General features: G+C 55.5%; 53 protein-coding genes, 1 other RNA gene and 1 pseudogene (2 of these 55 running past the window's edge). 30 read left to right on the top strand and 25 right to left on the bottom strand.

Annotation, left to right across the window (positions count from 1 at the left end; genetic code table 11):
• The 4 genes from BM300_RS12190 to BM300_RS30225 form a co-directional block, all read left to right on the top strand.
• Positions 1–688, top strand: the 3' portion of a protein-coding gene (locus tag BM300_RS12190) for a hypothetical protein (RefSeq protein WP_092346949.1). 53 nt of this gene lie to the left of the window's left edge; the window shows 688 of its 741 coding nt (coding positions 54–741); its start codon lies beyond the left edge, outside the window; it ends in the stop codon at positions 686–688.
• Between the two features lie 82 nt (positions 689–770).
• Positions 771–1,238 carry an Imm6 family immunity protein gene (locus tag BM300_RS12185; protein ID WP_092346946.1) on the top strand — a complete coding sequence of 156 codons (468 nt, stop codon included), beginning with the start codon at positions 771–773 and terminating at the stop codon, positions 1,236–1,238.
• A gap of 169 nt (positions 1,239–1,407) precedes the next feature.
• On the top strand, positions 1,408–2,442 hold the full coding sequence (locus BM300_RS12180) for a hypothetical protein (RefSeq protein ID WP_092462996.1): 1,035 nt from the start codon (positions 1,408–1,410) through the stop codon (positions 2,440–2,442).
• Between the two features lie 198 nt (positions 2,443–2,640).
• On the top strand, positions 2,641–2,931 hold the full coding sequence (locus BM300_RS30225) for a hypothetical protein (RefSeq protein WP_139197697.1): 291 nt from the start codon (positions 2,641–2,643) through the stop codon (positions 2,929–2,931).
• Between the two features lie 31 nt (positions 2,932–2,962).
• Here the strand turns inward: BM300_RS30225 and BM300_RS12175 are convergent, their stop codons facing one another.
• The gene (locus BM300_RS12175; protein WP_092346940.1) at positions 2,963–3,235 is read right to left on the bottom strand and encodes a hypothetical protein; all 273 of its coding nucleotides are present in this window, start codon (positions 3,233–3,235) and stop codon (positions 2,963–2,965) included.
• Positions 3,236–3,723: 488 nt separating this feature from the next.
• On the opposite strand from BM300_RS12175, the gene BM300_RS12170 reads away from it, so the two are divergent.
• Positions 3,724–5,205 (top strand): hypothetical protein, encoded by a 1,482-nt coding sequence (locus tag BM300_RS12170; protein WP_092462994.1) that lies wholly within the window; start codon positions 3,724–3,726, stop codon positions 5,203–5,205.
• A 121-nt stretch (positions 5,206–5,326) separates the two neighbouring features.
• Here the strand turns inward: BM300_RS12170 and BM300_RS12165 are convergent, their stop codons facing one another.
• Positions 5,327–5,632 carry a HigA family addiction module antitoxin gene (locus BM300_RS12165; protein WP_025211727.1) on the bottom strand — a complete coding sequence of 102 codons (306 nt, stop codon included), beginning with the start codon at positions 5,630–5,632 and terminating at the stop codon, positions 5,327–5,329.
• Positions 5,633–5,640: 8 nt separating this feature from the next.
• On the bottom strand, positions 5,641–5,919 hold the full coding sequence (locus tag BM300_RS12160; RefSeq protein WP_092462993.1) for a type II toxin-antitoxin system RelE/ParE family toxin: 279 nt from the start codon (positions 5,917–5,919) through the stop codon (positions 5,641–5,643).
• Between the two features lie 459 nt (positions 5,920–6,378).
• Between BM300_RS12160 and BM300_RS30220 the strand changes: the two genes are divergently transcribed.
• On the top strand, positions 6,379–6,975 hold the full coding sequence (locus BM300_RS30220; RefSeq protein WP_139232359.1) for a hypothetical protein: 597 nt from the start codon (positions 6,379–6,381) through the stop codon (positions 6,973–6,975).
• Positions 6,976–7,472: 497 nt separating this feature from the next.
• On the opposite strand, the gene BM300_RS12150 is transcribed toward BM300_RS30220, so the two are convergent.
• From BM300_RS12150 to BM300_RS31390, 4 genes are all read right to left on the bottom strand, one after another.
• Complete coding sequence (locus tag BM300_RS12150; RefSeq protein ID WP_092413412.1) at positions 7,473–9,845, bottom strand: TonB-dependent siderophore receptor; 2,373 nt, start codon at positions 9,843–9,845, stop codon at positions 7,473–7,475.
• A 123-nt stretch (positions 9,846–9,968) separates the two neighbouring features.
• Positions 9,969–10,952: a DUF4880 domain-containing protein gene (locus BM300_RS12145; RefSeq protein ID WP_092346929.1), complete on the bottom strand. Its 984-nt coding sequence runs from the start codon at positions 10,950–10,952 to the stop codon at positions 9,969–9,971.
• Complete coding sequence (locus BM300_RS12140; protein ID WP_092347019.1) at positions 10,939–11,454, bottom strand: sigma-70 family RNA polymerase sigma factor; 516 nt, start codon at positions 11,452–11,454, stop codon at positions 10,939–10,941. The genes BM300_RS12145 and BM300_RS12140 overlap by 14 nt, the downstream gene beginning before the upstream one ends.
• 44 nt (positions 11,455–11,498) lie before the next feature.
• On the bottom strand, positions 11,499–11,624 hold the full coding sequence (locus BM300_RS31390) for a hypothetical protein (RefSeq protein ID WP_256571999.1): 126 nt from the start codon (positions 11,622–11,624) through the stop codon (positions 11,499–11,501).
• Between the two features lie 28 nt (positions 11,625–11,652).
• Between BM300_RS31390 and BM300_RS12135 the strand changes: the two genes are divergently transcribed.
• Both BM300_RS12135 and BM300_RS12130 read left to right on the top strand, forming a co-directional pair.
• Positions 11,653–12,486 carry an oxidoreductase gene (locus tag BM300_RS12135; protein WP_092224453.1) on the top strand — a complete coding sequence of 278 codons (834 nt, stop codon included), beginning with the start codon at positions 11,653–11,655 and terminating at the stop codon, positions 12,484–12,486.
• Between the two features lie 24 nt (positions 12,487–12,510).
• Entirely contained in the window at positions 12,511–13,449 is a 939-nt protein-coding gene (locus BM300_RS12130; protein WP_092462991.1) for an AraC family transcriptional regulator, read from the top strand.
• Positions 13,450–13,479: 30 nt separating this feature from the next.
• Here BM300_RS12130 and BM300_RS12125 read toward each other — a convergent pair whose 3' ends face one another.
• Complete coding sequence (locus BM300_RS12125; protein ID WP_092462989.1) at positions 13,480–14,568, bottom strand: GlxA family transcriptional regulator; 1,089 nt, start codon at positions 14,566–14,568, stop codon at positions 13,480–13,482.
• Between the two features lie 98 nt (positions 14,569–14,666).
• Between BM300_RS12125 and BM300_RS12120 the strand changes: the two genes are divergently transcribed.
• The 7 genes from BM300_RS12120 to BM300_RS12090 all read left to right on the top strand — a co-directional run bounded on the left by BM300_RS12120 (position 14,667) and on the right by BM300_RS12090 (position 20,795).
• Positions 14,667–15,536: a substrate-binding periplasmic protein gene (locus tag BM300_RS12120; RefSeq protein ID WP_063323026.1), complete on the top strand. Its 870-nt coding sequence runs from the start codon at positions 14,667–14,669 to the stop codon at positions 15,534–15,536.
• A 75-nt stretch (positions 15,537–15,611) separates the two neighbouring features.
• Positions 15,612–16,400, top strand: a complete 789-nt coding sequence (locus BM300_RS12115) for an amino acid ABC transporter ATP-binding protein (protein ID WP_092146180.1) — start codon at positions 15,612–15,614, stop codon at positions 16,398–16,400.
• Complete coding sequence (locus tag BM300_RS12110) at positions 16,400–17,056, top strand: amino acid ABC transporter permease (RefSeq protein WP_092462987.1); 657 nt, start codon at positions 16,400–16,402, stop codon at positions 17,054–17,056. The genes BM300_RS12115 and BM300_RS12110 overlap by 1 nt, the downstream gene beginning before the upstream one ends.
• On the top strand, positions 17,053–17,736 hold the full coding sequence (locus tag BM300_RS12105) for an amino acid ABC transporter permease (RefSeq protein ID WP_063323023.1): 684 nt from the start codon (positions 17,053–17,055) through the stop codon (positions 17,734–17,736). The genes BM300_RS12110 and BM300_RS12105 overlap by 4 nt, the downstream gene beginning before the upstream one ends.
• A 4-nt stretch (positions 17,737–17,740) precedes the next feature.
• The gene (locus BM300_RS12100; RefSeq protein ID WP_092462985.1) at positions 17,741–19,168 is read left to right on the top strand and encodes an amidase; all 1,428 of its coding nucleotides are present in this window, start codon (positions 17,741–17,743) and stop codon (positions 19,166–19,168) included.
• Positions 19,168–20,400 carry a D-amino acid dehydrogenase gene (locus tag BM300_RS12095; RefSeq protein ID WP_092462983.1) on the top strand — a complete coding sequence of 411 codons (1,233 nt, stop codon included), beginning with the start codon at positions 19,168–19,170 and terminating at the stop codon, positions 20,398–20,400. The genes BM300_RS12100 and BM300_RS12095 overlap by 1 nt, the downstream gene beginning before the upstream one ends.
• A 26-nt stretch (positions 20,401–20,426) precedes the next feature.
• Positions 20,427–20,795 (top strand): RidA family protein, encoded by a 369-nt coding sequence (locus BM300_RS12090; protein ID WP_092462982.1) that lies wholly within the window; start codon positions 20,427–20,429, stop codon positions 20,793–20,795.
• 59 nt (positions 20,796–20,854) lie between these two features.
• Here BM300_RS12090 and BM300_RS30215 read toward each other — a convergent pair.
• Positions 20,855–21,001 (bottom strand): annotated as a pseudogene (locus tag BM300_RS30215) (WYL domain-containing protein); the annotation flags it as partial.
• 141 nt (positions 21,002–21,142) lie between these two features.
• Between BM300_RS30215 and BM300_RS12085 the strand changes: the two are divergent.
• The 3 genes from BM300_RS12085 to BM300_RS12075 are packed head-to-tail and all read left to right on the top strand — an operon-like array spanning position 21,143 to position 25,383.
• Complete coding sequence (locus BM300_RS12085) at positions 21,143–21,937, top strand: hypothetical protein (protein WP_063323019.1); 795 nt, start codon at positions 21,143–21,145, stop codon at positions 21,935–21,937.
• 1 nt (position 21,938) lies between these two features.
• Positions 21,939–23,678 carry a hypothetical protein gene (locus BM300_RS12080; protein ID WP_092224376.1) on the top strand — a complete coding sequence of 580 codons (1,740 nt, stop codon included), beginning with the start codon at positions 21,939–21,941 and terminating at the stop codon, positions 23,676–23,678.
• Entirely contained in the window at positions 23,650–25,383 is a 1,734-nt protein-coding gene (locus BM300_RS12075) for a LeoA/HP0731 family dynamin-like GTPase (protein WP_092462980.1), read from the top strand. Before BM300_RS12080 ends, BM300_RS12075 begins: the two co-directional genes overlap by 29 nt.
• Before the next feature lie 652 nt (positions 25,384–26,035).
• Here BM300_RS12075 and BM300_RS12070 read toward each other — a convergent pair.
• Entirely contained in the window at positions 26,036–26,569 is a 534-nt protein-coding gene (locus tag BM300_RS12070) for a restriction endonuclease (protein ID WP_092462978.1), read from the bottom strand.
• Positions 26,569–27,444 carry a nucleoside 2-deoxyribosyltransferase gene (locus tag BM300_RS30210; RefSeq protein WP_139232358.1) on the bottom strand — a complete coding sequence of 292 codons (876 nt, stop codon included), beginning with the start codon at positions 27,442–27,444 and terminating at the stop codon, positions 26,569–26,571. The genes BM300_RS12070 and BM300_RS30210 overlap by 1 nt, the downstream gene beginning before the upstream one ends.
• A 594-nt stretch (positions 27,445–28,038) precedes the next feature.
• Between BM300_RS30210 and BM300_RS30205 the strand changes: the two genes are divergently transcribed.
• Positions 28,039–28,878, top strand: coding sequence for a hypothetical protein (locus tag BM300_RS30205; protein ID WP_139232357.1), 840 nt, complete (start codon positions 28,039–28,041; stop codon positions 28,876–28,878).
• A 690-nt stretch (positions 28,879–29,568) separates the two neighbouring features.
• Here the strand turns inward: BM300_RS30205 and BM300_RS12065 are convergent.
• The 6 genes from BM300_RS12065 to BM300_RS12035 form a co-directional block, all read right to left on the bottom strand.
• Entirely contained in the window at positions 29,569–30,747 is a 1,179-nt protein-coding gene (locus BM300_RS12065; RefSeq protein WP_092462976.1) for a hypothetical protein, read from the bottom strand.
• A gap of 571 nt (positions 30,748–31,318) precedes the next feature.
• Complete coding sequence (locus tag BM300_RS12060) at positions 31,319–32,581, bottom strand: YiiX/YebB-like N1pC/P60 family cysteine hydrolase (protein WP_256575831.1); 1,263 nt, start codon at positions 32,579–32,581, stop codon at positions 31,319–31,321.
• 90 nt (positions 32,582–32,671) lie between these two features.
• Positions 32,672–34,102 (bottom strand): UvrD-helicase domain-containing protein, encoded by a 1,431-nt coding sequence (locus tag BM300_RS12055; protein WP_092462973.1) that lies wholly within the window; start codon positions 34,100–34,102, stop codon positions 32,672–32,674.
• A complete protein-coding gene (locus BM300_RS12050) occupies positions 34,095–35,807 on the bottom strand; it encodes an ATP-dependent nuclease (RefSeq protein WP_092462972.1) in 1,713 nt (570 codons plus the stop codon). Before BM300_RS12050 ends, BM300_RS12055 begins: the two co-directional genes overlap by 8 nt.
• Positions 35,808–37,289: 1,482 nt before the next feature.
• Positions 37,290–38,060, bottom strand: a complete 771-nt coding sequence (locus BM300_RS12040) for an 8-oxoguanine DNA glycosylase (RefSeq protein ID WP_092462969.1) — start codon at positions 38,058–38,060, stop codon at positions 37,290–37,292.
• Positions 38,042–38,740 carry a DNA adenine methylase gene (locus BM300_RS12035; RefSeq protein ID WP_092462967.1) on the bottom strand — a complete coding sequence of 233 codons (699 nt, stop codon included), beginning with the start codon at positions 38,738–38,740 and terminating at the stop codon, positions 38,042–38,044. Before BM300_RS12035 ends, BM300_RS12040 begins: the two co-directional genes overlap by 19 nt.
• Positions 38,741–38,901: 161 nt before the next feature.
• Here BM300_RS12035 and BM300_RS12030 point away from each other — a divergent pair, with 161 nt between their 5' ends.
• From BM300_RS12030 to BM300_RS12005, 6 genes are all read left to right on the top strand, one after another.
• Entirely contained in the window at positions 38,902–39,231 is a 330-nt protein-coding gene (locus tag BM300_RS12030; RefSeq protein ID WP_034133720.1) for a hypothetical protein, read from the top strand.
• A 17-nt stretch (positions 39,232–39,248) separates the two neighbouring features.
• Positions 39,249–40,457, top strand: coding sequence for a PfkB family carbohydrate kinase (locus BM300_RS12025; RefSeq protein ID WP_092462966.1), 1,209 nt, complete (start codon positions 39,249–39,251; stop codon positions 40,455–40,457).
• Positions 40,454–41,059 carry a 7-cyano-7-deazaguanine synthase gene (locus BM300_RS12020; protein ID WP_092462964.1) on the top strand — a complete coding sequence of 202 codons (606 nt, stop codon included), beginning with the start codon at positions 40,454–40,456 and terminating at the stop codon, positions 41,057–41,059. The genes BM300_RS12025 and BM300_RS12020 overlap by 4 nt, the downstream gene beginning before the upstream one ends.
• Positions 41,037–41,741 carry a nitroreductase family protein gene (locus tag BM300_RS30195; RefSeq protein ID WP_170862049.1) on the top strand — a complete coding sequence of 235 codons (705 nt, stop codon included), beginning with the start codon at positions 41,037–41,039 and terminating at the stop codon, positions 41,739–41,741. The genes BM300_RS12020 and BM300_RS30195 overlap by 23 nt, the downstream gene beginning before the upstream one ends.
• Before the next feature lie 143 nt (positions 41,742–41,884).
• Positions 41,885–43,225: an AAA family ATPase gene (locus BM300_RS12010; protein ID WP_092462961.1), complete on the top strand. Its 1,341-nt coding sequence runs from the start codon at positions 41,885–41,887 to the stop codon at positions 43,223–43,225.
• The gene (locus BM300_RS12005; protein ID WP_170862048.1) at positions 43,206–44,093 is read left to right on the top strand and encodes a DUF4435 domain-containing protein; all 888 of its coding nucleotides are present in this window, start codon (positions 43,206–43,208) and stop codon (positions 44,091–44,093) included. The genes BM300_RS12010 and BM300_RS12005 overlap by 20 nt, the downstream gene beginning before the upstream one ends.
• Positions 44,094–44,224: 131 nt before the next feature.
• On the opposite strand, the gene BM300_RS31045 is transcribed toward BM300_RS12005, so the two are convergent.
• Positions 44,225–44,389, bottom strand: a complete 165-nt coding sequence (locus BM300_RS31045) for a hypothetical protein (protein WP_170862047.1) — start codon at positions 44,387–44,389, stop codon at positions 44,225–44,227.
• Between BM300_RS31045 and BM300_RS31725 the strand changes: the two genes are divergently transcribed.
• The 5 genes from BM300_RS31725 (at position 44,348) to BM300_RS11980 (ending at position 48,715) form a co-directional block, all read left to right on the top strand.
• The gene (locus BM300_RS31725) at positions 44,348–44,668 is read left to right on the top strand and encodes a LasR-specific antiactivator QslA (protein WP_371914659.1); all 321 of its coding nucleotides are present in this window, start codon (positions 44,348–44,350) and stop codon (positions 44,666–44,668) included. The two genes, BM300_RS31045 and BM300_RS31725, sit on opposite strands and share 42 nt — an antisense overlap.
• Positions 44,669–45,738: 1,070 nt before the next feature.
• The gene (locus tag BM300_RS11995) at positions 45,739–47,145 is read left to right on the top strand and encodes a YfjI family protein (RefSeq protein ID WP_092462957.1); all 1,407 of its coding nucleotides are present in this window, start codon (positions 45,739–45,741) and stop codon (positions 47,143–47,145) included.
• Positions 47,132–47,485 (top strand): hypothetical protein, encoded by a 354-nt coding sequence (locus tag BM300_RS31385; protein ID WP_092462955.1) that lies wholly within the window; start codon positions 47,132–47,134, stop codon positions 47,483–47,485. The genes BM300_RS11995 and BM300_RS31385 overlap by 14 nt, the downstream gene beginning before the upstream one ends.
• Complete coding sequence (locus BM300_RS11985; RefSeq protein WP_092462953.1) at positions 47,469–48,449, top strand: integrase domain-containing protein; 981 nt, start codon at positions 47,469–47,471, stop codon at positions 48,447–48,449. The genes BM300_RS31385 and BM300_RS11985 overlap by 17 nt, the downstream gene beginning before the upstream one ends.
• Positions 48,446–48,715 (top strand): hypothetical protein, encoded by a 270-nt coding sequence (locus BM300_RS11980; protein WP_092462952.1) that lies wholly within the window; start codon positions 48,446–48,448, stop codon positions 48,713–48,715. The genes BM300_RS11985 and BM300_RS11980 overlap by 4 nt, the downstream gene beginning before the upstream one ends.
• A gap of 166 nt (positions 48,716–48,881) precedes the next feature.
• Here the strand turns inward: BM300_RS11980 and BM300_RS11975 are convergent, their stop codons facing one another.
• The 7 genes from BM300_RS11975 to BM300_RS11945 all read right to left on the bottom strand — a co-directional run.
• On the bottom strand, positions 48,882–50,138 hold the full coding sequence (locus tag BM300_RS11975) for an integrase domain-containing protein (RefSeq protein ID WP_092462950.1): 1,257 nt from the start codon (positions 50,136–50,138) through the stop codon (positions 48,882–48,884).
• Between the two features lie 186 nt (positions 50,139–50,324).
• Positions 50,325–50,721, bottom strand: a transfer-messenger RNA (tmRNA) gene (gene ssrA / locus BM300_RS11970).
• Between the two features lie 92 nt (positions 50,722–50,813).
• Positions 50,814–51,092: a hypothetical protein gene (locus BM300_RS11965; protein ID WP_092462949.1), complete on the bottom strand. Its 279-nt coding sequence runs from the start codon at positions 51,090–51,092 to the stop codon at positions 50,814–50,816.
• A 127-nt stretch (positions 51,093–51,219) separates the two neighbouring features.
• Positions 51,220–54,030, bottom strand: a complete 2,811-nt coding sequence (locus BM300_RS11960) for an FAD-binding and (Fe-S)-binding domain-containing protein (RefSeq protein WP_092462947.1) — start codon at positions 54,028–54,030, stop codon at positions 51,220–51,222.
• Complete coding sequence (locus tag BM300_RS11955; RefSeq protein ID WP_092413432.1) at positions 54,027–54,698, bottom strand: LutC/YkgG family protein; 672 nt, start codon at positions 54,696–54,698, stop codon at positions 54,027–54,029. The genes BM300_RS11960 and BM300_RS11955 overlap by 4 nt, the downstream gene beginning before the upstream one ends.
• Entirely contained in the window at positions 54,695–56,152 is a 1,458-nt protein-coding gene (locus BM300_RS11950) for a LutB/LldF family L-lactate oxidation iron-sulfur protein (RefSeq protein ID WP_092224297.1), read from the bottom strand. The genes BM300_RS11955 and BM300_RS11950 overlap by 4 nt, the downstream gene beginning before the upstream one ends.
• Positions 56,149–56,871, bottom strand: the 3' portion of a protein-coding gene (locus BM300_RS11945; protein ID WP_063322994.1) for a (Fe-S)-binding protein. 102 nt of this gene lie beyond the right edge of the window; 723 of the gene's 825 nt are visible here — the last part of the coding sequence; the start codon falls outside the window, past its right edge; the stop codon is at positions 56,149–56,151. The genes BM300_RS11950 and BM300_RS11945 overlap by 4 nt, the downstream gene beginning before the upstream one ends.

Here is a 56,871-nt window from a genome sequence, read left to right as displayed (position 1 = left end):
GCTTGTCTTGGTTGAAGAAGTTTTAAATAAGTTTTCCTCTCCTGCGGTATTTTTTCTGCATGGGATTAAGGCTGATATAAAAGCACTTGAAAAGAAAATACTGCAAAAAACATGGTCTAGTGGTTTGGTGTCTGGTGGGTTTGAGATCCGATTCGGGTTGCTTCCAGCCCTGGGTTATTGCTTTTTGGTGCTAGAAGAATTAGAGAGCCATAACAATACTGAACTGGAAGAGAAAATAAAGCCGTTTCTCTGCGTGGAAGGTTTTATTCAGGCATGGGTTTCTGATGTTGAATATGATTTTTGGCAGAACGCTACAGACCCTCTAGAGTATGAAGGCTCAGGTCGCTCTCTTTCAGGTCTTCCAATGAGATCTAATGAGTTGCCTCCTCCATTGGATCAGATGGAAGTTGATATATCAGGGAATCCTGGCCGTAACGTGCCCAGGCAAGGATATATTGAGGCAATTGGAAGTACTATGTGGCTGGGTAATCTGTTCTGGGACAGAGTTGGTGTGGATAGACTTGTCAGTATTTCGTTATTGGAACGTCAGGGGGTTAAAGTTTATGAGTGTGGCAGGTTTTTTAAAGTGGTAACCTCTGATGAGGTTTTTTCTGATGATTCAACGTTAGAAAAGCAACGCGCTCTCAGGCAGATTTTATTTCGAAAAAAGGACTGGTTTATTTTGTGATGTGCAGAGGGAACATACTTATTGATTGTGCTCGGTTTATAAATAAATCTGTCACCTTTTTTCGAAGCTGAGATAATAGTTAATGGGCAATAAAGAGGCTCTTAAGGTCATTGTCAGTATGATGTGGGTGAAGAAAGCCTCAATTTTTCTTTTGTTGCTTGATTATGCTCTACGTAATCTTGACTCGGCGGGCGGTACCCAAGAAAAATGTCAGGAGGCGGTTGATAGATGTTGGCTATGGCTGTCTAATCGAGAGGTCAGTGCGGGTGAGTTAGCATCTTACCTAGACTCCGAGGAAATGCAGAGCGGACCGTTGGCAGAAGAAAATTTTGCATCTGAAAGCGTAGAGCAAAATAGTTTGATTTTGATTTTGTTGGTGGTCGGTTTTTTTGCTAATAAGGCCTACAAGGTTGCAGGGCTACAAGAGCAAATGTCTGAGTCAATATGTGAGGCGGACGAGAGTTCCACTGTATATATAGTTGACTATATTGGTCGGATAGGTTTGTCTGGTGTGTTGAGTGTTTATCTATCTGCTGAAGCTGAGCTTTAAGCGAAAAGAAGATAGGTTTAGTTTGTGAGCGCAGAGATAACAGGCTTGTTGGCTTGCTCGGTATTGTAAAATAAATCTGTTCCTTTTTTGCCTGGTTTATTTATCTTGCTGATGCATAAGAATTTTTTCTGTTTCCTTTTTAAGTATCAATGATGCGCTTGGAGCATTCATGAAGAAAACAACGCTGCTAATTTTTGGCCTGATTCTGACGTTATCCGGCTGCAAGTCCAACGTCCGGGACTCTTCTCCTAACCTGCTTCGCGACGGTATCCAACTCCAGCAGAAAAAGGTTGTCGTCGATGCGCAGCACGCCAAGGTGATCATGAAAGCGACGGGCAATGTCGTCCCGGTGGAATTTGCAATCAGGCGAGCGTCGGACCCAGACCGGCGTATGGATGTGCAGGGGACAGTAGTGGATTCCGGTCGCGGCAAAGTGTTCGGCTGGATTGCCAAGCTTAACGAAACGGCCCACAGCGCGACCTTGAAGCATTTCCCTCAGTTGGAAGTGCAAGCTGATCCCGATCAGCCATTCGAGGTATCGGGTTACGCCACCGGCGAAAGTATCAACCGCGGCTATCGTTGCGGTCCGATCAGCACCATTTTCACGCCGGAGAAGGGCAAGGTTTATCTGGTGGAACTCCAGTTTGTGGGTGGGGGTTGTGAACTGCAAACCTATGACATCACGCAGCCTCAGGAGCGTATTCCTGTCGTAGGTAGCGCACAAAACGGTGGCTTCGCCAACGCAGTCCCGGGTTGCAAGTCGGCAACGGCTTCGGTGAATAATCAGCCGGTCACGACACAGTTCTGCATCAAATCCATCATGCTCCAGCCTTCGCAGTATCGCGTTAGCGTCAACGACCAGACTGTTTTCAGCGGTACCGATTACGAGCGCGTTGCTTTTGTAAAAACCGTTAAGGAAGGGGCCGTAACCGGTGGTTGCAATGAAATGATCGAGGCGCAGGCGGGCACTACTCAAAAGCCTGTCGCCTTTAAAGACCTGCCAGCTGATTTAGTAGCGGGCTGCCACATTACTGCGGACGCTGAGGGCAAAGCCCAACCGTTTAGCAAAGATGAAGCCTGTGACAAGGTGTTCTACAAGGCCATGATGCCGGTTTTAGGCAAGGTAGTACCCGTCGAGGTGGCACGGCAATGTGTCGTCAAAATAGGGGCCCAGACAGTATTTGAGGACCGTTTCAGTTTCTGACTTAAGATTTGAGACGCGTTTATATGAGGAAAAGGGGGGACAGATTTATTTTATGAGCTGCAGAGAGCAACGAAAAGGGGACGGATTTATTTATAATGTGTAGAGAGCGTGGGCTTACTGGCTTGCTCGTGATAAATAATCCGTCCCTTTTTTGCGCTCAGTTCTGACGCTGATCGGCGTGCCGAGGTCTTGGGAACCGTGATCGATTCCGGTCGTGGCGAAGGCATGGTTGTGTTGGCGCTGTTTGAGGAGATTTTGCGCAATTGTGGCGCAGTTCTTGACGAACTGCGCCACAGCTCATCGCAGCAGATGGATGTAGTCGCTCCCGGCGGTCGGGACTACGTTATGGCCACAAATAAAACCAATGCTGTCCCGCTTAAATGGGGGGCATTGGGTTATCGACCAATCTGGCAGATTGACTCCCTAGCGCTTCCAGTCCTTCACCACATCATCGATGGCGGCAGTGGCAATGTCTCTAACGGATCGTGAAACGGGCGACCCCAAGGTCGCCCGTTTTCATTTACTCAGCCGCCTGCGCCCGCAACCGTCTCCCAATCACATCCATCACATCACACCCATCACGCAGCGATATCGTCAGCATTTTGCAAAGGTCGGAGAGCATCAGCGTGTCAGAGTTGATTTCCGAACGGAACGCGATGTTTTCCAGCAGTTGAGTCACGGTGCGGATGCGGTAGTCGGCGGTTTCGAAGAGGACGTCGAGCGGGGCTTCGGTGTCGATGAGCAGGGTGGCGGGAGTGCAGTCGATGCCGGTGATGGGCATGTATCGGTTCATGGGTAGTACCTCATTCAATTGAAAGGAGCTACCTCGTTAATAGGGTCGCCAAACCCGAGTCGCCATTAGGACGACGACGGAATATAGGCCGCCTTGTCCGGGTGCTACAAGACGCCGCTTTCCGAGCTTGATGTAGGACGTTTAGCCTGTCAGCGGTGGTATTTCGTTACGTTGGTTTTGGGCTGCCAACGGTGGCTAGGGTTTGCTTCCGCTTGGGTGCGGAGCGTTCACAGAAGGGGCTGCTGCGCGGCCCAGCGGGAGCAAGCTCCCTCGCCACAGGGGATTTGAACAGCCTTTAGGTGGGTGAGCTGTCCAGAGGGGCGCCGTCGTTGATCTCCTGCTAGAAATCTGTAATTCGGAGCAAGGCCGGGGGATCTCGTTTTCCGTCTCAATAGCCTCTTCAGCGAGGCTCTTTTTTATGCTTCCCTTATGGCCACTTTTCTCTTTCGCAGCCTGCCCAGCGCTCGCCCACTTCGGACTCACAGACCGTGCACAACCCCACCCGCAATGCGCTGATCGCCCAACTCGCCGATAACCCCGATGACATTGCCGCGCGAGCGTCGCTCTATCGCGATCTGCTCGACGCCGGAGAGGCGTCAGTGGAGGGAGTACGCGTTGCGGCGGGGCTGTGCGATCCGGCGGCTAACGTCGTGATTGCTCAATTGAACACCACGGCACATACCAATCGCCCCGGACCATTGCTGGCGCAGCTTCGCAACCTGCCGGTCGATCATCTGGAGTTGGATAACGCCGAGCCGGCGTGGTGCGATGCCCTGGCTGGGCTGCCCTTGCGCACGCTGGTGCTCAACAGCCCACGCTTCAGCTGCGATCAAAGTGTATGGCGGCGCTTGCCCGGCCTCGCTCTCGAGAACCTGGAAATCAGCGGATTCTCCCGAGACGATAACGCCACCAGCCTGCCTTCCCTCGAACGGCTGCGCCGGCTGACGTTAAGCACCTACGGCGAAGACTTCGACGACAAGATTCTTCAACACCTTGGCAATAGCCCGCTGCAGGAGTTGTCGCTGAACCGATGCGATGACGTCACCGACGATGGCCTTCTCGGGCTGTCAAACCTCAAGTTGCGGTCACTCACGATGGAACGCGTCGGCGAGCTGACTTCCCGTGGGATGGCGCATTTATGCAGTCACCCCCTTGAGCAACTGTCCCTCGGCTGGAGCAGCGCAATCCTGAAGGACCCTGCATGGCTCTCCCGCCTGAGCGCATTGCGCTCCCTGAGCCTGGATCAATGTTACGCAACGGATGCCATGCTCCACGCTATCCGGGACCTGCCCATCGAACGGCTTTCGCTCCAGTCTTCGTATGTTGGCGAGGACGACCTTGAAACCTTGGAAGGCATGCCGCTCGCCGACCTGGATCTTAAATCTTCACGACAAGTGATCGAGCGGCTCGATGTGCTGCACGGGTTTCCACTCAAGCGCTTGGGGCTTTCCGATGTGCAAGGCATCGATGCAGATACGTTGAGCGATCTGCGTGGTTTGGAGTTGGAGTCCCTGGACCTGTCATTGAACGACCTCACTTGGAAGGAACTGAAACAACTCGCCGGCCTGCCACTGAAGCGACTGAAGCTCAGCTTTTGTCGCGGCGTGGATGGCAAGGTTCTGCGCAAGCTCGTCGAGCTGGGCTTGCCGTTGGAGCAACTTGAAATAAGCGGCCTGGACCTGCGCGATGCTGACCTGGCCTGCCTGCGCGATCTGCCGCTGCGGCGCCTGGGTTTGTATGACAGCCCTTGGCTCACCGACGCCGGAGTGGCCCACCTTGTTCGGCTGCCGTTGAGTGATCTGACGATCTCGGCAGATCCCGGGGAATCGCGGATTACGTCAGCCGCAGTGCCGCTGTTGGAGCAACTGCCGCTGCACAAATTGGCGTTGCTGAACTGTTCCGGGATCAGTGCCGAGGGTTGGGATCGGCTGGCCAGGTTGCCAGCTCGCGTGATGGGGCCAGGTATATAGGCTGACGCTAGTCACTCATCGTCCTGGCGCAAAAAGCGCTTGCGGCAAACGCGTGGTGTCTTTGTATGCCCAACAAAAAGCCCAGCTATTTTGCTGGGCTCAAATTTCTGTTTTGTGCTGGTTATGCGCAGTGAGGAACCTTTTCCACTTCCCTGTGAATCTGTTCCCCTTTAGCAATCTCAGCTGTACGTAAATCATACGCAGTCTGCAGATTCAGCCAAAACTGCGCTGACGTTTCCAATGCGGCGGCCAGGCGCAAAGCAACATCGGCGCTGATGCTACGGCGCATCAAGACAATGTCATTTACGGTGGGGGCAGAAACGTGCAAAGCCCTCGCAAGCGCAGCCGCGGTAAGGCCAAGCGGTTCCAGATACTCTTCTTTGAGAATTTCTCCAGGGTGTACGGGTCTCATGCCATTCTTAAACATGATTCACCTCAGTGATAATCTACGATTTCTACATTTTCGGGGCCGTTGGCGCCCCAGACAAAACAGATCCGGTACTGACCGTTAACCCGGATGCTGTGCTGGCCTTCCCTGTCGCCATACAGCTGCTCCAACCTGTTTCCAGGAGGAGAGCGCAGGTCGTTGAGATCGACCGCAGCATCGAGCATGCCCAGCTTTCGTTCTGCCACTGAAAGGACGGCTGCCCAGCGCCGGGTTTTGCCGGTTTCAAAAAGAGCTTGGGTGTCGGCGCATCTGAAGCTTCTGATCATCTCTTAATGCTTAACATTATGCGTTAAGGCGAGTCTACATCGTTTGCTGGGATACTCAACTGGCTGTTAAGGACCTTCTGTCAGTAGGCGAGTGGTGAGATGACAAACAACTCGATCCTACTCAGCCCCCTTGCGCTTCAGCACCAGTTCTTCAGATACAAAAAAGGCACTTGCCATCATCGCTAAAGACCTGATTTGTAATGCTTGATTTTTTTTGGGGCGGAAGAGTTTGCCCACCGTCTAACCCGTTTGTCTCAAAGCTCTCAGCGACCATGCTGCCATTTTGCGCTTATTAAGCTTTTCTCGGGTCGGATCCCATGATCCTGAAAATTATCCCAATGCAGCAGCGCTCGAATTAATTTGTTACATGATTTTCTCAGAAAAAATGAACTATTTCTACTGCGTAATCTAATGTCAAATTGCTACCTATTCTGGATGCTAAAAAATGGAGTGTGACTTATGGTTAAGATTTCTAAGGTCTTGGCTGTAGCGCTGATGGGAGGCATCTCCGGTTGCTCGCTATTTACACCTCCACAAGAGCAGCCTGTTATTGAGGAAAAACTTAACTCTAGCTTTTTATGGAAGGCCAGAGTCGGCACTCTCTCACTTACGCCAGATCGCCGCGTGGTATTAGTGAATTTTGATAGTGGGAGGTTCTGTGCTGAGGCACCAACTGAAGTGGGTAACGACCTTTCAAGGGCCTTCAAAGCTGTGGTGGAAGCTGATATTCCTGCTGAGGTTAAAGCGAATGTAGGTATGGCAGCAGCGATCTCAAGCAGTAACTCTGTTTTAAACCATCGTTCACAAGGGATGCAGTTGTTTTTGGCAAACTCCTATTTTGTTTGTCAGATGTACATGAATGACGCGATTAGCCCGCAAGAGCTATTGGCGTATCAAAAGCAAGTTTTTGACGCCGCAGCCATCATAATAAAAGCGGAACTCCCCTATCTGTATAAGCAGGCAGCAACAGAGGCAATGAGTGCTCCTAAAAAAGATCCTGCAGACGTTTTGAAAACATTAAAGGAGATAGATGCTTTAAAACCGAGTTCGAATTGAATCAGAAGAAAATTCTTTGATCTTTCTGCACCTACTATAAACGCCAACTCTGCTTTACTGCCTGCTGCGCTATCTGTGGCAGGCATCCACATCGGATGCTCACCGGCGGACAGCATCATTGAAGCATGCGTGTGGCGAGTCTGATAAGGCGGCGGTAGCGTACGCCAGCCTTCTTCAGGGCCGATAGCCACATTATTTCCGAATCGGCCCGTCGCTGGCCCACTGCTCAAATGTTGGCGGATTCTGGAAGACTTCGGCGTCGGCTAAGACCGTGTGCGCCTTTTAGATTTCTGTGCTTCCATTGCTGGGCGGAGCAGCTTTACGCTTCGTTGACCTAGGTGGTCTTCGTGGTTTCTACATTTGATGCTCGCCGCGGTATTTTGGCATCTGGTAGGAATGGCTTCAAACCTGTGGGATCAAGCTTTGCTCCCACAGGTTTTACGCCGTTCAATGACTGACCCACATCACGCCGAGCCCCATGGTGAACGGCCAGCTCTTCACCAGTTGTAACTCAACTTAGCGGTGACTTCACGGCCCGGGTTGTAGTAGTTCGCAGTCCCTGAACCAACCACATGTTGCTCATCCAGCAGGTTACTGACGTTAACCGCCAGGTCAGTGCCTTTGAAGAGTTTGTAGTTGAAGGCCGCATCGAAGAGCGTCGTGCCATCGCTGGTGCCGGTGTTGGCGGCGTCAAAGTAGTAAGAACCCACATAACGTGCACCCAGGCCAACGCTGACATCGGTGTCGGGGATGTTGTAATAGCTCCACAGCGACGCAGAGTGTTTTGGCGCCGTGGCGAACTCATTTCCTTTGAGTGAGCTGCCGTCGTACAAAGTACCGCGCAACACTTCGGACTCCATGTAGGAGTAGCCGCCCACCAGGCTCAGGTTGGGGGTCAGCTCAGCCTTGGCTTCCAGGTCCAGGCCGCGTACACGTGATTCGCCAACGGTTTGCTGCTCGATGACACCGCTGGGCAGTACGACGGCGATGCTGACGTTTTCCTGGGTCAGGTCGTAGACGGCTGCCGAGAACAGCGCGTCCATACCGATGGGCGCATATTTCACCCCCACTTCATATTGCGTGCCTGTCTTCGGCACTACACCCACCGTTGGCGGTGAGACCGACTCGACCATGCTGACGTAGGTGGACACTTCGTCGTTGACGATATAGGTCAGTGCGCCGCGATAGGAGGTTTCCGAGAAGGTATCCGACTCTTTTACGTTGTTGATGTCGGTATTGGACAGATCCAGCGAGTCGTTGCGCACACCGGCGGTGACGATAAAGCGCTCATAGAAGGACAGGTTCTGCTGCAGGAACACGGCCTTGGTTTTCGTGTCGAGCTTGTCGTTGCTATACGGCGCTACGCCGCTGGGCACACCCGTGAACACCGGGTTGGCCAGGTCGATGGAGCCTGTCGTGGCATAGACGGAGCGTTCCTCGGTGGAAGAATCACCATACTCCACGCCCACCAACGTACTGCTGTCGATGTTTTCGAAGCGGGCATCGTATTGCAGCATCAAGTTGCCGTTCAGTTGCTCGGCGTCGCTGTCAGTACCGAAGATATAACGCGGGACGGTAGTGCCGGTGCGGGTAGGGGAGTCGCTGAGGAACACATAGCCGAAATCATCGGTCAGTTTGCTGTAGCGCAGGTTGCTGCGCAGCACGAAGCCGTTGTCGAAATCATGGCTGAAGGTGCCGCTGATGTTGGTACGTTCGACATCGTGGAAGTTGTAGCTGGGCTCGCCGTAGAACTTGTCACGGTCGTATTCCTTGTCCAGCGGGTAACCGCCGCTGTTGGGCGAGCTTTGGGTTTTCAAGTAATCCACGATCACCGAGGCCGAGGTGAAGTCCGTGGGTGACCAGGTCAGGCCGCCCATCAAGAACTTATTGTCATCCCGTGAATGGTCGTACTCGCGATCGCTGTCTTGCATCTTTGCCGTGAAGCGACCGGCCACGGTTTTTTCTTCGTTCAACGAGTCCCCGACATCGATGCCGGTTTCGACATGGTCGAAAGAACCGTAGGTGACGTAGCCCTGGCCGAACTTGTCGAAGCGCGGCTTCTTGCTGACAAAGTTCACCGAGCCGCCCGGGTCAGCCGGGCCGAACAGCGTCGAGTTGGCTCCGCGTATTACTTCAACGCGCTCATAGGCGAAAGGCTCTTCGCGCACACCGCGCATCGACCCCAGGGTCAGGCCGTCCCGATAGGTCGTGGCCTGGAAGCCGCGGATCTGGAAGTAATCGTTGCGGTCGTCAGTGCCGTAATAGTCGGTAATGACCCCTGGCGTGTATTGCAGCAGTTCTTCGGTCGTGCTCACGCTGCGTTGCTTCATTTCCTTGTCGGTCACCACGGACACCGAGGCGGGCGTATTGAGGATGCTGGTGGCCACCTTGCCGCCGACCCAGAGTTCCTGGGCGACCACCGAGTTGGGGTCTTCGGTGCCATCGACCCTGGCCTTGGCGTTGACGAGGATGGGCGCAAGGCGATACTCCTCGAGTTCGGCATCAGCCTTGGTTTGCGGCGTCAGCAAGTAAGCGTTCGGGCCTTGCTGCTGTATCGCCATGTCGCTCCCCTGCAACAATGACGACAGGGCTTCGGACGTATCGAGTGTGCCGCTCACGCCCCGGGTATTGCGGTTCGCTACGCTTGAAGCATCGAAGGAAAGGCTGATACCCGCCTCGCGGGCAAAGCGGTCAAGCGCCGGTGCCAGGGGGCCGGCGGGAATGTTCCACTGGTGCACCGGGTGGGTCTGCTCAACGGTCGAGGGCTGTGCCAGGGTGGGTAGCGCATAGCTGCTGACGATGACGCCGAAGATCGCACCGTGGATGGCACGATTCAGTAGATGACGCTGGGGAACCGGGGACGCACTCATTAACTCGCTCCGTGGAAAGGGGATCGGCAGATCGGCCTGTAGGTCGGCCTTTTCTTACATGCCGAACGAGAATGAGAAATCACCTCATTTATATTTCATATTGGTGCGCGACGGAAAAAGGGCTTAGCTGGCGGCGCTCAACGTCACCCAATATTGGGTTCGATAATCAATCCGCAGGTGCAGTGACTGCGCAACCAATGCCAGTACCTGGTCGGTGTCGGCGAGTTGAAAGGTGCCGGAAACCCGCAGGCCCGAGACCTCTTCGGCGCAGCGCAACAGGCCGGGGCGATAGCGCGACAAGGCCCCGATGAAATCACCGAGGCGCATATTGCGTGCGCTGATCACCCCGTCACTCCAGCTCCATACATCCAGGCCGTTATCCTTGAATTCACGAACGCCATCCGAGGTGAACAGCCGCTGATTGCCGGCCTGGACGGTGTTGTTGACTGTAAGGGTTTGGCTGGATCCAGGAAAGACGCTGACTGCGCCGCGCTGCACCGCGATGAGGGTCCCGTCGTCACGCTCATACGCGAGGAACCGGGCATTCAGAGTGCTTATCAATCCGTCGCGGGTTTGTACCCAGAAAGGACGCGGTTGAGCCGAGCCCGCATCGGCGCCGGTATTGACGATGATTTCGCCGCGCCGCAGAACGATCAGGCGCCGCTGAGCATTGAAATAGCTGTCGACCGCACTGTCGCTGTTGAGCTGGATAAGGCTGCCATCATCGAGTTGGAAGCGCTTCCGCTCGCCGGTTCTGCTGTGCTGCTGGGCCAGCATGGCCGGCAGCGGCGTGTAGTCGCGGCCCAGCCAGGTCGCACCACCCAAGGTGGCCAATGCACCCAGTAGCTTGAGGCTTTGGCGTCGATGCATGCCTGAGCGGGCGCCTTTGAGGGTGTGCCGGGCCAAATCAGGTGGCACGCCGGCGAAGTCATCGCCAAGCGCTTCCACACGCTGCCACGCTAACCGATGTTCCGGGCGCTGCTGCAGCCAGTGTTCGAAACTGCGCTGGGTTTGCTCATCGGCAGGATTGAAGCGCAGGCGCACCAGCCAGTGGATCGCCTGGTCGACCACCGCCGGATCCAGCGCTTGCGCCTTACTGTTCGGCATAACGCAAGCGATAGCAGTGTTGCAGGGCCTTGGCCAAGTCGCGTTCAACCGTAGAACGGGAAACGCACAATTTTTCGGCTATTTGCAGGCAGGTCAGGCCGTCGAGCTGGGCGAGTAGAAAAGCCTCGCGAACCCTCGGTTTGAGCTGGTCGAGCAGGCGGTCGATCCGTTCGAGGCTATCAAGAATCAGCAAGCGTTCTTCTTCAGAGGGGGCCTCTTGAGGAGGAAGCAGCGCGAGGCTCTCGAAGTAGGCGCGTTCGAGCTCGCGACGGCGATACCGATCGATCATCAGGCCGCGAGCGATGCTGCTCAGGTAGGCACGGGGCTCGCGCAAAGGGCCTGATTGACGGGATTTGAGCAGACGCACGAACGTGTCCTGCGCCAGGTCCGCTGCGCTCTCGTGACAGCCGATGCGCCGGCTCAGCCAGCTGTGCAGCCAGGAATGGTGGCTGCGATAGAGCAGCGCGAGATTGGCATCACCCAGTGTGTCGTTGCTGCGCATCAGCATCCCGGAAACTACATAATTGATAATGACTCGCATTATATTCAGGCCCGGGACCCCAGGGCAAATTTGCCGACCCTGGCGTTCGCCACGGTGTTCTTTGCCTGATAGGAATAGGCAAGGCTGCGAGGCAAACCGGCATAGGTGGCCCGCAGGCTGGTGGCTACCATGGCGCACACCTACCGACAGGAGTTCGCCATGCACCGCATAAAAACCCTCTTCATCACCGGCGTGAGCAGTGGTTTCGGCAACGCCCTGGCCAAGGAAGCGCTGGCGGCTGGCCACCGGGTCATCGGCACCGTGCGCAGCGAGGCGGCCTTGCGGGCCTTCGAGCAATTGTCTGCCGACCGGGCCCACGGTGTTCTTTTGGATGTCACCGACTTCGCTCGAATCGACAGCGTGGTCGCCGCCACGCAAGCCGCCCACGGCCCGGTCGACGTGCTGGTCAACAATGCCGGCTACGGCCACGAGGGCATTTTCGAAGAATCGCCGCTGGAAGAGCTGCGGCGCCAGTTCGACGTCAACGTGTTTGGCGCAGTGGCGGTGACCAAGGCCTTCGTGCCCTATTTCCGCCGGCGCCGCGCCGGGCATATCCTTAACATCACGTCGATGGGGGGCACCATCACGATGCCGGGCATTGCGTACTACTGCGGGAGCAAGTTCGCCCTGGAAGGGATCTCCGATACCCTGAGCAAGGAGCTGCGACCGTTCAATATCTTCGTGACGGCCGTCGCGCCCGGTTCGTTTCGAACGGACTGGGCCGGTCGCTCGATGCAGCGCACCCCGCGCAGCATTGCCGACTATGACGCCAGCTTTGACCCGGTTCGCCAGGCGCGCCAGGAAAAAAGCGGCAAGCAACTTGGCGACCCGCACAAGGCGGCGCGGGCGATGTTGCAGGTGATCGCCAGCCCGACGCCGCCCGCCCATCTGTTGCTGGGCAGCGATGCATTGAGCCTGGTGCGCGATAAGCTCAGTCGGGCCGCCAGCGAGATCGATCAATGGGAAGCGCTGACCTGTTCGACCGACGGCTGAGCGACCCGTGGAAAGGAGAATTGGATGACCCAGGCTGATCCGCATACCGCACGCATGGTGGCGTTGATGGAGCGGCTGGCGCCGGTGGAAGGCTACAACCTCAGCGCCCTGGAGGACGTACGTTTCCTGCGCTCGAACCGGCCATTGAGCCGCACGCCGGTCCTGTATGACCCCGGTATCGTGATCCTGTGCCAAGGGCGCAAGCGCGGCTACCTGGGGAATGACCTCTACGTCTACGATGCCCGGCATTATCTGGTGGTGTCCGTTCCCGTGCCGTTCACCATGGAAACCGACGCCAGCAAAGCGGAGCCCATGCTGGCGGTGTATATGCGCCTGGACCTGCAACTGGCAAGCGAGTTGATACTGCAGGTAGACGAAGCGCTCGGCCCGAGCGATGCCCCGCCCAAGGGCATGTACGCCTCGCCCATGGATGATGGGTTGTACACCTCGACGCTGCGCTTTCTGGAAGCCATGAGTACGCCGGGTGACGCGGCCATTCTCGGACCGTCGCTGGTGCGGGAAATCTACTACCGCATCCTCACCGGCGAACAGGGCGGCTCGATGCGCGCGGCGCTGGGTCGCCAGGGCCACTTCGGCCAGATCACCCGCGCGATCCGCAAGATTCACAGCAGCTATCAGGAGCGCCTGGATGTCGAGGCGCTCGCCCGCGAAGCCAACATGAGCGTGCCCAGCTTCCACGTGCACTTTCGCAGCGTGACGGACGCCTCGCCCATGCAATACCTGAAGTCGACGCGGTTGCACCAGGCGCGACTGTTGATGCTGCGCAACGCCATGAACGCCTCGACGGCGGCGTTCAGCGTGGGCTACGAAAGCGCCTCGCAATTTGGCCGCGAGTTCAAGCGCCTGTTTGGGCGAACGCCCCAGGCTGAGGTGGAGTGGATGAAGGCGACCTATGCATTGCCGGCGCCTGCCACGCCGTCCATTTATGTGTCGTCGCATTAGCGCTGACGACACGGTTGAAGCCGTGCGGCGTTACTTCCCTTCTTGTTGCATCAAGGCTTTGCGTAACTTTCCCGGGGAGAGGCCAAACATGCTCTGGAAGTGCCGAATAAAATGCGGTGCATCCGCGAAACCACATTCAAAGGCGATCTCGCCAATCTGGCGATCGGAACTCACCAGCAGCCATCTGCCAAACCTGAGTCGGACCTGGCGGTAGAACTGGGCTGGGCTGCTGTTGGTTTCAGCGACGAACAGGCGTTCCAACTGTCGTTTGCTGGTGCCGAGCAGATGCGCAATGGCCTCGACATCGAGGGGGTGGGCCATGTGTTTTTCCATCAACATCACGGCTTCATGTAGCCGACGATTGGATGAACTGGCGTATCCGAGAGCCTTGCGTCGGTCGACGAAACTGTTGGACGTGTTCTTTGCCACCGTCATCTGATGCACAACCTTGCCGGCACGATCCGGCCCGCAATGCATGCCGATCAGATGAAGCGCTAACTCGATAACTGAAACACCGCCAGCGCAGGTAATCCGGTCCCGGTCGATCAGAAAGTCTCTGTTGATGACAAAGCGCAACGTGGGAAACCGGTGCTTCCAGTCGTCGCCATGATAGGCGTGGACACACGCCGTTCGCCCCTCCATCAGGCCATGTCGCGCGAGCACGAAGCTGCCGGTGCACAGGCCGATCAACGGCACTTGTGCGGCGGCGGCCTGGTGGAGAAACGCGGGATAGGTTTTCGGCACCGCCTCGATGAAATCGAGCAATCCACCAATCACCACGATGTAGTCGAAACGTTCCGGGTCAGTGAGCTCGCTGTCGATCGGTACGTCCAAGCCGCTACTGGAAATGACTCTTTGCCCGGGCGTGCCGAGTACTTTCCATTGGCAGCGTATGGGGCGGCTTTGATCACCCGTATCGGCGGCATGCCGCAGCGCATCGGTCAGCCCCGACAGTGACAGCAAGGGGAAGCGTGGCCACAACATGATGCCAATAGACAACTCGGCGGTGCCGCGGCGCATGGGGGGATGACGCGCCTGCCCATGATCGAGCCCGTCCACGAGGCTTTCCTGAGGGGGCGCATTCTCTGCGCCGCCAGAATGTCGCAAATGTTCAATCATTCGTGCAAAGCATCCAACTGGTTATACCGCCGCTCCCACTACGATGGGCCCATGCGAAACGTTCCGCTGCCACCCTGAAAACTATCGAGGAGCATCCGATGAAGACGTCCAAAGTTAAGCGTTTTTCCGGTATTTGTGCCGGGTTTCTGGTGTCCGTGCTGGCTGCGGCACCGGTGTTCGCATTGGAGACAGTAGAGCCGGGAAGCCTGACCATCGCCTTCAGTGGTGATATGCCAGGAACAGGGTATCAAGATAGTCGGATGGTCGGCTATGACGGTGAAATCCTTCAACAAATTTCTGAAAAACTGGGCCTTAAGGTCAAACCGGCATTAATGGAGTGGTCTGGGACGATCGCATCGGTGCAGTCCAAGCGAGTGGATGTCATGGCAGGCACCATGGGCTGGACCGAGCAACGCTCGAAAATCATGACCTTGAGCGATCCTATTCACTACTTCAAGAACGGTATTACCCAGACGGACAAGACCAACTGGAACAGCCTCAAGGATTTGCAAGGCAAGAAAGTCGGCACCATCACCGGCTTTTCGTTCATCCCTGAGATGCGCAAGATCGATGGCCTGCAAGTCGCCCTTTATGACACATCCGATGCGGCCGTTCGCGATCTGCTCGCCGGACGCATCGATGCGGTGATCGGCGATCCACCGGTCATGCAATACGCCATTTCCCGCAATGAGCAATGGCACCTGCATTTCAACGCCTTTGTCGACAACGATCCGAATTTCCCACTGCTGACTGGCTTGGGCCAGGTGGTGTTCGGCTTCAACAAGGCCAGCCCGGAACTGGTGACGGCGGTCAACGCACAGATTCAGACGCTCTGGAAAAACTGTGAGATGCGCAAGATCGGCGCTCGCTACGGCCTGACTCAGGATGTCTGGTTCATGCCCGAAGGCAAGGACCTGCGCCTGGGCGTCGATCGTCCAGCGGACTGGACACTACCCGGCTGCAAGTAAGTGTGAGGCGATGGGGCGGGTCCAGACACCGGCACGACTCATCGCCAGGCCTACAACAATAAGAGGTGAGCCAACATGTCGAACCCATCCGGTGCGGCGTTGCTGCGTGTGCACGAACTCCACAAGAACTATGGCGCTCTGGAGGTGCTCAAGGGCATCAGCCTGGAGTTGAAACCCGGTGAAACCCTGTCACTGATTGGCCCAAGCGGATCTGGAAAGTCCACCTGCCTGCGCTGCATCAATTACCTGGAAAAGCCCACCAGTGGCGAGATCTGGTTGGGAGACGAGTTGATCGGTCAGGTCAGGGATGGCCAGCGTTCGCGGCTGATGAGCGACCGGGAAATGGCGCCACAGCGCCGCGAGATCGCCATGGTGTTCCAGTTGTTCTATCTGTGGCCGCACTTGAACGTTCGCGACAACGTCGCACTCGGCCCCATCAAGGCCCAGGGGATGCCGCGCAAGCAGGCGTATGAGTTGGCCGACGCGATGCTGGAAAAAGTCCATCTGCGGCACAAGGCCGAGTCTTATCCCGAGCAATTGTCGGGGGGGCAGCAACAGCGGGTCGCCATCGCCCGCGCCTTGGCCCAGCAACCAAAAGTGATTCTGTTCGACGAACCGACTTCGGCGTTGGATCCCGAGCTGGTGGGCGAAGTGTTGGCCGTGATTCGCGAGCTGGCGGAAGAGGGCCGCAGCATGATCATGGTCACCCATGAAGTGAGGTTTGCCCGCGATGTGGCGGATCGGGTGATCTTCATGGACGGCGGGCGCATTGTCGAACAGGGGCCGTCGAGGCAAGTGATCGATAACCCTTGTCACGAACGTACCCGCAGTTTTCTTGGGCGCATGGCTGTGGAGAGCGCTTGATGGCGAACCTGGAAGCTTTCCTCGGGTTGTTGCCCTTGCTCCTCAAAGGCGCAATGAGCGCATTGGAAATCGCCCTCTGCACCTTAGTGCTGGCGAGCGTGGGCGGTCTGGTGCTGGCGGTTTTACTGACGTTCAGCCGATCGCGACTGGTACACGGCGCCATCGCCTGTTTCATTGAATGGATGCGCAATGTGCCGGCGCTGGCGCACCTGTTTCTGATCTACTTTGGGCTGTCCTATCTGGGAATCAATCTGCCCGCGTGGCTGGCGGCCATCGTCGGTTTGAGCCTGGTAGGCAGCGCAGTGCTGGCCGATACTTTCCGAGCCGGCTTGCAGTCGCTGCACGTTGGCCAGCATGAATCCGGGCAGGCCATCGGCCTGCACCGTATGCAGATTCTGCGCTACATCCTCTTGCCCCAGGCCCTGCGCATTGCGTTGCCGGCGTATGCCAACTACGTCACGCAACTGATCAAGGACACGTCCATCGCCTCGGCCATCGCCGTGCCGGAAATCATGTTCCTTGCCCGCAATCTTGTGACCTCCACGTTCCAGACCTCGCTGATTTATCTGGCGGTGATGTGCATCTATGCGGCGATGATCCTGCCTATTGGCGTGGGGTTCATCCGACTTGAACGTCATCTGGGGGCGGCGCGATGATCAGTTTTTTCCAGCAATACCCGGAATACTGGAGCGACTGGAGTGCTCGCCTGCTACTCGGCGCCCGGGTCAGCGCCGAACTGTCCCTGACAGGCTTCGCCCTGGCGGCGATGTTGGGCGCGTTACTGGCCTGGGCGATGAAGAGCCACAGCGTCTGGCTCAAGCATGCGGCGGTGTTCTTCATTCAGGGGATGCGTGCGGTGCCGCTCCTGGCGTTGCTGCTGGCGCTGTATTTCACCCTGCCCAGCCTCGGGCTGACGTTGTCGGGTTATTGGGCCGGGGCCATCGGCCTGGGCTTGCAGGGCTCGGCCTACGTCGCGGAAATCCTGCGCGGCGGACTGGACTCCTTGCATCGCGGCCAACGTGAGGCGGCCATCGCCACCGGCCTGACGCCATTGCAAGCCTTCACCGCCGTGATCTTTCCACAAGCCATTCGCGGCATGTTGCCGCCGTTGCTCAATGCCTACGTGTCGATTCTGAAGGACAGCTCCCTGTGCGCCTTGATCGCCACCGATGAGTTGATGCTGGCGGCCCGCGCCATCGCGTCCGAATCCTTTTTGCCGATGCATATTTTCCTGCTGGTGGGGTTGTTCTATTTCGTCATCGCTTTCCCTCTTTCTCTGTTGTCGCGAGCGCTGGAAGCACGATTTTCTCGCGGGCGCAAAACCATTCGAGGTTGAACACATGAACATCATGGATCGAACCGCTTCTCAGAGCATTGGCCAGTTGCGGCAAGCGCTGGAGTCCGGAACGCTCACGAGCGAGTCCCTGGTTGGCGCGCAATTGGAGCGGATCGAGCGCTTCAACGGTCAACTCAATGCTTATGTCGAGGCCTATCCCCAGCGCGCGCTCGGTGCCGCCATCGCGGCCGATCGGCAGCGGGCCGCCGGTGTCCACCTGGGGCCGTTGCACGGCATTCCAATTGCGATCAAGGATTTGTTCGAAATCGACGGCAAGGCCATAACCGGTGGTTCGCTGGCACAGACGCCGCGCATCTCTCGGCTCACCGCCACGGCAGTCCAGCGGTTGGAGCGCGCCGGGGCGATCATCATGGGCAAGACCCACACCGTCGAATTCGCTTTCGGAGGGTGGGGCACAAATGCCGTGATGGGCACGCCGTGGAACCCATGGGACCATGAAGTACATCGTGCACCAGGGGGTTCGAGCAGTGGTTCAGCGGTGGCCGTGGCCGGCGGGTTGGCAAGCGCGGCGTTGGGCACCGACACCGGCGGCTCGGTGCGGATTCCCGCAGGCATGTGTGGTCTGGTTGGCCTGAAAACCACGCGTGGGTTGGTCAGCCGCCACGGTTTGATTGAATTGTGCCCATCGCTGGATTCGGTAGGGCCGATTACGCACACCGTCGAAGACGCCGCGTGGATGCTTGATGCGCTGCTGGGGCCGGACCCGCTGGATCCGGTCTCGGCCAAGTCGCCAGTGTTCAGCGCCGCAGCAGGTTTGAATCTTCCGGTGGCCGGTCTGCGTATCTGGGTGCTGCCACAGACCGAACGCGAACACATCGCACCTGGCGTATTGGCAGCCTACGACCAGGGGCTTGAGCAATTGGCCGCACTGGGCATGCATCTGGTCGAGCAGCCGCTACCGACTTCGCTGGAGCAGTGCATGCAGGTTGCCGGTGGCCTTATGAGCGCCGAAGGCTACGCCAGTCTTGGCAGTTTGTTCGAGCGCGACGATCTGCGCTTCGATCCTCATGTGCAGCGTCGGGTGCTGAGCGGGCGCGCCATCGACGCGGCGGCTTACATCCATTTGCACAACCAGCGACGTGCTGCCCGTCAAGCCATGGACGAAGCCATGTCCCAGGTCGATGCCTGTGCGTTTCCAACCAACGCCATTGGCAGTGTGCCGTTGAATCAGGTCGATGAGTACGGTACGCCGCTGGCCTTGCTCGGCCGTTTCGCCAACCTGCTCAATCTCTGTTCAGTGGCGCTGCCGGTGGGCTTCGACGAGCAACGCATGCCGGTCTCGATGCAAATTGTCGGACGTGCCTTCGCCGAGCCGTTGGTGCTGCGGATCGCCCATGCCTATCAGCAAGTCAGTGATTGGCACCAACGGCGACCTGTGGGTTGGGACCTGTCGGACAGGGTGGTGGCGTAATGGAAATCTGTGTCGTCGGCGCTGGAATCGTTGGCTTGAGCAGTGCCTGGTTTCTACACAAGGCCGGCCATACCGTCACCGTTATCGATCGTGCGGGGGAGGCCGGCATGGGGGCCAGTGCCGCCAATGGGGCGCAATTGAGCTACAGCTATGTGCAACCGCTGGCTGATCCCTCCCTGTTGCCGGGCATTCCGAAAATGCTGTTGGCGCGCAACGGCCCGCTGAAGTTTTCGCCGCAATGGAGCTTGGAACAATGGCGCTGGTGTGTGGAGTTTCTCGCGGCCTGCCGTACGTCCGTTTCGCGCCAGACGACTGTCGAGTTGCTGGAACTGGCGCATGAAAGTCGGCTGGCGCTGGACGCCTTCATCAGTCAGGAAAAGGTGCAATGCGATTTCGCCCGTACCGGCAAACTGGTTCTGTACCCCGATGCTGAAAGCCTGCGCAAGGCCGGCGATCAGCTGAAATTCCAGGCCGCCCAAGGCGCCAGGCAACAAAAAATCGTCAGCCCCGCCGAAGCCTTGTCGATCGAGCCTGCACTTGAGGGCTATAAGAAGGCGTTTCACGGTGCGATCCATACCGACAGCGAATGCGCGGTCGATGGGCGCAAGCTTTGTCAGGAGCTTGCGAGGTTGTTGAGCACGCAGGGGGTGCGTTTTCTGTTCGACAGTGAGGTTGCCGCTTTCCGACGTGAACGCGGGCGCATCACCGCGTTGGAGATTCACCATGCCATCGAAGGCCCTGGTCTTTTAGGGACGCAAGCGGTCGTGCTGGCGGCTGGCGCTTACAGCGCGGGGTTGTTATCTGCGTTCGGTGTGCGCATGCCGGTCTACCCGCTCAAGGGATACAGCATTACGTTGCCGATCACTGATTCGATGAATGCACCGACGGTCAGCGTGACGGACATGCGGCGTAAAACAGTGTTCGCCCGGATCGGTGATCGCTTGCGCGTTGCTGGGATGGTCGAGCTGTGTGGGCTGGATGCGTCGATTCCCGTTAAGCGTATCGAGCAACTGAAAGCCTCGACGCAAGCATTGTTCGGTCTGGAATGTAACGCCGATGATTGCCAGCCCTGGACCGGTTGGCGTCCGGCGACCCCCACCGGACGGCCGATTCTGGCAGTCAGTGGTTGTGACAACCTGTACGTCAATTGCGGCCAGGGTGCCCTGGGCATGACCTTGGCATTTGGCAGCGCCCAACGTCTGGTCCGATTGATCGGAGGCACGGCGCTTTAACTTCCTCAATTCATGGAATAAACCCGATGGCAACGATTCAACGTTTTCAGAGCAACGCGCGGATGTCCGGTGTGGTCAGTTATGGCGATCTGCTTTACCTCTCCGGCCAGGTGCCCACTGATCTACAGGTTGGCATCGAAGAGCAGACGCAGCAGGTGCTGGCCAAGATAGAAGCCTTGTTGTCGCTGGCGGGCAGCGACAAGGGCCAGCTTGTGAGCGCACAGATCTGGCTCAAAGACATTGATCGTGATTTCGCGCTGATGAATTCGGTGTGGGACGCCTGGTTGCCAACTGATAGTGCTCCGGCACGGGCCACTGTTCAGGCACGTCTGGCGCGGCCTGAGGTGCTGGTGGAGATCATGGTTGTGGCTGGGAAACCTGCTTCGGGGGGGTGAAGGCGGGGCTGAGGCTTTCCTTTCAGGCGCAAAAAAGGCACTTGCGATAATTGCTAAGTGACTGATACGTATTCGGTTTCCAGACGCAGGCTTTCGCGGCAGGCCTTAAGCAAAGGGCACAGCACCTCGGGCCGAATCGGCCGATCAGGCACTTCCAGCACCCTGGTATGCGCATAAGCCAGTGCCAGCCCGTCGATGTGCAGGGCATATCAACATTATGGCTATATGCCATTAATGCTTGAGCGTTTACCATAGCCTCGGCTACCCCGCATGTTCAGGGCTCCAGTTGATTGCGTTTATTGGCAAACAAAATCCTGCCTGACATTACTTCATTACAAGGACGCGCAATGAACGCCACTGAAGATCTCAACCGCCTCTATACCGATGTCTCGGACAGTATTGGCAGCGCCATGGAAGACATTCTCGCGCTTAACGTCGAGCACAAAGATGGCAAGCGTGAAATCGGTAACATCACCGAAAAACTGCGTGACATTCGGGGGCGGTTCGACAGCGAACTGGAACAGTTGAAAACCCACGCCGAGTGGGACACGTTCACCCTGGCGTTTTTCGGTGAGACCAACGCTGGCAAGAGCACAATCATCGAATCACTGCGCATCCTGTTCAAGGAAGAATCCCGCGAGGCACTGCTGCAACAGCATGCCGATGACCTGGAGCAGTTCTCGCAAGCCCTTACCGCTCGCCTCGAACATGTGCGCGAAGGCTTGCACGCCTTGTACAGCGAGTACACGGGTGAAGTGGTCAGCATTCGCCAAAGCACAGCCCAGCTGACGCAAATCGTTCAGCGCGAAGCCCAGGAGCGAAATGCGATTGTTCAAGCTGAAGCCGATGCTAGAGTGCGGCTTGCCCAGCAAGAAACTCAGGCACGGCTAGAGTTGCAGCAGCAGGAAGCCGCGCATCGCCAACAAGTAGTTGAGGCAGAAGCGGAGGCCAAGCGCACCCTCGCCGAACAGGAGTCCAGCGCTCGCCTGGCACTGGAGCAACAGGAAGCCTCACAGCGTCTGGACATTGCGCGAGCGCACGCGATATCGAGCCTCAAGGCCCGGCTGTCGATGTTCGCCATCGGTGGAGTGCTGATCGGCGCTGGTGCTGCGGTGGCGGTACTGAAGTTGGCAGGAGCCTGAAATGTCCCAGCACGAACTTGATGAGTTGTTCGATGAGGCCGTCTCGACCCCTTCGCCTGTCTCCCCCGATGACACGCCGGTTCTCCAACGCATTGAGACGCGCTCTCCTGCACTGGATGGCCTGCTCAATCAGCAGTTCAAAGGGCTGCACGACGATCTGTTGGCTTATGAACATAAGAAGGCCCAGGCACATCGTGTAGACGGCTCGATCATCGGCACGGGTGAAGCCGATTTCACCAAGGGCAATACGCTCTACCCCCTGAACTACAAGGGCAAACGCTTTCAGTTGATCGACGTGCCTGGTATTGAGGGTGACGAGGCCAAGTATGCGCATATGGTCCGCGAGGCCGTAGCCAAGGCGCATCTCGTTTTCTATGTAAACGGCACCAATAAAAAGCCTGAGAAAGCCACCGCGGAGAAAATTCGTTCTTATCTACGTTTGGGGACTCAGGTGTGCCCCTTGGTCAACGTGCGTGGCAATGCCGACGCCTACGAGTTCGAGGAAGACCGCGAGTCACTGACTGCGCACGGCAACTCCACCGCCGCGTTGCAACAGACCGAGGACGTACTGCGTTCGGTACTGGGCAGCAAAGTTTTACAGACAGGCCACTACGTGCAGGGCCTGCTGGCATTTTCGTCGTTGGCGAGCGATGCGCAAACTGGGCGTACCACAATCGACCCCGCCCGTAGCCAGGACCTGGTGATTCAGCAGCGCAATTATCAGAAGCACTTCGCCTCGTCGAAAGAGATGTATGAATTCAGCCAGATCAAGTCCGTCGCCAAGGTGCTGCATACCAAGCTCGCGACGTTCCGAGAGGACATGATCGAAAGCAACAAGACCAAGGTGTACGAATTGCTGGTTGAGAATATTTCGACCTTGCAAGCGTTGCACGCAACCCATGAAGCCTTCGTTGCCAGGACTGAGCCGGAATTCGAGAAGTGCCGCGAAGCGATCAAGGCGGCCCGGGAGCGATTCGAACGGCTGGTCGTTGCGGGACGGCGGAATCTTTGGGATAGCCTTTTCAACGACCTCAAGGAAGATGCCGACGATATCGTCGAAAAGAACTTCGGTGAAAACGACGTTATTTCCAGCCAGATCAATCGTGCTTTCAAGCGTGGGCAGAATGAGCTCAAGGAGAAACTCCAGGAGCAGTTCGAAGCCTACCTAAATGATTTGGGGCAGGACCTGCATCAAGCCGTCCAGCGCCTGATGGAAGACGTTGCACGGGTAGAGTTCGAGCAGCTTCTCTATGACGCCGAATCCCTGAATATCAACTACAAAACACCTGACTTGGACCTTGGCTTCGAACTGGGTGACTACGGGTGGATGGCCTTCAACATAGGCTCCTACGCATTGGCTGGGGCAGGCATCGGCACCGCGTTTCCGGTGATCGGCAACCTGATCGGCGCCGTTGCTGGTGCTGTGGTGGGCATCTTTGTGAGTGTGTTGAGCATCTTTACCAGCAAGGAAAAACGCATTCGCAAAGCGCAGGGGCAAGTTCAGGAGAAGATCGATGACGCATGCACCGAAGCCCGTAACGCCTTGAAGGAAGAACGCAAAACGCTGTTTACCCCTGTTCGCAAGCACATTGACGAAACCGTATTGCCCCGCGTGCAGCAGCTTGAGGAGTCGCTCAAGCGCCCTCTGGCCGTCATCGAACAGCAGATCGCGCTGATGACCCTTATTAAAGAGCAGTTGGAGAACATGCCGTATGGAACAATTCAATCAGTTCAACGTTGAGAAGCAGGCAGCGCTCAAGGGGCTGGAGCAACTGCGTGCGGTGCTCGACGAGTTGGGTGAGATGGGCGCCGACGTCGGTAGCGAGTTGCAAAAGATCGACTCGGCAGTACAAGCCGTTGAGTCCGATGTGCTGCGCATCGCCTTGCTGGGTGCCTTCTCCGACGGCAAGACAAGCGTTATTGCCGCTTGGCTGGGCAAGATCATGGCCGACATGAACATCAACATGGACGAGTCCTCTGATCGCTTGGCCATTTATTCTCCAGAGGGGCTGCCGGAGAAGTGCGAAATCGTCGACACCCCCGGCCTGTTCGGCGACAAGGAAAAAAGTGTCGACGGCGAGCAGGTCATGTATGAAGATCTGACCAAACGCTACATTTCCGAGGCGCACCTGATTCTGTATGTCGTGGACGCTACCAACCCACTCAAGGAAAGCCACAACGACATCGTCAAGTGGGTGCTGCGGGACTTGAACAAGCTGTCCTCGACCATTTTCGTGATCAACAAGATGGACGAAGTGACTGACCTCACTGAGCAAGTACTGTTCGATGCTCAGGCCACGATCAAGAAGGACAACCTCAAAGGCAAACTGCAGCGTGCAGCCAACCTGAGCCCGGATGAACTGGCCAAGGTGAATATCGTCTGCCTGGCCTCCAACCCGAATGGACGCGGCCTGCCGTTCTGGTTTGGCAAGCCAGAGCACTATGAAAGCCGCTCGCGCATCAACGATCTCAAAGCCATGACCACGCAAGTGTTGCGGCACAATGTGCCTGCGGTGCTGATTGCAAAGACGGGCATGGATGTAGTGCGAGATCTCGTCGGCCAGCATGTGGTGCGCGCCGAAGAACAGTTGGAGCGGCTCAAGGCTTTTGCCGAGCAGAATGCCGAAGAATCGGCACGTATCACCCAAGACATTGAATCGGGTCGTCGTGAAGTCAAACGCCTGGCCGGTGAGCTGTTCGAAGAACTTCAGAACCTTGAGAAAGGCATGCTGGGCAAGTTACGTCCGCTTGGCTTGGAAAACATTCGTGAATTCCTCGAGGACGAGCTGGGTTACACCGAAGATGGCGTAGGCTTCAAGTTGAACCTGAAAATCAAGGGCGCAATTGACCGCTCCTTCGACCAGTCTTCCAAAGTAACCAGCCGCATCTCTCAGGATATTGGCCGCCAGCTCAACTCCAGCGAGAGCTTCCTCAATGCCATGGGTGACAGTGCATTGAAGTCGATGGGCGGGGCTGCCAAGGGCATTGCCAACCTGAGCCCAGACATCATCAAGGGGGCGGTGTTTGCAGCCCGCGATGCGCTCAGCGCAGTGACTGGCGTGGCGATCAAATTCAAGCCTTGGCAAGCGACCAAAATCGCCGGCGCCATTTCAAAGTGGGCAGGCCCTGCAGGTGCTGCAATCACACTTACCTCGGACCTGCTCAACGCCTATAAAGCGCATGAACTGGAACAGGAGTTGAAGAGCGCCAAGGAGTCGATTGCCGAGATGATCAAAAGCGCCTTCAAGGATATCTACGACATCATTGCTGACGACGAAAAGCTGTTGGACTTCTTCGCACCGCAGCTCAAGGCGTTTGAGAAGATTGTCGAGACGGTAGAAGAGCGCTCGCGCTTTATCAGTGCCAACCAAGCCAAGCTGCAAACCGTGAAAGCCAAGCTGAATGCCCTGACATCATCGCCTGCGCGGCTTGAGGCAAATGCATGAAGAAGCTCGGCAAGGAGTAGTGCCAGTCAGTTGAGCCAAATTGGGCTGCCCTGCAGACCTTCGCGAGCAAACCTGCTCCTACAAGATTGCGCAGTACCTGTAGGAGCAGGTTCGCCCGCGAAGGGCCGCAAAGTGGCCTAACGGTATCTGGTGTACATCTTCACGGCCTGAACCCGCGCTCATTCCCCCAAGGAACCCGCGGAAAAAATACTATGGCCACTGCCGGCACCAACGCCGAGTAACCAGCCCAGTAGCTCTAAAACCCTTGATTTCACTGGATTTCAGGCACAAAAAAAGACGTCCGTGGACGTCTTTAGATGAGGCCGGGGTAATCTGAATTCATATTCTATCTTATTGATTATTATCGTTAACTTTCTTTTTTTATTTTGATTGGAATACCAATTGGAATACCTCACGAGATAGCCATGCTCTGGCCCGTCGCTTTTAATCGATTTTATACCCTTGCTTCTCATCTATGATCAGGCGTGATCTTCCAGTCGCTGTCGGGACACAGGTTACGCTTGATAAGAGGCTGAAGGAGGGGACTGGCAGAAACCGGCCAATAAGGGGCATTCGCAGTCTACGAAACCGTAGGCGATAAAAGTGATGGGTTAAGCGGTCTCTCATCGAGTTCCGCTAACCTGACTATGACCTAGAATTGGTCTGCGCCCATGATACAGTCACCATATTTCTCGCGCATCAACAGACCTAAGTCTTCAGTATCACGTAAAGCCTCAATTTCTGCGCGAGTGATTACAATTACTGCTAAACCATCGCGGTCATACACGCTTCGAAGATGGGCATGAGCTGCTGTGCGATCTTGCGCATCGCCGGTTATTCCATTTGCAGCGACCAAAATACCAAAGTCTACGCGGAATTTTCTGAGCTTTCCTGTAAAGACAGTTAACGTTGCAGAGTTTACAGGTGCCTGCCAGTTCTTACACTCAATGATTAGATGAGTTGGAAGAAAAGGCAAGCCATCTCGCAGACGATGGTTGTATAAAAGTATATCGATCTCAAGCGAGCCAGCATTATCGAGAATATTTCTCTTTATCACCCCGACTCCTTCAAGTTGACATAGCGTTTCCGCGACAACTTCTTCTAAAGCTGCACCCTTCTCCGCAGTATTTCCCGCGTCGCCAGCCACAAGCTTATCAGCTATATATATATGGTCGATTAAAGCCATTATCGCACTCCATGTACGATACGATTTCGAGTTTTTCTTATATATTCGCCAAGCTGCCCGGAACTAACTAGATGCTCAAAATCTTGAATCGTTAGCCAAAGCACATTTGGTGAAAGTTGCTGTTCGGGTCGGGGCGGAATCGAAGTAGTAACAACCAAGGCTAGCTCTAGGCGTGCTGACTGTATAAAGTCCCATAGTCGCTGATTAAGTAGGAGAGCATTTTCTAAACTAACATCCCCCTTAACTTCAATCACCACCGGATCCAGCAGTTCAGGGTCTAAATTCCCAAGCCACGCAAGTAAATCAGGGCGAAATTTCGCGCCTGGAGTTGACTGAGGCTGGGAAATCGCACTTCCACCCGCTGCGATCACAGCATCAAATACTCTCTTTTCAACAAGAGAATCGAAAGGGCGTACTGGCTGGCGTACCTTGGCCAGCCGAGAAGACGTGTCGTTCTTCGAGCGTTTGGTGCCAGTGCTCACTGATGGCACGGGTGGCGATGCCAAAAATAGGTCTAGATGAAATTTTAGAGCTTCACTATTGGATAGGCTGGCCTTAACAATTGTGAATCGACTGTAATCAATTGGGATTGTGCGAGCTTTGGTCTGGATAAGAAAAACTGGTTTGCCAAGTCCGGCTGCCACTCCGGTTTCAAATGCACCCCGATAATCAGCACTAGTACCGTTTAGAATAACCACCACAAAATCGGCTGCCGCAATTCTATCAGTAGCATCTCTGCCCTCATAGGACTCGTCCTTGGCCCACTCCCAAAATACATCTCGCTCTGCAAGCAGCATAGGAAGAACATCAAGTTCAAGCCCGAATGGAGCGGAGATATAGCATCGCTTAGAACTTGATTTCGAGATATCAGACATGACATTACCGTAGGTATATTGAATATGGCTCAGCGCTAGCACCGCCTAGCACAAACCATATCCTTAAGAAAATAGAAAAACAAGAGACCTTTGCCTCCTCCCCCCGACCGATTACTCGTTATTGACTAAAGTTCAGACTGTGATTCAAGTACGCCCTGTACGATCGCCATTGAGATGTGCAACCTTGCGCCTGATCCAGAATATGACTAGATAGAATAGGGCGAGGCGTTTCTTTTTCATCAGCAGCGTTTACCAAAGGCCGATCGAGAGCAGTAATTCATTGACTGTCTGCTCATGGCCGATCTCCGCCCTTCACGAAGGGCGGTTTTGGGTCGAATTGCGTCGGTGACCACAGGCAGAAATCGACCCATAGCAGACTCTCATAGGTACAACGATGCGGCCCTTCTCGCACGGAGAAATTGCCAATCGCAAAGTGTCGTGCAAAAGCATCACTTCTGATTGGACAAAATCTAAAACCAATACTAGCCTTGCGCCATGTCACATTAGCCTTAGAGTATCAGGCAGATTTTAAGCTGCGAAAATTTAGTTTCTACGCGCGAGCAATTACAATTCAATACATAAGGCGATATTGAGATGATCAAGCAATTAATAATTATGGCAATCGGAGCTTCCTTGTCGGCTTGCCAACTACCAAATAGGACTGATGTGGTTCCGGATCTACCCTCAAACTTCAGTGCGAGAACAATAATAGAGTCTAATAATGGTCTGTTGTCAGAGGGGCTAAATAAAGTCCCAGGTTCCATATGTTTAGCGGACGAGGAAACCGGACTATGCAAAACTGAAAATCTGTTACCAAACCAATGCTTGGCCAAGGGTACCGCCGTACAAGTAAAAGCAGTAACTGACCCGTCACCAGCATACCATTCAATAATAACCAAAAACTACAATCTTAGCTTTACGACTCCTTTCATATCGGCCCCATCAAGTGCCGATTATATTGATGAGGTTAAAGCATCTATATCGGCTACTGCCTCTATTAGCACCGCCGGAACGGAGGACGGAAACGGCTTTCCTGGAATAGACGGCATCAAAGCTTGTATTTTAAAAAATTTCGGCCCTGGAAATTATAAAAAAGTCATTTGGATTCAGTCTGCAAATATCATTTCTGTAACCACCTCAAGATACTCGAAAGTATCAAATGGCTCTGATGTTAAAGGTACTGGTTTCGGTTTCAATGGCTCAACCTACAACAGTAGTTCGGTAGGTGCGCAGACGATATGGATTGGGGTTTTCGGCAACTCAATTTACAATGTCGGCGTAGTAAATAAGTCTGTGCTTGATAGCTCGAAAACATCTATAATCAGTTCCGACGATAAAACCACCATTATTGAAACTCCCTCGGCCCCTACTGCACCGCCACCTCCTGCCACTGTACCTATTCTAACTCCTGCAGCCGAGTTCACTCCATCCTAAAGCTAGACGGCACAGAGAATAGTATAGTCTTCGATGAAGAACACTATATCGCCGGCAAGTCGAACAGTTTGTGAGATTTTTTATAAAGTATCCCGTCGGGCTTGTTCCAACGGGTTTTTATTTTAAGTTCAAACGATGATTGGTTGCTGGACTAACGGTTGTGAATGTCTGCACTTGGCCGATTCTGTTGAAAAAGTTGGCTTCAAATTCCACGCCAGAAAAGTACGCGCCTGAGATTGAAATCTGAATTTTTGGCAAAAGGTTCAGGACTCGGATTTAACGTAGCGGCGTGCAACAGAGGTGTTTTCATCCATCAATATTCGAGTGTTTTGGAAAACCGACTTTTTCAACACAATCGGCCGACTGCTGCCTCTCACGAAGGTCTGCAATCGGCCAACTTCTGCCGGTCACGGCCACCCAGTTTGCTAGTCAAATCCAGTGCAAACGACTGGTCAAGTCGAATGCAAATGAGTGGGCAAGTGGAGTGCGATTACCCAGCTTGCGTCTAGTCGGTTCAATGCTGCCCCTTGCCTTGATGCTTCCTCTGAAAACCCAAACACATTCCGATACCGTGGGCCTTGCTGCCGATCCATACGCCAGTAGGAGAAACCCATATCGAGGCGGGCTCTTACTTGGGGCCAGAAGTAAACGTCATCCAAAGCGAAAATGGAAATGAACACGGAAGGGCTTTCAATCAAAATCAAATCTTGGTGGCGGTATGTTCACCCTGACCTTGCGGATCTGACTTGCAATGAACCGTGCATCTTGCAATAGCCGCTGCCCTGGAATGTACCAAGGCGGTGTTTCCGTGTTGCTGTCGGAAAAATTGTAGTATCGGGTACTCTCGTCCGTATCCCAGACGGACATTTCCTCATAGTGGAATTCTTTCTGCCCGTATGAAAAAAAATGCTCATGATCGAGTTTACGTACCAGGCGTTCGATCATGCCCTCGAGTCGGTTCAGGTATTTGTACGCTTCAATACGCGCCTGAAAAGTTACGATGTGGTTGAGCGCTTTAAGTCCGTTGCGCTTGCTGACACCATCCAAACTCTCGCACTGTGCTAACGAGGGTCTGACCGCTCGCGCCATGTCCCGCGTTTGACCCATGAGTTCGAGAAACTCCCTCATTCCATAGATTGTTGAGGAAGCAACTTTCTCTGTTTCGCCCAGCGAGGCAATAGCGATGGCATCCAACGATTGAGTAAGAACATTGATCGCATCCAGGACTCTGGGAGATTTTCCGCCCCCACCCGGTGGCAACGAACACCCTAAGGTGCTGGCGGCGCCGATCACGGTCTTGAGATCTACCCCGTTTAAGTTGTGGTATTGCGGGTGGGCCAAGTGAAAACCCCACTTCCATGCCAAGAATAAATCGGTACACAGAATCGCTCTGATCTCCGGCCAGTTCAGCAAATACAGCTTTGGGAGTCGTACCGCGGGCAGCATGGGAGGCACCTGTCCGGGATGCTCATCATCCTCTAAGGCAGAATTGTGCTGTGTCACGAATTTGCTCACCTGTTGGTTTGTTTCCTCGAGTGACGTGACTATGAAATGCGCACTTAGAGGCGCGTGGTAGCCTTTCAAGGCTCGAAGCTCTTTTTGAAGATGTGCCAGATTGAATTTTTCGACCCGCTTGCATTGCATCGTCGCGGGTGAAAAATGGTCGAAAATGTCCACGCCGTTCTGGGTGTCACCGTTTTTCCCGTATCCCGACGACACCCAGTAATTGACAGTCAGGCGACGACCTATGCTGTATTTGTGTTGCACTAACGGAAAAGCGTCCACGCAGAAACTCTGGAATTCTTGCCATGTGCTTGGTGGCGTAATACCACGGGTTTGGTCCGAAGCTGCTGTGAGCAGTGTATTCATGGCTGTGTTTCCATCCATGGTGTGAGAACGTTGGCGCCAACAATGGCCCAATGGTGGCGCTGTAGGTTATCAGCACTTTGTCTGACTGAGAGCCCAGAGCATGACTTCTTTCTATAGCTGCCTGAATGAGCGCTTTGCCGACCCCCTGCCCCCGGGCAACCGCGTGAGCGCGGACGGTCACTGCGTGCGGCATCACGACTGAAAACACTCATTCGGCATGTCGAACATGGGCAGTCGCAACGACTTGATTGAGGCCGTAAAGCCGTTTGGTTAAGACCAGGTGGCAACGCTAAAGCAGCGACCGCACAGAGTGGTTACCTTGGCGTGCGGCGGGCTGGAGTCCGATGCAAACGACTGATCAAGTCGAATTCAAATGAGTGGGCAAGTGCATTGCCAACGCGTGGCCAGGTTGGGTGCAGTTACCCATCCCGTACTGATAATCGTCTTACCCTGCTCGAATCGAGAGCCGCTCCGGACTATTTAGTACGTTACGCTACCATTCCACCCCTCGGTCAAAAGCCGAAAATAGCTCACATCAACTGGTTTTTTCGTTGCCGTCGGGGGATTGCGGCTAGAAAGGCTTCATTGGTTCGTCAATGGAGCGGATATGAAAGCAGTCATCGCAAAGTCGACACGTCCCAGGTCCAGCCGGTGGAAGGCTCAAGAGGACATAATCGAAGACTGGTTCGTCTGCACAGACAGTGCACACATCTAAACTTCCGGCTACCCGGATGGCCGCTTCCGTCATCGCAGCTTGCTTTGGGTCCCACTCGCGCAGCGAAGCGAACCATTCCGGCGTGTGCGGACGAAGCAGAGTGCGAGGCTCCGGCTCAAGCAGCCCCTTACGCTCAAGCCAAGTAGTTGCCGCCCTAATGCGACGAGCATGTAGCTGTGTCAAAAGCTCGTACAGCTCTATCTTCAGAGCGAAATATTGGCGCGGATGCAATGCGTTCACCGTCACGTAGCCCGCATGGTTCAGGACAAAACGGTTTTGCCCTAACGTCTCGCTTGCCAGCAGCTCTTCACAGTATCTCTGCTTGTACTCCGCACAGCTTTCGGATCCCTCCATGAGGGCGACGTGATACTGCCAAGCATTCCTTTCAAACTCATCCTTCCATAGTTCCAGATACCTTGAATTGCTCAGAGCTTGTACTAGGTGATCATCTGCCTCCTGATGGTCCACTAGGTATGCATCAATGTCGTTGAGTGATTCAATCTCAGAGGACAGCGTTCGGGCTTCCTGAAGCAAGGCATTGGTTGAATCCCGCATAGCCTGAACGTGGTCAATATCTTCATGCCAGCGAGCCTCTTCTTCTGCATTGAGATCTCTCAGCACATTAGGAACTTCAAAAAGCGCGGTGCTATTCAGTAACTGCCCTGGATGGCAAAAGTCAGCATCCGGCACTAGGTTTGCACCGGCCCTATGATAAGCCTGCGCGATCAATCGCGAGCAGAACTGCCGCCGACCAGCCACAAAACCAGCCAACACGCTCTTGGCGGCGCCGATCTTGGTGTATCGAGTACCAACCGCAGCTCTGGCGAAGGTGATAACAGAGTGCAGTTGGTCAGTAGTCAGGGGCACAACCGGCCGAAGAACGTGTCCTGCACAGCCTGGCTCAAGTATCAGCCGCTCGAGATTGCGTGCATGAACACCGTCACCAGTAGAATCGATCACACTCGACTTCCCCACACAAATCATAGCGTGAGAGATGTCCGCGCCGATGGCTTTACGGATCGTTTTGCTCATGGGTTCGGGCGTGGTTGTCAGTACAATATCGCCGAGCTGGATGAGGGCGGAGACGAACACCCGAGGCCTCAGTTCCAATTCATTCATCTCACATTCCATATTGAATATTGCTCCTGTGCAGATACTGAACGATGGATATTGGTGAGCGATCTGAGATGTCCAAAACTGAATAGGCATTCAAGCAGGCAGATGCCGAGCTGTCCCGATGAAGGTGAGAGATTTCGCTCCTCGGGTCATCGCGACGTACAAATCCTTCGCATCAAGCGAGCCGGCATCAAGAATGACGGCATGGTCATACTCAAGGCCCTTGACCAGCAATGTAGTTCCAATCAGCTTACGATGGTTGATCGGCCGACCCGAATGCCTCATCTCGCGCTGGTAAAGAATACCGGCCTCCACGAGCGTCGCGGCTTGGCCATCAACATGAATCTTGAGCACGCTCAAGAAACGATAGAGTAAGTCACGGCGATAGGCTGAAGTTTCAGGGTTGCTCTTCAAGGTTTGAAAGAATGCCTTGAGATAGCTGCTCGACGGGTCAGACAAATAGTCATTCGCCGCCTGGAGTACCGGCGGATATTTGGTAGTTTGGCGAAGCTTGGTCACCTCGCCTCGTCTTGTGCCTGCCGTTAGCGTGCCAGGTACACCTGTGAAGCATTTCATCGCAAACGTCACGGCGAGCAGAAAGCCATCCTGAGCGCTTTTTACAGCCCCAAGCTTTTTGAGGAATAAGTGCAGATCTTTCCCTTCGATTTCCTCGATTGACGAAAAGCGTCCGGCCATGGATTTCGCCAAGAGATGCGTTTTGTTCTTGGACTGCTGATCGCCACCGTGCAGGGCGATGACGCTCTCATTATGGTTCAACAGCCCACAGAGCGCTGAGTACTGTTTAGCGGCTAGATACTCGGGCTGAGTGTGAACACTAATTACGCTCGGTGGCAGTTTGGCCAGAAGGTCAATCTTTTGGCCGAGCTCAATCTTTCGCCTTGCCTCTTTTAGCCACTCGCCAAGGGCAGGACTCTTCGCGTTGATCCACCGCCAAGGGACCTCCAGCTGTCCCAAACAAACAAATTCGGGGTAGATGCTGGCTTCCCAATCAACGGGCTTGCCGTCGTCAAAATCGAATATGGCTTGCAGGGGATCGCCCAAGAGTCGACTTGGAAGAAATTCTGCCAGGCTACAGACCAAGTCATGTTGCAAGTCCGAGCAGTCCTGGTACTCGTCGACGTAAAGACCTATATAGCTGGCCGACACGGCATCGCGAATAAACCTTTTCTCCAGCAAACGGGAGCAGCACTCGTACAATTTATTCCACTGTTTGCTGGTCGGGTTTTCAATTTTCCACCCTGATGCCTTCGGGTATGCCAGACAGATTCGAAGTGCCCAGCTAGCGATCGTATCGACCTGGTACTGGGAAGCACGAACGCCCAAGTACGCCATTTTGGTTTTAATCGAGTTCACGCCGGCAAAAGTGTGCGTCAGGATAAGCTGCCGGCCACTGGACGCTCGCACCGCCATCGCAATGAGATGGGTCTTTCCAAACCCAGCAGGCGCGATCACATAGCCTTTGGTGATGCAGTCGTTGAGCTTGATTGCGAGATCATCAGACACGCTCTGCCCACTCCCAAAGTTTTCCCAACTCCAAGGCGAGATTCGTTTTTCCAAACACCGGATCCTTGAACGCCGGGGACACTGTCTTAAACCACAAGTCGCCTCTGGTCGTGTCCTTAAACCAACCCGCGTTTTTGTTCTTGGCTGCAGCACCAATGGCAGCCCTCAGCTTAGGGCTATCTGGCCACGCGCCCAGGTCTTCGGGAAGCGCTTCCTGATACTGGGTCCGCACTTGGTCGTACACAGGGTAGGAGAGTTCATTTTGGGCAAGCTTCAAACTGGCTAGAACATATGCCCAAGGTAGATCCTGAAACGCCCGCTCTTCGAGGGAAAGTTGGTCGCTCCATAGGTACGTTGGAACTCCGATAGCCGCAAGATTAGCCGCATCGGCAGGTGAAAAAAGCTTTTCCGCATCGCCGTCAGCGAGTACCGACACGTCGTAGCACAGCGACTGAAAAGCCTTTGCGATACCCTTTAGATTTCCGGCACCTCTAGCATCCAGGAGCGCCACACCGTGGTATGAAAATGGGTCTCGCGCATTCTCAACTTGATGATCGTCAAACCCTCTGAGAAAGCCGACCTCGGTCGCACCCTCACACACGATGACCTTCTTCGACAAGAATGCTTCAGCGTTTGAGCGGATCTTCCCCTGAATCTCATGCTCCTCTAGACCCTTTTTGGCAGCGGAAATAATCGTCACGACACCGCCCTTGCTGTGGACGACATGAAGGTCCTGCACTGTAAGTTCGCGAAGCACCATGGGCGAGTGAGTGGTCAGAAAATACTGCCCACGCTTGTCCTCTCTGATGTGCTTGATGAGACGGGTAATTCGATGAGGCTCCAGGCCAAACTCCAACTCATCGAACAAGGTAATGTGGCCTTCCTCCAGCCCTGCTTTCTGGATTCCGCACTGAAGCATGCGGCGAGACCCGAGACCTAACTGCCGCAACGGGATTTCGCCGTCATGCAGGGACAGGCCGCCGATTTTCAGATTGATGGAAGCTAGGTCGAGATGTGCCTTGTATGCGTCAAGAACCGGGACACCCAACAGTTTCGCAATCTCTTGCGATTTGGTTGCTGCGGTGTCGAAATTTGTCAGGGTGACAGCCCGATCAACATCAAGCGAACTTCTGGCGGTCCGCGATACATTGGCCAATAGCTCGCTCAAGCTCTGCGCCGCGGTCAGCTTGGCAAGAGCAGTTCCGTTTGCCCAGGAAAGCTCTCGTTCACTAAATACTCCGATTAGGCCCACGCCGACCTTGTTTCTGTCTGCCTGTTTGAACGGCACTCCGTCAGGATTGCGATCACACACGACTGTCCACTTCGGCTCCAGGTCCTTTTCGACGGTAAGCCGGGCGGTCAATACGCTTTCAAAATGATCATCTGGCTCGTCATGAAGCTTCTGAGCTGCCGCATCCCAGCCCCGTAGGTGAAGCCCGTACTTATTGAATGCACAGAAGTCCGCTGTCAAATGCCCGATTGTGATCTCTATGACAATGGGATCAGCGATCTTGCATTGATAAAAATCTGAGTCGCTGAGAGCCAGATTCCACTGGGGATGGAACGTGTACCGGATGGCTTCCAGGATTGTGGATTTTGAAGAGTCGCCCTTGCCTATAAGGCAAAAAATGTCGGCTGTTGGCACGTTCCAATCAAGCGCTTTCACCCCTCGAAAGTTCTTGATCACGATCTTTCTGATTTTCACCGACCGGTATCCTCTGAACGTCATCTATGAGTGAGGCGGAATCCGTTTGTAGCGCCTCACCTGGCTCTCAAGGAGCGCAGCGGGAGTGGCCATTCGCCTTACCCATCATAGATACATCCAGCGAGCCGGGGAACTGGCCGAACAAATCCGTCGGAGATCGCATTATTCCGCAGGCTTAGGGATACCTACTGGAGAGGAATCACATCGAATGTTGATCACCCTCAATTCTGTAATCGAACAGCAGTCATCTTAGCCCTTTACTGCTCCCTGACCACAGCCTGCTGATCTATTCGCGTCTGGATTTGGGTGTAGAGCTGAGCCCGCTCGTTGTCGCGGTCGGCCATCCGATGGATACAAGGCTGCCCCAGGAGAGGTCAAGAAAATAGGCCTGCTCTGTAAGCCAGATTAAGAGGGAAAATTCGGTGGTACTACCTTCTGAACATGATCAGCATCCTTTGTTACTTCCGCAATTATGCAGTTGATCACCGACGGTCCTCCAGTTATGTGGGTTGTTGGCGACACCTGGGGGCGATGCGCAAATTGTGAGTACACTATTGGAACTGACGAGCCAGCGACACGTGAACAGGTTCGCCAATTATTAGTAAACGCGGACTGGAATGCACGACAGTGGCCCGTCAACTGACCAAGGGAACGAAATGGCAACATATATTATCCAGGCTGTGATATGGACCCTGTGCGTAGTAGCGCTTTGTATTTCGTACTTGAACTATTCACGCTACATCGAAGCGAAGCGGGATCCTGAAAAATCTAGGCGCAGCCTGCAAACCGCCCTATACGCGAATAACGATGCTGCTATTGGACACGCAGAGTTCGAGGAGATTGAAAGCTCCCATTACCGTCCTTACCTGAAGCGTTTTAGAGTTGCGATTTTCTTAAGTCTGAGTTTTGGGTTTGCAGGTTTGACGCTCCTAATCGCTTAGTCACGAACAACATCTCGAACCATGGAAATGAATACTGCACGCCACCGGCCCTTGATTGTGCCTGGCGTCACCTGGATTTACCCGTTTGCTTCACGGTATGCAATGAAAAAATCCATCAGCCTTGCTCTCATCAAGCATTATTTAAATGAGTCTGGTTGGTTTTTTTTGAGTTTTAGACGCGCGCGATCTTGATCGCAAATCCAACTTTAAAAGTCGGCAAATCATTAATTCTGCTTTGGAGACAATGAGAGAAGGTCGGGACTTATTGAGGGGACGGTAATGGATGCTTAATGTGATCTAATCCTCACAGCAGCAGTCTCGAGGCTACCTACAGTTTGCCTTGCCCAAACGCTCCGACGCTGTGCTTCATAGATAAATACTAAATATGCAAGGTGTGTTAACCGTCTGCATGCGAGCAGCTTTGAAAAAGCTTAAGCCTAGCAAACTGGCGGGGCCCACCAAAGGTCGGCCAATCGAGCATCAACCATCCCCACTAGGCATAGGATAGTTTTCTATCGCATAGCCTTCGCTCTTCCAAAATTCAGGCAGCCTTGGTCGACTGGCGTCCTAACAAGTCATGCACTATGTTCGAGGATGACATCATCTGCAGCCATATGAGCGCGTCCAGATCCGAGGCTCTCACACCGAGTCCACGGCTGAATCGCAGAAACTCGTCCTCCAACTGGAGGTAATGCTTTTCAACCGTCAGCTTCGGCGTAAGAAATCCCCCCAGATGACCCGCTCTCAGGATGTGGATATCGAGGATGGCAACATCATCCGCTCCTAGGTGATTACGGCTAATCCAGGAGGCGGTCTTGTAGCCGATGCCAGGCGCTGCAAGTAACCAGTCTCGTAGCTCCCGCCCAGAACCCAACGGCGCAGATTTCGAGCTCAACAAGGCGATGGCACCTGATAAATACCGCGCTTTCTGACGAGCGAATCGATAGTTCACCGCTCGCCCGTTGACGGTTAGAGGTTCGGACAACAACGCATAAATATGTTGCTCGGGAACGGTGCCTTGCTCGAACACTCCGTTGTCGCGCAGATGAGCAAAGGCTGCCAACCCCACGCTTGCTGGAATCCCATGACCGCCTAGCAAACAGGCACCCACCTCCTCCTCAAGCGTCGCACCTAACGTGTACACAATGGATTTTTCACTGTAGGCGCTTGCCCACAGTTGATAAGCCCAGTACGCCGGGGAGGGAAACGCCTCGATTAGACCCCACCGAACCCCGGGAACCACCTCCGAATCCGGCGCTGGAAATTGTGCCTTATGGAGCACTGAGTCAATCACTACGACCCCTGTTTGCATCGCATCCCCCCCTGTTCTTGCCCATAGGTTTCGGTCATCCAGCGAACAAGATCATTGCGCTCGACAGGATCCATCGCGTCTATCCGGGTACGCAGACGCTCTTGGCGGCGGGCAATGGTTTGCCGCTCACGAAATGTATGGCCTAAGTACCGAGTGTCATGAAGGTGTTGAGGCGGTGCAAAGTTCATCCATACGCATTCCTGACGCACTTCCGCATGGGTCTTAGCAGCGAAAGTGGTTTTGCGCCAACCCTGAAGCAATTCATCGTAGAGTGGGCTTTCGTAACCCGAGATCATCACGCTGCATGGCAAACGCTTGAGAACCTCCAGCAATCGCCGGTGGTCGCCTTCGCAATAGTCATACCGATAGATCTTCTCTCGGCGACGGGTCGACGCAAGATAGGGTGGATCGGCATAAACAAGCTCATGCCCCGAATAAGGGAAGTCAGACAGGAATGTGGCTGCGTCCGCATTGACCCACTCAAACTCTGGCCTCACCGGTTCAGCAGCCCAGCGCTTAGGTATCGTCGGATCCAGGTCAATACCGATATTGCGCAGTGCAGGCTTCTTGTGACGCAGCACAGCACCCGAGCCCAAGTGTGACTCAATATAGGTCTGATGCGCAGGCATCAGGTTAATCAAGCGCTGATAGCACTTGCCCTTCCCACCAGGATATTTCATACCCCATCATCGTCAGAAATGACGATGATGTCAACTTTTACTGAGTCCTGACGGGTGCGTATGACACGTGATAAATTGGTGGCAAAGTGTCACTGCCCACACGCGGGAAGCTCAAGATATTGGTACTGGAAGCTTCTTAATGCCAACACAAGGAACGTTAAATGTCTGGCTCATCAACCTTTTTCGCGGGCCGATCCATGTCTGCGGATCTCTCCTGCCTCAGCCTGGATTTCGAAACTCAGCTTTCTTCTCCAAAAGAAGACGTCGTTGATCGAATTAAACTGGGCGATGCCCTGGAAGTCGTGCTCAATACGATCAATGGTTTCAGCACCGTAGAGGTTCTGTGGCGGGGAGAGCTTGCAGGCGGGATCGCGTCTCCTGAAATTCAAACACTTCAGCGATGCCTCGCAGACGGCGTGATCTATGTCGCGACGGTCACTGACAAGAGTGGTGGAGAGATCCGGATCCGTATCTCGCCTTACAAACCCTAACTGCAAGGACGCGTTTGATGATCAGTGTTATCGGCGGTGTATATCGCGAACATTGCATGTCTCCCAATTGGGAAGAAATCTATGGCTCCGGTGGACGAGCAGCGACTGCCTTGGCCCGAATGGGTGCCCAGGTCGAGCTCCACGCTTATGTTGACGAAACAGTGGCTGCTGTCATTGGTCAGCGTGCTCTGATTGAGGGCTTTAGGCTCTCACCTGTATCAACACCGGAGTCTGCTGCTTTCTCATACACACACGGCTTGTCTGCGCCCCGAGTACATCGACCGTTTGCTGACCTTCCTGCTATCGAGTTAAAGGCACAAAAGATCGTTCGGTTCGGAATGGTTGAAGGTGACGCCAAGATCGAAGCGGATTACGCAGTCTACGACCCACAGAATGCGATCACTCCTCAACTCTATTCGGCCAACGGTTCATCCGCCAAGCACCTGGCGATTATCCTGAACCGAAGCGAAGCGCAGGCTCTTCTCCCCAATTGCAGAGGAACTACCGAGCAACTTGCGCTTGAGCTTGCCAATGCAGAAGCCGCCGAGATCGTGATCATTAAACAGGGCCCTCTGGGAGCGCTCGTTTACTACGAAGGCCAGTTTTCCTCCGTGCCTGCCTATTCCACTTCGCGGGTGCACAAGATCGGTTCAGGAGATAATTTTGTCGCACATTTCGCCCATGCCTGGCTTGAAGCCGGACTGAGCCCACACGATGCGGCAGACATGGCATCACGTGCGACAGCGTATTACTGCGAGCACAGAGGCTTTCCATCCCGACGCAGACTGAAAGAATATCAACCTGCACCGCTGATGGTTTCGGAAGACTACCGTCATGGCAAACGCCCGAAGGTCTATCTTGCCGGCCCATTTTTCTCGCTGGCGCAGCTCTGGCTGGTTGAGGAAGCGCGAAACATCTTGCTGAGCATGGGGCTACAGGTATTTTCGCCATACCACGATGTGGGCCATGGCACAGCGGCTGAGGTTGTGCAGAAAGACATTGATGCCATCTACGAGTGCGAGCTCATGTTTGCCATTGGGGATGGCCTCGATGCGGGGACGCTTTACGAAATCGGTTATGCCCGCGCGCTCAACAAGAAAGTCATCATGTACGCCGAGAACGAGTCCGAGGAAGACAAGAAGATGATGGAGGGCTCACATTGCATCTTGTGCAATGACTTCGTCACCGCGATCTACTCAACCGTGTGGCAGGCGATCGCGCTATGAAGCGTGCACTGCTTTTGTCAGGGGGCATGGACTCTCTCGCACTTGCGTGGTGGAAACGTCCAGCGGTCGCCATTACAGTGAATTACGGCCAATTGGCGGCCGATGCAGAGATTGCGGCTTCGCGCGCGATTTGCCGCGAGCTAGGCATCGATCATCATATCGTGACCGTCGACTGTCGTTCGTTGGGCTCAGGGGACATGGCCGGCGCACAAGCCGATGCACATGCCCCGGCGACTGACTGGTGGCCATACCGAAATCAGATGCTAGTCACTCTCGCCGCCATGAAAGCCATCAGCTTGGGTGTCCAGACGATGTATCTGGGCACGGTGAAATCGGATGGGGCTCACCAGGATGGCACTGTTGAGTTCATCGATGCCATCAGTCGACTGATGGCGTTGCAGGAAGGTGCGATGACCATAGAGGCTCCTGCGATTGAGCTCAGCACTGCTGAACTCATAAAAATTGCTGGACTGCCAACAAACATGCTGGCGTGGGCCCACAGTTGCCACAAGGCGAATGTTGTCTGTGGCAACTGCAGAGGCTGCAACAAGTACTTTGAGGTTTGGGATGAGATCGGACATGAACTGGATCGATTCAGGTAACCCCACCCCTAAAAGTCAGCCAGATGCTTATACGCCACACGTGTGGAAAAGCAGCCATTGCCGCTTCTTTAATGCTCCAGGAAAAAACGGCAATGACGACGCTCAGACAGGCAATGCCGTCAGGGAATTTTTCGAAGTCTTGCAGGCACGCAGAAGCCGAAGAGCCTTTAGCGCTTTGCAGACAAACGACCTTGCATTGCTTCTCTGGAGCTGTGCGGGGGTTCTGGCGAATACGACCTCCCGCTACGGGTTCGAATTGGAGCTGCGCCCAACACCTTCGGCTGGTGCCATCCATCCCATCCATATCCTGATCAACCTGCCAGGGGAACGCGGTTGGTGCCGTTATGACGCACGCGCTCATGCCCTTTTCGAGATCGAGGGGGCCCATCAGACCTTGCTACCACTTCGCCCAAAGGTGGAGGCGATTATGGACTGCCGTCACGCGACGTTGATTCTGCTGGTTGCAGAGCCAGGTAAGAGCTTTGCAAAATATGATCATGCATCGAGCCTGATCTGGCGTGACGCAGGGGCTCTGTCTGCAACGCTTGGTCTGGCTGCCGAAGCGCTGGGTTTGAACTTCTGTTCATTGGGGATCACGGGAGAGCCATGGGCGAGTAACCTGGCGGCAACCGATGTGCTAACGGGGGTAGGTTTGGCTGCTGTAGGACGACCAGTTCCTTAGGTGGCTGAACGCACTGATGGGATCATCGCCTTCCAGGAAGCACTGCATCCATAATGGCTTGAAGATGGCATCTAGGCCTGAAGCCCACGTAGAATTACTGCTATCCATGCTGCACCGCTAACGTGCATTCAAAAGGAAATTCGATGCGCATTACCAAGATTTCTGTCTGCAAATTATTTGGCCGATTTAATTACGAGATCGAGCTCACCCCTCCCACGGGGATTGCGATATTGACGGCGCCGAACGGCTACGGAAAATCGACAATATTGAAGATTCTTCAGAGCTTTGCCTCAGGCGAGTACTATTACTTCATTCAGGAAAATTTTCACAAGATTGAATTTACGTTTTCCGACGGTGAACCGTTAGTAATTTATAAATCCCCCGAAGACATCATCAACAACAGGGTCACCTTCAATCGCTCAGGCGACTTGACGAAAATCAGAGACCCCTTTGAAGAAAATGGCGAGGAAAGCGCTTTCTTCATTGACCGGGCGCTTCCATTTTTGACTCGGGTTGGGCCCCGCATCTGGCGGCACGTGCGTTCCGGTGAGGTTCTTGACGCGTTGCAGGTGGTATCACGCTACGGCTCCCATCCAGCGCTGAGACGAAATATCAAGCAAGCTGAGTGGTTGGAGAAAATCCGGGCATCGGTGCAAGTCTACTCAATCCCTACCAACCGGCTCACTTCTTCTGATCAGTCCGAAGCCTCTGAGGACAACAGCAACCTCATGGTAGGCGCGATTGCTGGCGAAATAGCGAAATTGATCAAGGATACGATTCAGCTGCAATTTGAGATTGGACGCGAAAAAGAAACGAGTTTTCCGCAACGTATCATTGAGTCGTTGAACACTGAGCAACCGCCCACCAAGGAAACGATTGCCACGCTGATTGGCCAGCTGCAGGAGTATGAATCTCGTCTTGCACGCTTAGGCCTGCTCCCCCATGGAGTGACCACACAGCAATTGAATAACCATAACCAGATCGACAGCGCCGCGACGTTGGTTGTACTCAAAACCTATCTGGATGATATCGCTGAGAAGTTTTCAAAACTGGATGACGTGGCCAACAAGCTGGACGTCTTCACAAGTTCTGTTAACGAGCTGTTTCGCTTCACCACAGCTGCGCCGTCCTCCGAAAAAGGCATCATCATACGAACCAAGGACGGGCAGAAATCCGAGTTGGCCCTGTCCACCCTGTCGTCGGGCGAGCAGCATCTGATCGTCATCATCGGCAAGCTTGTCTTCAACACAGCGCCCGGCTCCATGGTTCTTATTGATGAACCCGAGATTTCGTTCCATCCGGAATGGCAGGAGAAGTTCCTAGACATCCTAGAGCGAATCAGAACCGTAAACGACTTCACCGCCATCATCGCTACCCATTCGCCAATCGTGATCGGTGACCGCTGGGACGATGCAATTGAGCTGGCCGAACTTTACAACAATCACTCCTATGGACGGGATCAAGATGAAGCACAACAGTCTTAAGAAATACCAGTCCAATCCAAACCATCTGTTGTCCACTGCCTTTCAGATGTATAGGTCGACAGGAATTCAGACGGCTGTGGTTGAAGGTCAGACAGACAAACGTTTTTTGAGCCAGTGGTGCAAGCCCGACGCCAAGATCAGGTTTGCTGGCTTCGAGGGAAAACCTCATGTCGAGGATGTTTACCGGGCGTCAAAACGCACTCCGTATTCGGGAAGCGAGTTTCTCTACTTCTTTGCAGACATTGACTACGACCAAGTTAACAACAGGGCTTTGGTGATCGACGCACGATTCATCTACAACGCCTACTGCCACCAGAGCAAAACCGTTGAATTCAACGACCTTGAAACCTTCTTGATCAATAGCTCTGCGTTCGAGAAGGTGCTCGCAAATCACGACCTGGAGACGAGCATGGCTCAAGGGCTCAGGGTCAAGCTTGAAGCAGCGTCACGTCAGATCGGCGCGTTGCGCGCAGCAGACCTTTCACTTCCAAGCAAGCTTGGGCTGTCCAGAAGCATTCTGAACGGGATTGAGATCGAGACTTTCTTCTCGGCCAAGGATCTGACAGTCGATATGAAGGCGCTGCATGAGCATCTGCCGCTATGGACAAACTATAAGCTGCACGTAGACGATCTAATTGACGAAGCAGAGCTTATCAACAAGGCTACCCCTGGTTTATGGGCGTTGAGTCGCGGTCACGACATAACGGAGATGCTGACTCTGCATCTGCAGACGCTTGGTCACCCACACCTGAGAGCTGACAGACTTGAGCTTATGCTGCGTCTGGCTTGTGAATATGCGGTTTTCAAGGAGAGCGCGATGGGACGCAAGCTCATGACCGAGCGTCATGAGTATTTCCTGAGAGATTGATCGGGTGGCGACGGCGCCAGTTTGGCTCACCTTGGCGCGCCGTCAGCGGATATGCGGTATCTAATAACTCGGGTACGCGCTGGTTACTACAAACCAGCGCATGACGTATGTATCGCCTTCACCCCTGAAGGTCAAACAGGAACCGCCGATGCTTTTGGTGTTCGCTCATTGTCATGACGTAGAACAACAGTTGCTCGCATTCGTCGTGAGTTTTTTCGACCAGTGCCTTCATAAGCGACAAGGCGTTCCGGAATTTGACTGGCATCCCAGCTCAAAGCGTTCATCAACAGATCCATGAGTATGTCTTTGTCCCATCCGCTGAAGGGGCTCCCGCGATCCAAACACCGTGGAGTGATGAGTTCGCTCCGGTGATAAAGGAGGGTGTTCGTTGCGCAGAGACTTGGCTTGAAGGCTCATCACTACCGTTATGGTGGGCACTGTCTCAGAACCGAAAACGTCATCGTCCCGGTGATCCACAAGACGCATTTGAGACAGGTTTTTTGCTGCGTTTGCTGCAGACGCTGATCATGCGACGTGAGGCCGTCACCTCCCAATCAACCCGATTTGATGCCTGAGTCTGTAATTGACGTCTGAGATTTGCTTTTCCCGCCAAACCCTCCGATCAAGCGATCTTTGATCGCGCTGATCGGAGGGTTCACTCGCTTTTTCTCGCAGCGACCTTGCTCCACCCTCCCACTTTCAGATTTGATTAGCGCCACGCTCGGCTTCACCCTTCAGTAACTCCTCGCGATTTCTATCGAGAGCAGCGCCATCTCAGTGTAAGTGCGGATCTTTTCTTTGGGCACGGATGTAGGTGTGGCGACAGCGGCGACGCCGGCGACAACCCACGTAAGACGTGGCCTGGAACATGGCGACAAAAGTGGCGACAGTCGCCACTTTCTGAGCGCATTGGCCGTGACGCTTGACCGCCTTTTCGAGTGGGTATAAAAATTGGCGCACGGATCGCTGTCGTTGACAGCACCAGCCCAGGTAGCCACAGCCTTGAAGGCTACGCCACTCGCGTGGTGGTTCTTCCCCAAGTACGATTAGCGTCCGGCGGCTCGCACGGTCACTCCCCAAGAGTGATGGATGCCTACTCAACCAATCTGCCCACTGCGGCAGACGATGGAACTACCTCGCTGCGTTGCAGCAACCTCACCCTTCGGCAAGCATCGCTGCGCCAGACCACGCCCGTCTCTTTCTCCTGGAAAGAGACGGGCGCTCGTACCATTGCTGCAAGCCACGTCGTACATGGCATTGCCGCAACTCTCCTCGTGACAATCGACGTGACAAATCCGATTCGTCACCATCCGCAACGACACAGGCACCGGTGCCGCAGCCTGTGGAAAGGCTGCACCTGACTGACAGTCAGGCATGCCCCAGGTGTCCATGTCGTTGCCTTCTCCTGCTCAGGATCTCCAGGTGCCGAACTCGTCAGTCGGCACAGCCTCCACCCGCCCGCATTTTCTGATGCGTCTAAGGAGGCCAGATTCATGGGTTCATGCCCTTGCTCCCGGTCGTAAGGAGCCGTTCGTTCCGCGTCAGTGAGCACCTCACAGGCCGCAGGGGCCTTTATCCCTGATAACACTCAACAGCCGTGGCGGGACTACGTGAGGACAGTCAGCAATTACCGAGGAGAGGGCCCATGCAGCAGTTAGATCCGAAGCTTGAACTACCACGACCACCTCGACCGCTGATTGAGTCGAATTCCTTGGCCCAGCCTTATCCGGTGCAGGCACTGGGTGGGATTCTTGGGCCTGCGGTGGAGCGCATGGCCGAGGTCATCGGCGTGCCCCAGGCGCTGGCCGCGCAATCGGTGTTGGCTGCCTCGGCGCTAGCTACACAAGGTCATGCGGGCTTACAGCTCGACGGGCGCAGTTATCCGCTGTCGCTGTACCTGATCACGGTGGCCGCGTCCGGCGATCGCAAAACGGCGTCAGATCGATGTGCATTACTGCCTGCACGACAATGGGAGCGTGAGCAGTGGCAGCGCTATCGCGAACAGCTTTCCCGGCACCGCGCCGCACAGCGACAGGCGCAGCGTATTAATCCTGGAAATCCCGCCCCCCAAAACGGCGTACCGCTAGAAGAGGAGCCCTCGGCACCCCGGCTGATCACCACGGATCCGACTATAGAGGCGTTGATCAAGGGGCTATGTCATGACTTGCCCAGCATGGGCCTATTCTGTGACGAAGGCGGACAGTTCCTCGGTAGCAGCACCATGAGTCGGGATAACCGTTTGAAAGCGGTCACGACCTTGTCGTCACTTTGGGATGGCAGCCCGATAGATCGCGCGCGCTCCATGGTTGGTGAAAGCCTACGAGCCTATGACCGGCGTTTGAGCCTGCATCTGATGCTGCAACCCTATTTAGCCATGCAGTTACTCAGTGATCCGTTGCTGCAGGGGCAGGGCATTCTCGGTCGCTGTCTGATGACCTGGCCCTCCAGCCTGGCAGGACAACGAAGCTACCAGGCTGTCGACTTGTCGAAAGACGGCGACCTGAAGCGCTATCACCATCGCCTCTCTGCCCTGTTTCATCAGCCTTGGTCACTTTCCCCTGATGGTGCTCTGCAGCTATCACCGCTGACACTCAGTCCGTTAGCCCGCCGTCGCTGGATTGATTTGCATGATGCCATTGAAGCTCAACTGGGTGAGTTTGGTGAGCTGGCCAGCGTGCGGCCCAGCGGTTCGAAGGCCGCCGACAACCTGTTGCGCGTCGCCGGCATTTTGGCCGTTGTGGAGGAGAGCCGTGTCGTGGAGGTCGACCATATCCAACGGGCCTCGGCCTTAGTTGGCTACTACCTCACCGAGATCCAGCGCCTGACTGAGCAGGAGCCGGTTTGTCGAGTTAAGGAGGAGGCGGACCGGCTGTTGCGCTGGCTGCAGGTCAAAGATTGGAAGCGCTTTAGTATTCGTGACTTGAACCGCAACGGTCCCCGCTTTGCCCGTAAAAGCAGTCGCCATGCCACCAAGCTTCTGGTCGAGTTGCTTGATCATCATTGGCTGATTACCGACGGCCATACCTTCGAGGTGCGCCATGTTCAATCTTGATGAAGCACTGCGCAACCACTTAGCTCAACGTCAAAAGGAGCCGAAAGCGCGGTTTGTCGCCGCGAGTGTCGCCACTTTGTCGCCACGCTCAAAGCCAGGTAGGACAAGGGTTGTCGCCGCTGTCGCCGATGTCGCCACCGTTCGTAAAACTATCACCTCAACGACAGCCGTTATCCAGTGGTTAGAAAAGGAGGGGGCGCGTCTCTACGTCGTCGACAACACGCTGTGTTTTCGCCCTACTGATTGGGCCCAGTTCGCCATCGTAAGCCCACACTGGCGAGCCCTTCTACATGAGCTCGCTGCAGTCGATCAGGAACAGAAAAATGGCTCGCGTCGGTAAGCGAGCGGGGCGCAATTTCGGCTTCGGTCGCCAGCTCAGCTATGCCGGACCGCAAGCCTTGAAAGATCTGTTTGGCGACGGCCATTTTGCTACCGTCAAAGCCCATGGCGATCGCTGGCAGGCATTCGTGCAATGGTGTCGATCGGATGAAGGACCGGGAGTCAATGACGCGCGCCAGATCGACCGCGAGATTCTCATGCGGTACGCCGTCCACGTGCGGGAGGAGGTTGATCAGGGCGGCGTCGGCATCGCCACCGCGCAGAACCGCCTGTCCAGCGTGAACCGCACGATGGCCGCGCTGCGCGGTGATCAGTACGTCAAAATCCCCAGTCCGAGCAAGGCGCTAGGCCTACAGCGTTCGAGCGTGCGTAGTGAGGCACCGCAAGGCCAAGATCATGCTCAGATCGAGTTGATCGCACTCGTACTGTCAGAGCGAGGTCAGCAACGTGTGGCCGCAATTGTGCATCTGGCCCGGGATACTGGTATGCGCCTGCGTGAAGCGATCTTGGCGGACCTGCCCCGACTGCAACGTGAGGCCAGGCAACTGGACAAGATCAACATCCAGGACGGCACCAAAGGCGGTCGATCAGGCGCGTCAGCACCGCGTTGGATCGCGGTTACTGATCAAATTCGTGGCGCCTTGGATAGGGCCTGGGAGGCTTCACCCAGTGGCAGTCGGAACCTGTTGGCTCCCAACGAGAGCTACAAAGTGTTTATGCAGTCAGTTGTGCGACCGGCACGGGACATCTTGCATGAGCATGGATTGAAAGGCTTTCATGAGCTACGGGCGGCTTACGCCTGTGAGCGCTATGAGCAACTGACTGGCTTGAATGCACCCGTCAATGGCGGTCGTGTTCATCGAGAAGATCGAGAGCTTGATCAGCGCGCGCGACAGCAGATCAGCCACGAATTGGGACATAACCGCATCGATGTGGTGAGTGCTTACATCGGAGGCCGGCGATGACGGCCGAGTTCGACATAGCGTTGTTTCTGCGCCCCGTGCTCAAAGGTGCACATGCCACGCAGCAGCGGCACATCAGGCAAGCAGAAAGGATGCACGAGGTGATTCGTGAGCGCTGGGGTTGCGCGACTCCCTGGTCCTGGAGAGAAAAGCATGTGAGATGGTTTCTGGAGCACTATTTGCGATGCTCAGCTCCAGCTACCGTCTACTACTACGACTTAACAGCAGGGTTGATCCGCCGTAGAAAGGCAAAAGTCGTGGTTGCCTGATAGACCTTTAAGCGTGAGCCCCTGAGTATGGGAATGCGGAGCCTTCCCATACTCAGGGGCTTGGCTGAAGAGGCGCAGGCATACTAGAGATCTAGCGACTGTCGTCACTCCTTTCGCCCTGCTACATGACACGGATCGTAGCCGGTGTCGCGTACCTTTTGGATGCTCAGCGAATTGATACGACATTGTGGTCCCTGGTTTGATTGATGGCCGATGCCGACAGGCTGCCGGTGGCCGCCTTCTGGATATGTTCACTCCACCAAGCCATCATCGGACGCCGGCGTTCGATGTAGTCCGTCCTGTTGTAGGCGCTACGAACTTCGTCCTTGTCGACATGCGCCAGCGCGACCTCGATCAGTTCCGGATCCCAGCCATGCTCATTCAGGATGGTGCTCGCCATCGAGCGCAAGCCGTGGCTGACTAGACGGTCCTGAAAGCCCATGCGCTTCAGCGCCATGTTGGCAGTCTGGCTATTGGCGTGGGTGCGGGGGTTTCTATCTGAGGGGAACACGTACTCTCTGTTACCGCTGAGTTGCTTGAGCGTCTCCAGTAACGAAAGTGCCTGATCGGTAAGAGGGATTGTGTGCGGCCGACGCTTTTTCATGCGCTCTGGTGGAATGGTCCAAATGCGCTTGTCGAAGTCGATATCTGCCCATCGTGTGGTGGCTGCTTCGGCAGGGCGGGTCATCGTGTGCAATTGCCATTCGATCAGGCAGCGGGTAGTGCGCTTGATGCTGGCGTTCGCGATTTCCATCATGAGTTCGGGAAGTTCCTCTGGTGGTAGCGCAGCCATGTTCTCTTTCTTGGTTTTCTTGAACACTGCCCGAATTCCATTGAGGGGGTTCGCAAATATCAGCCCGGAGTTGACCCCGTAGGTCATGATCTCGTTGAGTCGTTGGCTCAATCGTTTCACGGTTTCGAGGCTCCCTTTGGCCTCGATTGGGCGAAGGATCTTGATAACCATCGGAGCAGTGATTTGAGAGAGCGGCGTTGTTTTCATGCTTGGGAAAACATGGAGCGTCAGCGATCTCCAAATGTCTTCGGCGTAGGCTTTGGTCACGGAGTCTTTCTTCAGCTCGAACCAGGCAGTGGCCACCTTCTCGAAAGTGTGTTCAGTCTCAGCAAGTTTGGCTTGCCTTACCTCATCACGCTGGGTTTTGGGATCAGTGCCCAAAGCGAGCAATTCACGCGCCTCTGCGGCTTTCTTCCGGGCGTTGGCTAGCGAGAGGTCGGGGTATGGACCAAGTGCCATGTTGATACGGCTTCTGGTCAACGGCTCGCGGTAATTGAAATTCCACATCATTGAGCCGCTCGCGCGTACTCGAAGCTGTAAGCCATCGCCGTCGCTGAGGACGAAGTCTTTACCAGTTGCCTTGACTGCCTTGAGCTGGCGATCGGAGAGGCGGGTTGCGTTAGTAGGCATGAGGGCTACCTCCAGCACCGTTTTGGTATCCTGAAAATAGCATTTGGCAGTCCGGGATACCACCTGGGATACCAAAGCGCCTGGAACTCAGAAACCCTGCAAAGCCCCCATAAGCGCTGAAACCCTTGTATTCAGTGGATTTCAGGCACAAAAAAAGACGTCCGTGGACGTCTTTAGATGATCAAATGGTGGAGCCGGGGGGATTTGAACCCCCGTCCGCCAGTACTCTGCTGTCGGTACTACATGCGTAGCCGTGTCTATTAAGTTAACCCTCAGCGACCCGACGGGCAGGGTGCTTTGGGCGAGTTGTGTAAGTTTTAGCCGCTTCGTCCACAACGTACTGCACGGCGATTCTGTTCTATATGACAATCACTTTGGGTTTACAGACATCCCCTAATGATTGCTGGACCCGAAGGTACCAGAAGCTCAGGCGTTAAGGCTGCTTACGCAGCGATAGCGTAGTCCTGGCCGTAGTTTTCGTCATTGGCAACTATAGAAGTTGCAACAGTGGATTTACGAGTTCTGTTACCAACTCGGCATGCACCTAAAGTTTCGCAACCGGCGTCGAATCCTAAACGGCCCCGAACCTGTCGCTCCATGAAGCTGTTGGAGCGGCAGGCATGTGCAGTGTACGCCAATCCGGGTCTGAGGCCAACCCGAAGGTTGGCCCAGCGGTCAGGAGCTTTTACCGTCTTTGCTGACTTTTTGGATCTCCTGGATGGTCTGGGTGGTCTCGGAGATGCATTTCTCGGTGCCTTCCTTGGTGTTCAAGGCTTGATGGGCCTTGGCTTGCTGGACGCTGGCCTCGACTTTAGCCTCGATATCCGAGCCCTGATACTGGCTCTTCGCGTTCTCGATGGCTTTCAGGTTGGTATCACAGAGATCGGCGGCAAACGAAGACGACGCTAGCATGGAGGCAGTGACGAACAGACCTAGCAGTACAGAGCGTTTCATGTGTCTCTCCTTGAACTGAGGGACCAGGCATCGCTGGCCATCAGGACGGCTACCAGTTTTTGGAAGGTCCCGCGTTTGCGGGACTTGATCAGTGGACTGTGCCCGTGCGCCAGGGTTCTATTTTTCTTCAGGTCGCCCTGGCCTGGGTGACCCGATCGATGAGGTAGACCAGCCCGTGGTAGTCGATTGCGCCGTGCTGCGTAAGGCCTATCTCACAGGTGCGGCTGGTGGAAATCCCTTCGCTGCAATGCTGTACCGCGTCCTTCAGTGAGCGCAGCGAGTGGGCGTTCAGCTCGGGTGTGGAGAAACCCTTGTCGCCGGCGAAACCGCAGCAGTGAATGCCTTCTGGGATTACTACGTTCTTGCTGCACTTGCGCGCCAGGTCGATCAGCGCCTGGCTTTCGCCAAGGTGCTGGGTGCTGCACGTGACGTGCACCGCGATGGGCGCCTCCTGGGGAGTGAAGTCGAGACGGTCCACCAGATGGGTGCGGATGAAGCGCACTGGGTCGTACAGGTCCAGGCGCACCTCACCGAGGTCCTGGACCAGGCGCAACGTGCAGGGGCTGGTGTCGCAATAGATCGGATCGAGTCCGCCGCGGCTGGCGTGCAGCAGTGCGCCGATCAGTTCCTGGCGTTTGTGCTCGGCTTGTTCGGCGTAGCCTTTGGACGCGAAAGGTTGGCCGCAACAAAGGCTGTCCACATTGTCGGGAAAGACGACTTGGTAGCCGGCTTTTTCCAGCAGCCGTTGGGTCTTTTCATACAGCGACATCTGCTCTTTATCCTTGGCCGCCGGGCCCATGACCCGCGATACGCAAGCCGCCAGGTACACCACGCGCGGGCGTTCATCCGACACGGTGGGGCTGAAACGGATGGCCTTTTCCGGCTGGGGCATGGCGTTGGTCCACTGTGGGACCTGGCCTTTGGACAGCCGCGTCAACGAAGCCGACAGTTTCGCCAGGCGGGGGGCGCCTAGCAGCATCCGCGCACCATTGGCCACGTGCAGGGCGAAGCGTGCGCCTTGCAGCGTGGTGGCGAAATTTCCTTCAATCCAGTTAGCGGTTTTCGTCTTCGTCGCGTCACGGCTGCGCAGTTTTTTCACCAGCTCGCCGGTATTGATGCCTACCGGGCAACGTTGCGCGCACAGGCCCGTCGCGGCGCAGGTGTCGATGCCTTGGTATTGATAGGCCTGTTCCAGTTCGGCGGTGTCCGTGCCGGCGCGTTTCTTCGCCTGGATGTCTCGCCAGATCACGATGCGCTGGCGCGGGCTCAAGGTCAGGTCCTTGGACGGGCACACGGGTTCGCAGAAACCACACTCGATGCACTTGTCCACGATCTCATCGGCGGCCGGCAGCGGCTTGAGGTGCTTGAGGTGGATTTGCGGATCCTCGCTGAGCACCACGTCCGGGTTGAGGATGCCGTTGGGATCGAGCAGGCGTTTGAGCTGCCACATCAACTGGTAGGCATCGCTGCCCCATTCCAGCTCGACGAACGGCGCCATGTTGCGCCCGGTGCCGTGCTCTGCTTTCAGCGAGCCGCCGAATTCCACCGCCACCAACTGCGCCACGTCATCCATGAACGCCTGGTAGCGTGCGACTTCTTCAGGGTTGTTGAAGCCTTGGGTGAAGACGAAGTGCAGATTACCTTCCAGCGCGTGTCCGAAAAGGATCGCTTCGTCGTAGTGATGTTTGTCGAACAGCTCGATCAGGCGGTTTACGCCAATGGCGAGTTGTTCCACCGGAAAGGTCACGTCTTCGATGATCACCGTGGTTCCGGTTTTACGGACCGCGCCCACCGCTGGAAAGGTGTCTTTGCGGATGGCCCAGAGCCGGGCGTTTTCCCGTGGGTCTTCGGTGAAGTCGACCTGTTTTTCCACCGGGAAGCCGGCCAGTGAAGCCATGATCCGGACCAGTTGTTCTTGCAGTAAAGACGAGGAAGCGGCGCGGGATTCGATGAGCAAGGCGCAGGCATTGATCGACAGATGCTGTACGAAATCCGGCATGCCCGGTTTGTCCTGCACCGAGCGCAGGCTGCGGCGGTCCAGCAGTTCCACGGCCGAGACTGGCTGGCTTTTCAGCACGGTGACGGCGTTGCAGCAGGTTTCCACGTCCGGGAATACGATCAGCGCCGAAGCTTTGTTCGGATGGTCGATAACGGTGTTGTAGGTCACCGCGCTGATGAAGCCGAGGGTGCCTTCGGAGCCGACCAGCAGGTGGCTCAAGATATCCACAGGCTCGTCGAAATCCACCAGGGCATTGAGTGACAGGCCGGTGGTATTTTTCAGACGGTACTTGTGACGAATTCGGGCGGCTAATTCGGTGTTGGCGCGGGTTTCGCGACCGAGGGTGGCGAGGCGTTCCAGCAGTTCGCCATGGCTTGTACGAAAAGCCGCCACGCTGTTGTCGTCTTCGGTGTCCAGGCGTGTGCCATCGGCCAGTACCAGGCGGATGCCGGCCAGGGTGTGATAGGTGTTCTGCGCGGTGCCGCAGCACATGCCGCTGGCGTTATTGGCGACGATGCCGCCGATCTTGCAGGCGTTGATCGACGCCGGGTCTGGGCCGATCTTGCGCCCGAACGGGGTCAGCCAGGCGTTGGCCTGGGCGCCGATCACGCCGGGCTGCAAGCGAATCTGCGTGCCTTGCGCGCGGATCTCGCGACCGTTCCAGTTATCCCCCAGCACAATCAGCACCGAGTCGCTGATGGCTTGCCCGGACAGGCTGGTGCCGGCGGCGCGGAAGGTGACGGGCACCTGGTCGCGCTGGGCCAGTTTCAGCAAGGCAATTACTTCATCTTCGGATTCGACGCGTACCACCAGTTTCGGAATCAGCCGATAGAAACTGGCGTCAGTACCGAAGGCCAAAGTCGACAGCGGATCGTCGAAACGGCGCTTTTGCGGGATCAGTTGTTGAACGTCGTGTAGGAAAGAGGCCGGAAGGGTCATTGGTCCTCCAGAATCAAAACCACCAGATCCTTCGGACCATGGGCGCCGTAGGCCAGGACTTGCTCGATGTCGGCGGTTTTCGACGGGCCCGATACCAGCAGGGCGTTGGTGGGCATGCCTTGGGCCCACTCGAATTCCTGCTGCACTTCATAGAAGTTGTCACGGATCTCGCTGGCCTTGAGCAGGGCGAAATGCACCGGTGGCACCAGGCTCATCAGCCGCGGTTCTTCCCGGGTTGGCCAGAGAATCAGGCTGCCGGTGGCGGCGATGGCGCCAAGGGTCCCGGTGAGGCTGGCGGGAGTGTCGTTGAACAACTCGGCTTTCCATTCCTCTATGGGGCGGTCGTAGGCCTTGAGGGTTGGCAGGTCCGGATTGTTCGCCCAGAACTCTGTGATTTTTTGCCCGTGCGCGGTGGTCGGGGCAATGAGCAGACTCGGCAATTGACGGTCGCGCAGCAATTGCGCGAGCAGGGTCGGCCAGCCTTCGTCGGACGTCAGGTGGATTTCGGTGTGCACCGCTTCCATCAATTTGCGCAATTGCGGGATACGTTCCTCGGGCGCATAGCGGTAGGTTTGCGTCACCAGTTCGACATCGAAATTGTCGGCAACCGGCGTGGTGCCTGTCAGGCTTTTACGCAGCTTGGCGAGGATATTGTCCTTGGCGCTCATCGGCGGTCTCCCTGCTGGTTCAGGTGGTCGCGGGCCAGGTCATGCAATGAGCGGGCGGCGGGTTTGGGGGCGCTGTGGTTCTGGGTCCAGGGGCCGACGTTGTTGGGCACCAGGGCGCGCAGGCGCGTGGCGAGGAAGCCGAACAGCCGATACAGCCGCGGTGAGCTGTTGAGCCAGGCCCAGGCATTCCAGATGAAGCGTTCCTTGGGCGAGTATTTGCTGCCCTGGCCGCGCATCACCTGATGGGGGCTGTCCGGCGCCTTGACGTTTTCTTCCCGCAACCGCCGCAGCAAAGCCGGGATCGGAATCTTCACCGGGCACACTTCACCGCAGGCGCCGCACAGCGAAGACGCGCTCGGGTGGTCCGGCACCTTGGCCAGGCCGACCATGTGCGGCGTGATGATTTTTCCGATAGGTCCCGGGTACACCTCGCCGTAGGCATGACCGCCGATTCGGGTATAGACCGGGCAATGATTCATACAGGCGCCGCAGCGGATGCAGTTCAGCGTCTGGCGCAGTTCGCTGTCGGCAAACGCCTGGCTGCGACCATTGTCGAGCAGGACCAGGTGGACTTCCTGGGGGCCGTCCAGTTCCTCAGGCTTGCGCGGGCCGGAGATCATGTTGACGTAGGTGGTGATGGGCTGGCCGAGGGCCGAGCGGGTCAGCAGCGAGAGCAGCGGCACGACATCGCGCAGGTTCTCCACCACTTTTTCGATGCCGGTCACAGCGATGTGCACGGGAGGCACGGTGGTGGACATGCGTCCGTTGCCTTCGTTTTCCACCAGCAGCAGCGTGCCGGTTTCAGCGACGGCGAAGTTGACACCGGAGACGCCGATATCGGCCTCGAAGAATTTCTGCCGCAATACCTTGCGACCGATCTGAATGAGTTGGTCAACGTCCTTGGTGTACTCCACGCCGAGTTTGTCGTGGAACAAGGACGCGACCTGACCGGCATTCTTGTGGATCGCCGGCATAATGATGTGTGAAGGCTTCTCGTGGTCGAGCTGGACGATGTATTCCCCCATGTCGGATTCGAGACATTCAATGTCCCGAGCCTCGAGGAAATGGTTCATCTCCATCTCTTCGCTGACCATCGATTTGCCCTTGATCACTTGCCGCGCCTCGTGAGCGCGGATGATCGAGAGGACGATGCCATTGGCTTCGTCCACCGTCTCCGCCCAGTGCACGTTCACACCGTTGCGGGTCAGGTTGGTTTCAAGTTGCTCGAGCAGGTCCGGCAGCTTGGATAACGCGCGGGCGCGGACGGCATTGCCGAGCACTCGCAGGTGTTCTCTTTCGTGGGCATCGCTGAAAGACGTTGCCCGTTTGGTCATCAGTGAATCCATCGCGCTGCGAAAGTTGTTTCGCAGTTGCGTGTCGTCCAAAGCCTTGTGGGCCCGGGCGCGAAAATCTTCCTGCACCTCTACAGTCGGGATCAGCGTTGGCGTGCTCATGCAACACCTCCGCTACGCTGCCAGAGAAAGCTCGCCAGATGCTGGCCGCGTAACGCTTCCTGCTGTTTTTCCAGTGCGCCATTGATGTTCATCAGGCAGCCACAATCGGCACTGATGACCTTGTGCGCGCCGGATTCCTTCAGCGCTCGGGTCTTGTCGGCCACCATCGCGCCGGAAATATCCGGCATGCGAACACTGAACGTCCCACCAAAGCCACAGCATTCACTTTCGTGGCTGTGTTCAACTCGCTCCACATTGCGCAGCTGCGCCAACAACGCACGGCCATGCAGATGGGTGTTCATTTCACGCCGTGCCGAGCAGGACGTGTGCAGCGCGACTTTCACGGGTTCGCCGCTATCGTTCAACTGCACCTTGCAGACGAACAGCAGGAATTCAGCCAGTTCATAGGTCCGGGCCGCCAGGGCCTGAACCTGTTTGAGCGTGTCGGGCTCATCCTTGAACAGATCGGCGTAATGCTCGCGCAGCATGCCGGCGCAGGAGCCCGAGGGCACGACCACCGGATAATCTTCGGCAAACAGGGCCAACTGCGCCCGTGCCACCGTCCGCGCCTGCTCGGTGTAGCCCGAGGTGTAGGCCGGTTGGCCGCAGCAGCTTTGCCCTTGCGGGTAGTCCACCCGGATTCCTTCGCGCTCCAGCAGATGAATCGCATCCATCCCGGCTTCGGGATAGAACAGGTCGACCACGCAAGTGCCGAACAG

Origin of the sequence: Pseudomonas sp. NFACC46-3 (assembly GCF_900114515.1) — a bacterium.
Classification (GTDB): Bacteria; Pseudomonadota; Gammaproteobacteria; order Pseudomonadales; family Pseudomonadaceae; genus Aquipseudomonas; species Aquipseudomonas fluorescens_Q.
Note: the sequence above shows the minus strand (reverse complement) of the source record. Positions and strands in the feature narration are given on the sequence as shown.

Bases quoted from the DNA above. Each gene is read 5' to 3' on its own strand.
- BM300_RS12090 (WP_092462982.1), top strand. From the start codon at position 20,427: ATGGCAACGATTCAACGTTTTCAGAGCAACGCGCGGATGTCCGGTGTG.
- BM300_RS12150 (WP_092413412.1), bottom strand. From the start codon at position 9,845: ATGAGTGCGTCCCCGGTTCCCCAGCGTCATCTACTGAATCGTGCCATC.
- BM300_RS12130 (WP_092462991.1), top strand. From the start codon at position 12,511: ATGACCCAGGCTGATCCGCATACCGCACGCATGGTGGCGTTGATGGAG.
- BM300_RS12075 (WP_092462980.1), top strand. From the start codon at position 23,650: ATGGAACAATTCAATCAGTTCAACGTTGAGAAGCAGGCAGCGCTCAAG.
- BM300_RS12125 (WP_092462989.1), bottom strand. From the start codon at position 14,568: ATGATTGAACATTTGCGACATTCTGGCGGCGCAGAGAATGCGCCCCCT.
- BM300_RS12135 (WP_092224453.1), top strand. From the start codon at position 11,653: ATGCACCGCATAAAAACCCTCTTCATCACCGGCGTGAGCAGTGGTTTC.
- BM300_RS30195 (WP_170862049.1), top strand. From the start codon at position 41,037: ATGAACTGGATCGATTCAGGTAACCCCACCCCTAAAAGTCAGCCAGAT.
- BM300_RS12065 (WP_092462976.1), bottom strand. From the start codon at position 30,747: ATGAATACACTGCTCACAGCAGCTTCGGACCAAACCCGTGGTATTACG.
- BM300_RS12005 (WP_170862048.1), top strand. From the start codon at position 43,206: ATGAAGCACAACAGTCTTAAGAAATACCAGTCCAATCCAAACCATCTG.
- BM300_RS12110 (WP_092462987.1), top strand. From the start codon at position 16,400: ATGGCGAACCTGGAAGCTTTCCTCGGGTTGTTGCCCTTGCTCCTCAAA.
- BM300_RS12080 (WP_092224376.1), top strand. From the start codon at position 21,939: ATGTCCCAGCACGAACTTGATGAGTTGTTCGATGAGGCCGTCTCGACC.
- BM300_RS12115 (WP_092146180.1), top strand. From the start codon at position 15,612: ATGTCGAACCCATCCGGTGCGGCGTTGCTGCGTGTGCACGAACTCCAC.
- BM300_RS31385 (WP_092462955.1), top strand. From the start codon at position 47,132: ATGTTCAATCTTGATGAAGCACTGCGCAACCACTTAGCTCAACGTCAA.
- BM300_RS11960 (WP_092462947.1), bottom strand. From the start codon at position 54,030: ATGACCCTTCCGGCCTCTTTCCTACACGACGTTCAACAACTGATCCCG.
- BM300_RS12120 (WP_063323026.1), top strand. From the start codon at position 14,667: ATGAAGACGTCCAAAGTTAAGCGTTTTTCCGGTATTTGTGCCGGGTTT.
- BM300_RS12180 (WP_092462996.1), top strand. From the start codon at position 1,408: ATGAAGAAAACAACGCTGCTAATTTTTGGCCTGATTCTGACGTTATCC.
- BM300_RS31390 (WP_256571999.1), bottom strand. From the start codon at position 11,624: ATGGTAGCCACCAGCCTGCGGGCCACCTATGCCGGTTTGCCTCGCAGC.
- BM300_RS11980 (WP_092462952.1), top strand. From the start codon at position 48,446: ATGACGGCCGAGTTCGACATAGCGTTGTTTCTGCGCCCCGTGCTCAAA.
- BM300_RS30205 (WP_139232357.1), top strand. From the start codon at position 28,039: ATGATCAAGCAATTAATAATTATGGCAATCGGAGCTTCCTTGTCGGCT.
- BM300_RS12070 (WP_092462978.1), bottom strand. From the start codon at position 26,569: ATGGCTTTAATCGACCATATATATATAGCTGATAAGCTTGTGGCTGGC.
- BM300_RS30210 (WP_139232358.1), bottom strand. From the start codon at position 27,444: ATGTCTGATATCTCGAAATCAAGTTCTAAGCGATGCTATATCTCCGCT.
- BM300_RS12185 (WP_092346946.1), top strand. From the start codon at position 771: ATGGGCAATAAAGAGGCTCTTAAGGTCATTGTCAGTATGATGTGGGTG.
- BM300_RS12175 (WP_092346940.1), bottom strand. From the start codon at position 3,235: ATGAACCGATACATGCCCATCACCGGCATCGACTGCACTCCCGCCACC.
- BM300_RS11955 (WP_092413432.1), bottom strand. From the start codon at position 54,698: ATGAGCGCCAAGGACAATATCCTCGCCAAGCTGCGTAAAAGCCTGACA.
- BM300_RS11975 (WP_092462950.1), bottom strand. From the start codon at position 50,138: ATGCCTACTAACGCAACCCGCCTCTCCGATCGCCAGCTCAAGGCAGTC.
- BM300_RS12030 (WP_034133720.1), top strand. From the start codon at position 38,902: ATGTCTGGCTCATCAACCTTTTTCGCGGGCCGATCCATGTCTGCGGAT.
- BM300_RS12025 (WP_092462966.1), top strand. From the start codon at position 39,249: ATGATCAGTGTTATCGGCGGTGTATATCGCGAACATTGCATGTCTCCC.
- BM300_RS12160 (WP_092462993.1), bottom strand. From the start codon at position 5,919: ATGATCAGAAGCTTCAGATGCGCCGACACCCAAGCTCTTTTTGAAACC.
- BM300_RS11995 (WP_092462957.1), top strand. From the start codon at position 45,739: ATGCAGCAGTTAGATCCGAAGCTTGAACTACCACGACCACCTCGACCG.
- BM300_RS12040 (WP_092462969.1), bottom strand. From the start codon at position 38,060: ATGCAAACAGGGGTCGTAGTGATTGACTCAGTGCTCCATAAGGCACAA.
- BM300_RS12060 (WP_256575831.1), bottom strand. From the start codon at position 32,581: ATGAATGAATTGGAACTGAGGCCTCGGGTGTTCGTCTCCGCCCTCATC.
- BM300_RS31045 (WP_170862047.1), bottom strand. From the start codon at position 44,389: ATGGATCTGTTGATGAACGCTTTGAGCTGGGATGCCAGTCAAATTCCG.
- BM300_RS12165 (WP_025211727.1), bottom strand. From the start codon at position 5,632: ATGTTTAAGAATGGCATGAGACCCGTACACCCTGGAGAAATTCTCAAA.
- BM300_RS12100 (WP_092462985.1), top strand. From the start codon at position 17,741: ATGAACATCATGGATCGAACCGCTTCTCAGAGCATTGGCCAGTTGCGG.
- BM300_RS12095 (WP_092462983.1), top strand. From the start codon at position 19,168: ATGGAAATCTGTGTCGTCGGCGCTGGAATCGTTGGCTTGAGCAGTGCC.
- BM300_RS11965 (WP_092462949.1), bottom strand. From the start codon at position 51,092: ATGAAACGCTCTGTACTGCTAGGTCTGTTCGTCACTGCCTCCATGCTA.
- BM300_RS12105 (WP_063323023.1), top strand. From the start codon at position 17,053: ATGATCAGTTTTTTCCAGCAATACCCGGAATACTGGAGCGACTGGAGT.
- BM300_RS12035 (WP_092462967.1), bottom strand. From the start codon at position 38,740: ATGAAATATCCTGGTGGGAAGGGCAAGTGCTATCAGCGCTTGATTAAC.
- BM300_RS12085 (WP_063323019.1), top strand. From the start codon at position 21,143: ATGAACGCCACTGAAGATCTCAACCGCCTCTATACCGATGTCTCGGAC.
- BM300_RS12010 (WP_092462961.1), top strand. From the start codon at position 41,885: ATGCGCATTACCAAGATTTCTGTCTGCAAATTATTTGGCCGATTTAAT.
- BM300_RS12140 (WP_092347019.1), bottom strand. From the start codon at position 11,454: ATGCGCAGCAACGACACACTGGGTGATGCCAATCTCGCGCTGCTCTAT.
- BM300_RS11985 (WP_092462953.1), top strand. From the start codon at position 47,469: ATGGCTCGCGTCGGTAAGCGAGCGGGGCGCAATTTCGGCTTCGGTCGC.
- BM300_RS11950 (WP_092224297.1), bottom strand. From the start codon at position 56,152: ATGAGCACGCCAACGCTGATCCCGACTGTAGAGGTGCAGGAAGATTTT.
- BM300_RS12020 (WP_092462964.1), top strand. From the start codon at position 40,454: ATGAAGCGTGCACTGCTTTTGTCAGGGGGCATGGACTCTCTCGCACTT.
- BM300_RS30220 (WP_139232359.1), top strand. From the start codon at position 6,379: ATGGTTAAGATTTCTAAGGTCTTGGCTGTAGCGCTGATGGGAGGCATC.
- BM300_RS12145 (WP_092346929.1), bottom strand. From the start codon at position 10,952: ATGCCGAACAGTAAGGCGCAAGCGCTGGATCCGGCGGTGGTCGACCAG.